Source organism: Puniceicoccales bacterium (genome assembly GCA_031283585.1).
Taxonomy (GTDB): Bacteria; Verrucomicrobiota; Verrucomicrobiia; order Opitutales; family LL51; genus JAIRTH01.
Genome location: JAITBP010000005.1, coordinates 1 through 57,671, shown reverse-complemented (window position 1 = coordinate 57,671; position 57,671 = coordinate 1). Strand labels below are relative to the sequence as shown.

Here is a 57,671-nt window from a genome sequence, read left to right as displayed (position 1 = left end):
TCCGTTCCACACACAGGTTGAATACCCGGTCTATGGTCCAGCCAGCCTGAACCATGGTGAGTATTATTGATAGTGGGATTGGAGACACAAGATGTTTAACAAATTTTTCGCCCTGAAGGGGAGCATAGGTTATGGTTGGGGTCCTGGTTTCTTCGGTTCCTAAAAGTGGAAAAGCCATGACTGCTGTAGGTCCAGAATTATGCGCATTGACGTTCCATTGGGTTTTCCCAAGTCCCATGGAAACCTTTGCTGACCTGGATTCGGTTATGCCGCTAACTTCTAGAAAATATGGCGTATCGCGGTACTTTAACCTAACAAGGTTAAGCAACATCTGTTCATTTGCAGTTTCAGCCAGCGCATAGTTATATTCCGGCTGGGCTTCTTTAATAGAGTCAGGGCCTGTCGATTGACATCCACTCAATAACGCAACTGCAACTCCAACAATTATCAGATAGTTTTTCATTTCATTTTCACTATAGTATGTAGTGTAAACAACCATTTTATATTATAAGTCAACAAAATTAGCATATAATAACATATCTGATGTTTTCGTGATTTTTGACATTATTTTTCATTGAGTTCTTTGTATTTTGTCAGCACATCTTCGGCCATATCTATCACCGAGTATCGGGCAAAAAGATCGGCTGATTCGGACTCTAGGTTTTCCATGGCTTTGGTTAGCTTTTCTGTATCGGTAACTTCTGGCACATCCATATTATATATATAGATTAGATTGCATAGTTCATCACTCTTTTTATCCTTGACCAGTCTGCCGATATTTCCCTTGGATATATGATCCAAGACCTGTTGTAAGTCACTTCGCTGGAGATCATTTAGCGTTTTGTCTTTATGATCCTGGATCTTTAGCTGTTTTTCGAGTGCGATGGCCTGGAATGTTACATCTTTTTTAAGTGAAGACTCTATCTCTTTAAGTATTTCAGAGCATTTTCTGTCAAATGCCGCCGAAGCTTCTTTTTTTACGTAATCGGCCTGTACCAATGACCTAGCTTCGTCGAATGACATTTTGACCGGATATATTTTTTCTTTTAAAAATAGCACCGCGGCGTTGCCATTGATTGTTTCGTAGGGATCCGAAAAGTACCTGATTTTGTCAAGATCAACTAGGTTTTTTATAGCTTTGGAAGGTAGATTCAGGTCCGTGGGAAGATTATCCAGGTCAAAACAGGGAATTGGTTTTTCGGTTATCCTATTGGCTTTTAAGATATTATGGAACATTTCGCTGTCGTAGGCTATGCCATTTGTATAGAGACCATACACAAAATCTCCGGCGGCTTTTATCGCTAGTTTTTTCAACTGGGATTTTTCGTATTCGTCGATTATTTCTTTTTTCAGAGCCTCCTTATCGTCCTTGAATTTATCAAATTGGGCTTTTTTGTCGCTGTAAAATTTTTTCAGGATGTCTTTTGTGGCCGGAGTCATGGATTCGCGAAACGCATCTTTTTCGAATTCAACATAGGTGGCTATGAATCTTTCTGGAAAATAGTAGCGGCCTGGGTTTTCATCAAAAAACGCCTTTAGCTCTTCTTCAGAAAAATTTGTCGATGGCTCATCCGCATTCAGCTCCACCAGATAAAAGGACCATTTGGTTTCGTTCTGTTTGACCAGTTCCTCTGCCTGTTGTTCCAGGGCAAAACCACAGCCACCGATGGCATTTTCGATGAATTGCAAACGAAAATCATTTTCCATCGTGCGTTTTAATGTTTCGGCATCGTGGTCACGCCTTACCAGAGAACCGATGATTGTGTTGTAGGCCGATGGGCTAAATTTACCGTCTTTATCGATAAACATTTTGTATTTTTCTACAAAATCGTCCAAAATCTTTTTGTCCGGGATTGGTATTTTCATTTTGTTTGCCATGTCTATTTTCACGGCACGCATAAGTGCTTCATCCTGAAGACCACCGAAGTATAACAAATCAAATCGGCCGTTGAGGGTTGCACTCATTCTTGTTTCTTCCAGCAGAGAGTTGATGTCTTTCTGCGAACTTAGGTTATAGCCAAAGAAATTTATGGCCTTAACCCTGCTTCTCCCTATGCCCGGTGAGGAACCCACGGTGAAAACAAAGCTGACGATAATAATAAATAGTAATATCGAAAATAGCCATTTGTGATGTTTTTGCAAAATACGTTCTAGGAAAGAAATCATGAGTTAAAAGTTTTGAAAAATGAAAATAAAATTCCTACGCAAATTACAATAAATTATTACTGATGTATTATAGTTTTTAATATGTCAAAATGTTACAGAACAAAAATGTTCTTGTAAATTTTGGCAAAATCAGAGCCTATAATAGTGAATGGGCGTTTTGAACAATATATTTATTGTGGCGATCATCACCTTAAGTTCGAGAATTTTCGGACTGTGGAGAGATATATTGACGTTTACTGCACTTGGTACCGGCATAGAGAACTCGGCGTTTATTTTTGCATTTACTCTGCCGAATCTTTTTAGACGGCTATTCGGTGAAGGTGCATTGACGTCGGCATTGGTTCCGGTGTTTTCGGATGAGTTTCACAAGAACAGCTTACAGTCAGCTTTCTCTCTTTTGAATAAGACTGTTACCAGGGTAGCGTTAATATTACTAGGGATAGTTGCGTCGGGTATGCTGATTATAGGTGTTTTTTTTGCCCTGGGCCTGGATCAGATTGGCAACAGGTGGCGTTATAGCCTTAACTTTTCGGCGCTATTGTTACCCTATATGATTTTTGTATGTTTGGCTGCGATATTTTCTGCGGTTCTGAATGTGCTTGGCCAGTATTTTCTTTCATCGATGAATGCTATCTGGCTAAATGTGAGCATGATTGTATTTTTCTATATATCCGGTTATTACTGCCAATATGGACTGGTGAGTAGGATTTACTGGCTGTGCGCCGGCGTACTTGCAGGTGGAGTGGTCCAGCTAATGCTGCCGGTGATCCAGCTTTATAAACTTGGCTGGCGTGTAAAATTTGACCTGGGCACGAGCCCTCAATTTCATAGGCTTAAGCAATTATTTATACCCGGCTTCGTCGGGGCATCGATAATGCAGGTAAACATAGCTGTGTCCAGATGGTTAGCCTTTGGGTTATCCAATAGCGCGATGTCCATACTATATTTGGCTAATCGGTTGATGGAATTACCCCTGGGCGTGTTTGTTGTGGCCATTACAACGGTGATGTTTCCTAACATGTCAAAATTTGCATCAAAAAATGATAGGGCCAGATTATCTGCAGCTTTTCAGCGTGGCGCGAACATGATCATTGCTATAGTACTACCGGCTGCCCTAGGGATAATCGTCCTACGAAGTGAGATTTTTATCGTTCTGTTTAAATATGGGAATTTTGGCCTGGACGATATGCTTGATACACTACCTGTGGTATATGTGTTCATGATTGCCATGGTGTTTTATGCACTGTCCACATTTTTTGTTCGAGGCTTCCATGTCATGAAAAATACGAAAATTCCGGTATATATATCCTTGGTTAGTTTTATAGTGAATTTTATTGCGACGTTGATACTTATGAAACCATATGGGGTGAAGGGAGTGGCCATGGCCAACCTGTTATCTGTGGTTGTGCAGACGGTTTTGTTATATCTGTTTCTTATTAGAATAGATCATTTGTTTAGGCTCAAAAATCTGTATGACACGTTATCCACGGTGATTTTTTCCTGCCTAATTATGTCAACCGTTGTGGTGTTTTGCTGTACTTGGTTAAAAAATGCGGTTTGCTCAGAAAAACTATACGGTGTTTTATCCATCCTGGTCGGTGTTCCGGTTGGAGTTGGTTCCTATTTGGTGTCACTCTACTTGCTTGGATTTAAAAAAATCCTAACCAAACCTTGATGCTTTTTGTTTTTTTTGTTTTTTTGTTTTTTCTGTTTCTTTTGTTTTTTCGTTTTTTGATTTTTTGGTTGAAAAGTCAGGTAATTGTAAATGGTTATTGACCAGCATTAGGTTTGGTTAGTATATGCTGAACGGGTTGTGGCGTAGTCTGGTAGCGCACTTGCATGGGGTGCAAGGGGTCGAGAGTTCGAATCTCTCCAGCCCGACCAAAATACTTATTTAATTTAATTGGTGGCTGTTGCCCTGATTAGACAGAAGTATACCTTGTATTCTAGGTTAATCGGAGATCGATGGTTAAGCAGCGCGAGCGCGTTATTAGAATTATTACTAGCTATGTTTGCTCCTATTTTTTTGAAATGCATTGCGGCGGCCTGGGCCGAAGGGAATGATAGTTTGAAGGTTTTTGTCTGGCTGGCTATTATTTCTCCAAAAGATTGGCAAATACCCTCTAACTCCTGCTGGGTCTTGTAGTTAAGTAACGGCGAAGTTTTCCCACTGGTTTCAAATATTTTTGAAAATTCTCTAAAACTACCATCGACCAGGGTTGAGAATGCGAAATATTTTGAGACCTTTAGTATTTTTTGGATGAATTTTTCGAGGTTGTTGAACCATTGGACACAGAGATTTGAAATGGCCAGATCGAAGTTCGTGCCAAACTCCTGGGATTCGGCGTCGCACTCGGTGTATATCACCTTATGGCCCTGGAGCTTACGCCTGGCAATGGCTAGCATTTTTTTGGAAATGTCCAGGACCTGGAGTTTGGCATTGGGAAAATATTTTAGCGTTTCGATGGCTGCGAACCCTGTGCCACAACCAACGTCCAGCACCGAGCGGGTTCCCTGTAAATCTCGAACCATACCAACGAGTTGTATCGCGGTTTCTTTCTGTACAATGGCCTGGGCGTCGTAGTGTTCAGCAGCCAGGTCGAATTTACTGCCGATTAGGTGATTCATGGTCCCGAATGAATTCAATTAGGGTTTTAATGACTTCACTGGCAAGATCATAGCCAAGGGTGTGCCCGGCCAGGTCCAGATATTTTATTGTGACCTGGCTGTGGGATCGAAAATTGTCCTCGATTAATGATTTTGGAACGATCTCATCCTTCGTTCCGCCGATGATGAGCGTTGGCAATTGCCTAGGTAGGAAGGAGTTATATAACATTTGCAGATCCATCGCCAGTCGGTCGGTATCCGGTTTGGATTTGGGAATTATGCCCTGGCCACAGGAATTGTAAAACTGTTCCAGGTGGGCCGTTGGGTTGTCATGAACCGAGCTAACCATACGGTCAAGGTGGGGCTTTCTAAGTCGGCGAAGCTTTTCACCGTTGCCAAGAAAGTTGCAAAAACACTGCAATCCCACTAGGATATCGAAATTTAGTGTTGAGTTGCTTAGCTTTGCAAAACCAAGGGAATGGCCCAGCCCTATATATTTTTCCCTGGGATCCAGGACCAAATTGTCCTTGAAAAACATCCATTTTTGACCATTCAGCCGGTTGATAAAATTTCCCCAATAGCTGTGATCGAAGCCAAAACCATGGGCTAAAATAAACGTGTAGCTGTTCATGAGAAGGCACTTAGTAGTTTTGTGATATCATTTTGGGTATGCCTAGCATTGACGGCGATGCGCAGGCGTGGTTTGGCTACGGTCGGCCTTCGCAGGGCCGATACCAGCAGGCCGTTTTTGCATAGATCTTCTTTCTTTTTCATCACTTCATTCGGGCCGTTGAATAGGACTGGGATTATGTTGGTTCCGTTTCCTAACACATTGTATCCAAGGTCCTTGAGATAATTTTTCAGTCGGGTAGATGTTTCAATCAGTGCCCTCCGTTCTTTTGTCATGGTTTTGGCTATTTTCCAGGCCCGGGCCGCTGCTCCAATGCAAAATGGGGCCAGGGCTGTCGAATAGATGAAGCTCTGACATTTGTTTATTAACATGTTTTTAATCAAAGAATTACAAGCCACATAGGCTCCGGTTGAGCCCAGGGCTTTGCTGAGAGTTCCCAGGATAATCGTTCTGTTTTTATCCAGATCGAAGTCCGTTGATAGGCCATAGCCGTTTTTGCCCTGCAGTCCAATGGCATGGGCTTCATCTAGGTATAAGATGGCGTTATAGTTGCTGGATAGATCAGCCAAAATTTTCAGGTTTGCCCTGTCACCGTCCATGCCAAACACAGTCTCCGATGCGATGATAATCGTTCCGTGGTTATTTATATTTTTTTTCAAAATTTCGCCAAGCATCGTGTAATCTAAGTGGTTGTAGCGTAATAACTTGGCTCCACTAAGCAGGGCACCCTGATATAGGCTCGCATGGTTTAATTTGTCGAAGATGATTAGGCTGGTTTTGTCCGAAATGGCTGGAATAATCCCGATGTTGGCATCAAAGCCGGAATTGAATAGCAGTGCCGTTTCTGTTCCATAGTCTTTGGCTATTTGGGCTTCAAAATCTTCGAATAGATCACTGTTGCCGGACAAAAGCCTCGATCCGGTACTTCCTGAGCCATAGAGTCTTGCTGCTTCATAACCGGCTTCTAAGAGGGCTGGGGAGTTGGCCAGTCCCAGATAGTCATTGCTGGAAAAATCCAGTCCACCCTGGTGCTGTGCTTTGAGCGATCTCAACAGGCCAGATTTTTCTAATTTGGCTAGATAATTTGTGTAATTAGAAACCATCTGGCTGGCTGCATTCATTTCGATCGCAACCCCCACCATGATACAAATTGGGCGAAATTCAAGTAATTTAATGCCTCTGCCTCTTCGCTCTGGCCTTCTATTATATCATGGGAGGTTTTTTGATAGGTTGATCCTGGATTACTGCACTTTTAATGCCAAGATCTTTCTGCGATGCCATGAGTGGTTTTTCCAATTCCTTGAATTTATTTTTTGTTACGCCGGATAGTGGCCTGGTGTCAGTCAGCACTTCATTTTCAAGGTTTCGACGCTTGCCTAGATTAGCCCTGATTTTATGTTGACGCATCTCCTGGTGTACGTTTCGCGAATTGTCCATGTCGGCGACCTTGGCTTCTTTGGTCGTTGTTATTCCAAGCGATGTTTGGGCCAATGCACCGATTTTGCGGGCTTCGTTATCGCTGGGATCAGCTCCTCCAAGGAGTAGACTGAAATCGAACTGCAAGAATGTCATTAGAGCGGACATTAACGATGATCTAACTCGTTCTGCAGAAGCGCTTTCATTCCTATGGGATTGTTTAACATCGGATGCACTTCCGGTTACATCGACGTCATCCGGGATGCCATCCTTGTCGCTATCTACGGCTGGTTGGTTATCAGTGTCTTTTGCGTCAATATAATTCGGGACACCATCATGGTCATCGTCGTTGACATCTATTTTGTGCTCATTTCCCTGGTGCTGGACCAGACCCACGGAGCTGATGCTTGGCGGATCGTCTGTTACCCTAAGACCGGCTAGGTTCACACCCATTGGTGCATCCGTAAGTGATTCTGTGCCAATGCTAAGCTCGCCGACTGTCGAAATCGTTGGATTTTCTATCTTGGTCTCCTGATTTACCGCATCGAGATAGTCGTTTATTATACTTATCCTATCGGTATTACTGGAAGAATGGACTGTGAGGTCGTCACTCATCTCACACTATCGTAAGCAGTTGGGTTATGTTATCTGAATGTTCAAATGATTGTTGTGGATCGGACTGGACGAAATTTTCTATTTTTTTCAATATTTTTGGTACCGTTGTGAAAAAATTGCAAATCACGTTTGATAGCAGATTTGCATTGAGAATTTCAGTGGATATGCTATAGGAAAGCACGATTTTGTTTGTATGCGCATCCAGGCCGATGGTGCACTGATTTGTCTCTAGTCCATGGAGGTTCAGCTTCAGGAGATATTCCAGCGCATCGGCCTTGTTGGTCTGTGGTAGATCACCAATCGGCGAATATATATGCAGCAGAGCGGCGGTGCGGGAAAGTTCAATAATGTATTCGGTCTCAAATTGATCTTGCTTTATGATGCAAAGGCCATCGTCCCTTAGTTTTAAATTAAGTCCTAGGGATCTACCGACTTCGCCAAGCATTCCATTGATAAAAGCTCTATTTTCCATAGCCATATCCTCTTGGAATATATTGTAAAAAATATGGTGAAAGATTCAATCTAAAAACATCGTCAGACTAGAATCATTGCTCCAAGTGACAGAAACACAAATATGCCGAAGGAGTCCGTAATGGTTGTGAGCATAATGTAGGAGCTACTGGCCGGATCAAATTGGAGTTTTCTCAGCACAATGGGTATAATTGTGCCACAGAGGCCGGCCATTATCATGTTCAATACTATTGATATGAATATGACACAGGCAAATAGGCAACTGTGCCTACATATCAATGATATAACTGCTGCAGCCGATCCAACCACCAGGCCGTTTATGAAGCCTTTAATGACTTCCCTCAGGCAAACTTTTTTAGCATCTCCGATGTGGAAATCTCCTAGGGCAAAGCCTCTTATGGCGATTGCCAATGTTTGGGCTCCGGAATTTCCACCGAGGACTGAGGTGAGGTTCATGAATGCTGCCAGGGCTGTCATCTCCCGTATCTGGGTTGAAAATGTGGATATTATTTTTGTAGAAATCATTGCCGTGAAAAGGTTTATGATTAACCATGGTATGCGTCTATTGGCGCTATAGCTGATGGAATCATTTATGGTCTCATCGGAACCAGCACCATGGAATTTCTGTATGTCTGACGTGGCGGCTTCCTGGAGTATATTTATGACGTCATCGTGGGTAATGATTCCCAACAATCTGCCCTGGCCGTCGATGACTGGTAATGTTTGCAGGCCGGATTCGGTCATTATTTGTGCGACTTTTTTGTCTTCGGTCTGATAATTACAGGCATGGCTAATGTCTGTGTCCATAATGTCGGCCACCTTTTGATCCGAATTGGCCCATATTAGATTCCTTACGGATGTGGTGCCAACCAATTTCCGTTGATGGTCGATAACATATAGAGTATCAGTATTTTCCGTTTCATTTTTTTCTTTTTTGATATGCTGTATGGCCTCGTCGACGATCATCGACACCCGTAGGGTTGTTACATAGGGAGTCATGACGCCACCGGCCGTATTGGGATCATATTTGAGCAGGTTCCGTATGGTGGCACCGATTTCTTTTGGCAGTTTTGTTATAAGCCTTTCCCTGTCTCTGACTTCGAGATTTAAAAATAGATCAACTGCATCATCTGGTGCCAGTTTTTCGATGATTTTGACGGCCCGGAAATCTCTCATGGTTCTTACTATTTCGGCCGAATCGTCCGGTGCCATGGATGCCAGGGCTGCCGATGCAATGGTTGATGACAGTTTTTGTATTATAAACTGCTGTTCCGTTGGTTGTAGGCGTTCAAGGAATTTACCCACATCAGCCGGTGGCGTATTTGAAAGTTTCCTAACGTCTATTGAATCGATGCCAATCTCGAGCAACTGCAGAAGTTCTTCGAAATCATATTGATCAGGGTTTTTCTGGTTATAGTCTTGAGTTGTTTCGGCCATTTTATAAGTAGACTTCTGAATTAAAAATAATACAAATATTATATTTATTGCACAACAAAAATTGTGGATTCTGCGATACCAAAATGAATACTATATAATTTTTTACTTTACGCCTAGGGTGGGATTAATATTGGCACATTTAGCTAACTTTAATGTAAATGGTGTCAAATAAAGATAATCTTGAATGGTGTGTGGTTCGGTTAGGAGATGATTTTAATTGGTGGGTCGATAAGATCAGTAGTGATATTCAATGGGATGTGGATTGTTTAAGCATTATAGATCCAAAACAATTCGATTACATTGTCGATCTTGTTGCTCCATTGAAAGCCTATGGATTCAGAGAGGATATACTGGATAATGCTTTCTATAAATTTCGTATAGAAGATGTTATCAATGATAATAAGGTCAAGCTTGCCCGGGTTGATGCCAAAGCACTGGAGTCTGTCGAAAAATTGTTTTTTCTGCCAAATGTGATATCTGAAAACGAGGGGCCCTATGCAGAGTTTGTGGATCACATAATCCTTATGCGAGTCAAATTACTAAATGATCTGCTGGAATTCAATCGCCCCATCGACCCCCAGGAGCTGGAGGAAAGTATCAGGGATGTGCAAAATGAGAGATATATGGCTGGTTCAGCGACCCATTTGTTCGATGAGATTGTTTTCATATTGGATTACATCCCTGCCGGTTATGATCTGGATGAGGATACCTCAACGGATGATGAGTTTGTTGAAGACTATGATATTCCTGAGGAGGAGCCCATAGATATGTCCGGTGAAAATTGGAATGATGATGAACTACAGGGCCTGGAGGTGTTAGACTAATGGTTGACCCAAAAGATGTTATACCCCATCGGCCGCCGTTTTTATTTGTGGATGAGATCCTGGAAGTCGGTGATGGCCACGCGATTGGTAAAAAAACATTCAAAAAGGATGAATTTTTTTACAAAGGGCACTATCCCGGTCAGCCAATAACACCCGGGGTAATACTGTGCGAAGCCATATTCCAGGTGGCTGCTTTCTTTGCAATCAATAAATTGGCGAAAGATTCTGGGCCAATCGGAGGTATTACTCCTGTGCTGGCGAAAATAAATGATGCGCGATTTAAGAGGATTGTCTTACCTGGCAGTACGGTGATGTTAAAGGCAGAATTTTTGGAGTCCATGGGAAAGTTTATGATGATGCGAGGGTCAGCTTTCCATGATAAAAAAGTAGACGTTTCAATTGGGTTTTCGATTGCTTTTACGGATTCTAGATAAAATATTGGTTGAAATCTTTTTTAAAATTTTATTGCATAATTGAGTGAAATCGAATTATTTCGATAAGTTTATGGTAAATGTTAATATGAAAAAACTATTGATACCTGTGGTTTGTATTGGTTCGTTGATATTGCTCGTCTGTGGAGCTGTGGTTAATGCTGGTAATAATTGTGATACCAAGGGGTCTGGATGTAATATTCGGGTTTTTGATGCGCAGAAGGTATTGGGAGGATATTATAAGATTCGTGAAATAGGCGATGAGCTAGCCGTCAAGGTAGAAGCTGCTAAGAAGGAATTGCAGACTATGATAGACCAGAGCTCTAAGCTTAGGAAAGAGTTGGATGAGCTTAAAGCTAAGTCTGAAAACCCGGCCGTAGCTGATGAGGCCAAGGATAAATTTAAAAAAGAAGCCGAGGCCAAGGAAACGGAGCTGCTTCAAAAGGAGATGGAAGTGAATAAGTTTAGAAACGAAGCTGATACTCAGCTGTTTCAAATGCAACAATCTAGGTTGATGGAGCAGGTAGACGTTATAAAAAAGGCTGTGGAAGAAATCGCAAAAGCGAAGAACGTTGTGATGGTTATAAATAAGGCCAACCAGGATATTTTTTATGCCGATGATTCGTTGGATCTTTCCGATGAGATACTTGAAAAATTAAACGCATCTGCTCCTAAGCCAGACGATAAGGTGGATGTGTCTAGTACTAAGGCCAATAATAATGGTGTTGAAACTGTGAAAGCAGCGAAATAACCGGTCATTTCATTTTTATATAGTGAATATTGCGAACTGTGTGACTTTGTCCAGAGTGCCATCACTGTTCGTTGTGGTGGCTCTTCTGTATGTTGACGTGAGGTTTGCGTCGACCATTGGGTTATTTGTATTTATTTTTGCTTCCTGGACCGATTGGCTAGATGGTTATTTAGCTCGACGCTGTGATATGGTATCAAATTTTGGTAAATTCATGGACGCGCTGATGGATAAGATATTCATGATTGGATTATTTGTATCGATCCTGGCGTTGGGGATGTTGCCAAAGTGGACGCTTTTTTTTGTCCTATTGGTCATCGGCCGAGAGTTTATTGTGACCGGATTACGATTGATTGCTTCCTCCGAAGGTATTGTTATTGCGGCGGAAAAATTAGGAAAAATAAAGACCGTGATTCAAATAGTATCCGTTGGGGTTTTAATAATTTGGAAAGCCCTGTCCAGAGACTGGGCTTCGGTTGTACCCAGGTCAGTGATAGTTTTTTTTTACTATGCCGGATTGATTTTGTTTCTGGTTGCGTCCATCCTTACCCTGGTGTCTGGGATATTGTACTTCAGGAAATACAAGGATATTTTTAATGCGGATTAGTATGCATGGTATACTGCGGCCGGTTTGGATTAAAACACTTAGTTCGAAGACTGTGGTGGGCCTAGCCACGCTTTTTGTTGGCGAGAGAGTCGTTGCACCGGGTACCGTCGGTTCGGGCCTGGGATTGTTATGGTATATTTTGTTTTTCTACGGAGACAATTTTTCATGGTTTTTGTTAAAAGTTATTGTCAGTGTTTACGTGGCAATTGTTATATGTGGCGAGGCTGAGCTTAGGTTAAAAAAAAAGGATCCAGCCGGTGTGATTTTAGATGAAATGGTCGCCATGCCAGTGTGTTTTGTGACAAGCGATGCATTGCAACCCAGGTTTAAAATGTGGATGATACTCCTGGGTGGATTTTTATTTTTTAGATTTTTCGACATTGTTAAGCCACTAGGTATAAAAAAATTACAAAATTTTAATGGCGGAATTGGAATTGTGATTGACGATCTTATAGCGGCAGTTTATACAGCAATTTCCTTATTTATTGCCAGTAGATTGTTGAGCTAAGTGTGCCATAATTTGTCAATATTAAACAGTTAGGTCTTGACAAAATAGCGTAAAAATTAAGAAGTGACATGGCGGTTGGTTGCGTCTTTTATCGATTAATGTTATCCAGGAGGAAATTTTGTGGAGTGTAGTAGTGGAATTCTGATTAAGGATTTTTCGAAACTTTCATATGCCTATCTCATTGAAAAGAAACGAGATGGCGAAGAATTTTTGGACGAAGAGATCCGGTATATAACTGATTCTATTTTGAATGGCAAGATTTTAGATCATCAGTTGGCGGCTTTGGCCATGGCCATATATTTTAAAGGCATGTCGCCCCAGGAAACTGCGGTTTTTGCTGAAGAAATGATGCTTACCGGTGATGTTTTTGAGTTGCCAAAAATAACTCGCCCTAAATTGGATAGGTACGCTACCGGTGGAGTGGGTGACAAGGCCGGCTTGATTTTGATTCCACTGGCGGCTTCCTGCGGCATAGCTGTGCCGTCCATGGTCGGCGAGGAAGAGGGTTTTGTGATAAGTGATGTGGACAAGTTGAAATCCGTCCCTGGCTTTACGACTGATATTACTCACGAACGATTTGCAGAACAGGTAAAGCGAATTGGCTGTGCGATTATGGAACAGTGTCCGCGGATTACGCCCATAAACAATATTTTGTTTAAGCTGCGGAAAGAGACTGGTACGATCCCAAGCATTCCATTGCTGACGGCGAGCCTGCTGAGCAAAAAATTTTCCGAGGGCTCCGAAGGCTTGATCGTTGATGTTAAGTGGGGTAATGGTGCCTATGTCCGGGATGTGGAGGATGCTAAACAACTCGGCCGGATGGTAACCAGAGTTGCCCGGTCAATGAATCGTAAGTGTGTTGCGCTAGTGACTGATATGAATCAGCCTCTGGGTGATTCGGTGGGAACCGGATTGGAGTTGCAAGAAGCACTGCGGATACTTCGAGGTGAGTCCGATCCTAGCCTCGATGAATTGATATTGAGACTGGGCATGGAGATGGTCCGATTGGCCGGAGTCGCCGGATCGACATTATCAGCTAAGCAAATGGTTCGTAGACACTTAACGGACGGTACTGCCCTGAACAAGCTGAAGGAATTGATCGAGGCCCAGGGTGGTGACGGTTCCTATATAGATGATCCTGATAAGTTTCCTAAGGCCAAATATATAAAGAAGTTACCGGCTGCCAAACGGGGCTATGTTCATACCATTGACTCGGGTATGATTGCACGAGGTGTACAGATTTTATCCAAAAAAATGGATGGTAGCACTGACCATTCGGTGGGTGTTTCTGGAATTAAGAAGGTTGGAACTCAAGTCAAACAAGGTGAGGCACTTATGATGATCCACTATAATGACGAAATAAGTTTGGAATCATCCATTGAGCTTCTTCGGGCTGCCTACAGGTTGGCTCCTAAGAGGCCCGCCCAGAATGACTTGATTGTCGAACGCGTGGCCTGAAGCATCTATCTAGCCGGTGGTCGATTGTTGACTATTTTGTGCCAACGGCTTTAGTTCAGCCGTGTTATATAACAGAGATAGACTTTTAGTGATTGCAGGGCCCTGTGTGATAGAGTCTGAGAGGCTGTTGATGGATGTGGCCGAAAAATTGGCTAAAATTGTGGATGCAAATGATCGTATCCAGTTAATCTTCAAGTCTTCATTTGACAAGGCGAATAGGACTTCTGTGACCAGCCAGCGTGGTGTTGGTCTGGTCGAGGGCATGAAAATTCTTGGAAAGATAAAGGCCAATTATGGATTTTCCCTGACCACCGATATACATCTACCTGATCAGGCAGCGGTTGCGGCACGCGTATGTGATGTTTTGCAGATTCCGGCGTTTTTATGCCGGCAGACAGACCTGTTGATTGCGGCGGCGGAAACCGGTGCCGTGGTTTCGGTAAAAAAGGGTCAATTTTTGTCGGCCAGAGAGATGAAATATGTGGTGAACAAACTGGAAGTCTCTGGAGCCGAGGAGGTTTGGCAAATAGAGCGGGGTACAACTTTTGGGTACAATGACCTGGTGGTTGATATGAGAAATATAGCCCTGATGAAATACCATGCCGAGCCGGTAATTTTTGATGCCACGCATAGTGTTCAAAAACCCGGTGCCGGAGAAGGTGTTACGCTCGGTAGCAGGGAATTTGCCGAGACCCTCGCCTATGCAGCCATTTCCGCCGGTGCCAATGGTGTTTTTTTTGAAACCCATCCGGATCCTGACAGGGCTGCATCGGATGCGGCAAACCAGATCCATGTGGATAAAATTGGCGACATTATCAATAATTGTGCGAAATTTTGGGAGCTGAGGCGTTCAATGGAGTGTTAATTTTAAATTTTTCTTGACATCTGGCGAAGCTGTAATTCGCTGTCCTTTGAGTATGAAAGTGGTCGCATCATTGAAATCGGCTAAGAGTCGTCATCCGGATTGTAAAGTTGTTCGTCGAAAAGGTAGGGTTTATGTGATTTGCAAAACAAATCCTAGGTTTAAGGCTCGACAAGGCTGAGTGGTTGGAGTCAATATGAAAAAGGGAATACATCCAGAGTCTAGGCCGGTTTGTTTTGTGGACATATCGACCGGAAGGAAGTTTCTTACCATGTCCACGGTCCATTCAAAGAAAAAGGAAGTGATCGAGGGTGTGGAGTATTATGTTGTGGTCAAGGATGTTACGTCCGATTCCCATCCTGCCTATACCGGCGAGAAGAGATTTGTTGATGCGGCTGGTCGAGTGGAGAAGTTTAATTCGAAATTCCGACGCTGCAGAAAATAGTCGTTTACTTTTTTGATTGTCTAGCAGAACGGTTGTTGTTTTATTCGAGCATGTTATACTGCTTTAGAGGCTCAGGTAATCCGCTTGAGGAGATTACAAAAAAGCTTGGTGAAATTTTTGAAAAAAGTGGTGTTGGGACGGTGTCTTTCTCAACAAAAATTAATCCCGAAGGAGATAAAAGTGCTGGTGGTGACGAACCTTCCGGCGGAGAAAGGGACCTGGATACCGTTAGTAAAATAAAGTCATTCAATCTAAAACCCATTGAAGTTAAGGAATATCTCGATAAATTTGTGATCTATCAAGATGAGGCCAAAAAGGTGTTGGCCGTGGCGGTGTGTGACCATTATAATCATGTGCGGAGATGTATTTCCGAGGGCGATAAGCACCTGCGTGACAATGACTACAATAAACAGAACCTGTTGTTATTTGGGCCTACCGGTGTGGGCAAGACCTATCTGGTCAAAACCATCGCCAGGCTAATCGGCGTTCCTTTTGTAAAGGCCGATGCCACAAAGTTTTCCGAAACAGGATATGCGGGCGCCGATGTGGACGATTTGGTTCGGGACCTGGTCAAGGCCGCCGATGGCAATGTGGATTTGGCCCAGTATGGTATTATTTTCATAGATGAAATCGATAAAATTGCCAACGTTTCGTCCGGCGATACCCGTGATATATCCGGCCGTGGCGTGCAGATAAATCTACTGAAATTGATGGAAGAGACAGATGTTAACATCTTGAGCCAGACCGACATAATGAACCAAATGCGGGCGTTTATGACAAGCTCGTTCAATAGGAAAAATAAGGCCGAGAAGATAAATACGCAGCATATCCTGTTCATAGTTAGCGGGGCTTTTGATCGTATACTGGAAATCACAGCTAAGCGTCTGGGCCATACCAAGATAGGCTTTGGCGGAACCGATAGCAAAACCATGGTCGATGATTTCGATGTTTTGCAACAAGTTAGTACTGAGGATCTTATAAAATATGGATTTGAGCCAGAATTTATCGGTAGGCTACCGGTGCGAGTGGCTTGCAGGGCTCTGGGCAAGGCCGAACTCAAAAAAATTCTGACTTCCTCAAAAGGGTCCATATTGAAGCAGTACATCGATGATTTTGCCGGCTATGGCATAAAATTGAGTGTCGCCGAGGAGGCTTTGGGAAAAATAGCCGACTTGGCCGAGAAGGAAAAGACCGGAGCCAGGGGATTGTTGACAATTTTGGAGCGAATATTTCGTAATCTTAAATTTGAATTGCCGTCCACGTCGGTAAAAGTATTGGACATTTCCGCCGATGATATCGATGATCCGGACAAATTGTTGGCCGAATTGATCGAAAAGTCCAAAGAGGAAAATTTTTAGTCGATTTTATGAAGAAATTTGATTGACTTGCCACTTTAAACGCAGATAAAAACTAAATCTTCGATGCAGGGTGGAGCAGTCTGGTAGCTCGTCAGGCTCATAACCTGAAGGTCCTTGGTTCAAATCCAAGCCCTGCACCCCGGTGGTTTTGTCATGTACGGAATTGCCAATGCAAGTGTTTGAATATAATGATGTTGAGATTAACTATCTGAAACAGCGTGATCCGAAGCTTGGCGTCGTAATTGACAAAATTGGGCACATAGACGTTTCCATAAACAGGGATGTGTTCGAAGCCATTGTCATTAGTATGGTTAGTCAGCAAATTTCAAAAGCTGCTGCTAATGCTATTCTTAAAAAATTGTCCAATAAATTCGGTGGGTTGTCCGCTGACCACATCTGTGAATGTGACGCTAACTCTTTGCGCGAGTGTGGGTTATCCGAAAGGAAAGCCTCCTACATATTTGGTTTGAGCAAGGCTGTTGCCGATGGCGCTGTCGACTTTTCGAAGCTTCACACTCTGGCTGACGAAGCCGTGGTAGCCGAGCTCGTGAAACTTAAGGGCATTGGTGTGTGGACCGCCGAAATGACGCTAATATTTTCGCTAGGGCGTAAAAACGTGTTCAGCTGGCGAGATCTGGGTATCCGAAAAGGTCTAATGAAGCTAAATGAATGTAACGAATTAAGCCAAAATGACTTAGATGTTTCCAGGGCCCTTTATTCACCCTATTGCTCCATAGCCTCTTTTTATTTGTGGAAACTTGCTTAGGCAGAACGACTTGCATACTAAACTGGCACCCCTACGGGGAATCGAACCCCGGTTTTCGGAATGAGAATCCGACGTCCTGACCGCTAGACGATAAGGGCAGATGAAATCGCAAAATCTAATGAAAAAGCAACAAGTCAACTTCTTTTGATTGAAATTGCCAAATTGATTGGGAGTTTGTTCTGTAATTCTGTGCGGATGAACGCTATAGAGAACTATCTTCGGGCAAATTTTCCTCGATGCCTGTTGGTATTATTGTTCCTTTTTGGAGGCAATTTGGCTTCATAGGCTTCGTTGCGGGCTTCGCAAAGTGCGGCCTTACGACTCAGTCTCACCTTGCCATTATCGTCAATTCCGACGCACTTCACAATTATTTCGTCGCCGATATTGCACACATCTTCCACACGTTCGATCCGGTTGTCATCAAGCTCGGAAATATGCACAAGTCCTTCTTTGCCAGGGATACACTCGACAAAGACGCCAAATTCTTTCATGGATTTGACTATGCTGCGATAGGTCTTGCCCACCTCTATTTCAGCGGAAACCAGCATGATCTGTGAAATGGCCTGATCGAGCATTTCCTTGTTGTTCGAAAAGACCAGTAAATTTCCGCTATTGTCTTCGTTTATATCTATTTGTGCGCCAGTGAGTTCCGTTATCCTCTTTATGTTTTTGCCACCCGGTCCAATCAGCGCTCCGATTTTATCCGGGTCTATTTTCAACGCCTTTACTCTCGGTGCGTTTTCTCTAAGATCTTCTCTTGGTTTAGGTTGCACAGCCAACATAGCTTCTAATATTTTCGCCCGGTCTATTTTGTTCCTGAATATGGCTTCCCTGGCGATGGAAAGCGGGAGGCCTTTGATTTTCAGGTCAAGCTGAAAGCCGGTGATGCCCCGGGCCGTCCCAGAGACCTTGAAATCCATGTCGCCGAAATGGTCCTCGTCGCCTATTATGTCTGTCAGAATCACATGCTTAACGATGTTTCCATCCCTGTCCAGTTCCGTGACCAGGCCCGTGGATATGCCGGATACAGGTGCCGTTATTTGTACGCCGGCATCCATAAGCGCTAGGCATCCACCACAAACGCTTGCCATGGAAGAAGATCCGTTTGATTCGAGAATGTCTGACACAACCCTTATGGAATAGGGGAACTCGGATTCCGGTGGGAGAACCGGTGCCAAAGACCTTTCCGCCAGAGCACCATGGCCTATTTCTCGGCGGCCAGCACCTCCGGTTCTACCCGTTTCGCCAACGGAAAACGGTGGAAAATTATAATGAAGAATAAAGCTCTTCGACTCGACTCCACCGGTTATGGCATCGAGTTCTTGTACATCGCGGCTGGATCCAAGTGCCGTAGTTACAAGCGCTTGGGTTTCACCACGTTGGAAAATAGCCGATCCATGGACGCAGGGAAGTACGCCGGTCTGACATGATAAGGGCCGGATCTCGTTGATCTTACGGCCATCGACCCGTCGGCCATGGTCAATGATATTTTTTCTATATAGATTTTTTTGTAGCTTTTCCATGACTAGATTCGCCTGGGTTTCGTCGAACTCATCTTTGCCAAATTCGGCAGTCAACATTTCTTTGACCTTCTCTTCAACGTTAGCTACAGCCTTTTCCCTTAAAATCTTAGAGCTCTGGAATACGGCAGCGGCGAGTTCATCGTTTAGTTTTTCACAAATTTTAAAAATTTTTTCATCGATAACCTTCAATTCAAACTGCCTTTTTTCCTTCGAACATTCCCTGGCAAGAGCTTTTTGTGCAGATATTATTGGCTGGATTTTTTCCTGGGCAAACTCCAGTGCTTCTATGAATTTTTCTTCCGAAAGTTGATCGGCGTTTCCTTCGATCATCATCATATCTCTTTCATTACCAACGTATATCAAGTCAAGCCTGGATTCCAACATTTGATCGTTTGTAGGGTTCACAACAAATTCGTCATCAACGTATCCCAATCTTATGCAACCTATCGGGCCAGCCCAGGGTATGTCAGAACACAGAAGTGCCGCCGAAGCTCCGTTGACCATAAGTACATCGGCTTCATTTTGTAAATCCGCCGACAATAATGTTCCGATTATTTGGACTTCGTTAATAAACCCCTTTGGAAACAATGGCCTGAGTGGTCTATCACAGAGCCGGGATGTTAGAATTTCCTTTTCCGATGGCCTGCCTTCGCGTTTGGCATAACCGCCGGGTATTTTCCCCGATGCATTGAATCTTTCCCTGTAATCTACGGTTAATGGGAAGAAATCCTGGTCTGATTCCACAGAATTTGCCGCCACTGCGCTTACAAATACACTCGTTTCCCCACAGGTTACTACTGCTGAACCATTGGCTTGCCTAGCAAGGCTTCCGGTCGAAAAATCCATATTCAGCCCATCTACTTTTACATTATATAACTGTTTCATCGAAAGCTATGCTAAAAATAACACCAATTGAATTCAAGGAAATAAAACTCGATACCTGGCAAATAGGATAGAATTTTACCCTGTTTGTAGATTATTTCGCTATTTTTTGCTACTTTGCCATGGTGGTACTCAACTTCATGACGCTCGTGACTATGCTCAATGCCAGTGCTGCAACCAATCCAAAGGCAAAGCCCATGGCCATGGTAGAAATGATATTGGTCATCCTTTTCAGATTGTCATTCAAGCTCTGATTATATATATGGAAAACCTCTTTGAAAGAAGATGCAATATCGCCGGTATTTTCACCGACGGATAATATGTCCAGGGCTAATTCTGGGAACACGTTGTTTTTTTCGAAGGCCAAACATAGCGATACGCCGTCTAGTATTTGTTTTTTTGCCTCCAGGAAATTTTTCTTAAAAAGTGTATTCGATGATGAATTTTCGGTTAACTTCATCGCTTCGGTTGTGTTTATTCCGCTGCCAAGTAATGTGCCCAGAAGATTGGAGGTTTGGCAGTAGTAATTTTCCTTTATAGCCGCGCCGATTAAAGGTATTTTCAACATCCAGCAATCGGTGGCAAACTTGCCATTTGGTGTTCTTCTGAAACTGATTAGCAACGAAATGGCTGCGATGACGCAAAGCAGCACCCAGTGGCCATAGCTCAGAGCGAAATTCGCGACGGCCATCAACACCTTTGTGATCAATGGCATATCTCCACCAAGTGACGATAGCATCTTCTCTATCTTAGGCATGAGGAAAAATAAAAAGACCAGTACTACCACCGTGGCGACACAGCAAACAACGATCGGATAGGACATGCCGGATATGAACTTTTTCTTGATCGCTTCTTTGGTTTCAAGGAAATCCAACAGGTTACGCATTATTGGCAGTAAATTTCCGGTTTTTTCACCGGCTTCAATCATACACACGATGTTTTCTCCAAACACATCACTGAAGCTTCTCATGGCGTCAGAAATGGTTTTACCTTCGCATATGTCCTTGTGAATTGATTCGGCGATTACCTGTTCAGCTGGGTTCTTAGTCCTTACGCGCATTATCTTTACCGCATCGCCGACGGCGAGACCTCCGGCGTATAACTGCAGGAATTTTTTTATAAAATTATAGGCTATTTTTGATTTGTTTACTCCAAACCCAATGCCACTTTTTTTACCAGAAGCCTTGTCGGTTTTTGCACCGCCAAAACCACCGGCGCCTTTTTCAGCTATGGAGGTGATTTGTATCCCTCTGGCATTCAATATTCTTACGGCATCTTTTCTATCATTAGCATTTATGGTGCCAGTTGTTTTTTTCTTTGAGGAGTCCAATCCCGTATAACTAAAAGTAGCCATATTATCTTCATAATATTATATTTTTTTGTTCAATCAACGCAAATGTGGATTATTGTCATTGGTTTTGGATAATTTGTATTTGTGAAAAATGGTATTGTCATTTGTATGTTTGTGTTTGAGAATATTGTATTATCTGTTTCTATTTGTTCCAGGTCAAGTGATAATTCTTTATATTTCAGTCATTTCAGTCATTTCGGCTATTTGCGTGACATTAGCCCCGGGGTTTTTCTGTGAAGCATCCATTATTCCCATGACGAGGTTTTTGTTGCCTGTTTTTGATGATGAGGGGAATAAAATTTTGGAGTTTTCCGGTGAGAAGGCGGATATAATTAACGATAATAAGGTAAGGATTTCTTCAGCTAAAATGCGCACCATAGCGTTGGCTGGCAGCAATATGCTCGACCTTCTGGCCATGGCGGATGAGGCAAATGTTTCAATAAAGGATGAGGAAGCTGTTGGTAAAGGAACTATCCTTGTGACCGGTAGTGGGTTTTCGGTTATTGGTAATGATTGGGAATTTGTTGGCCATGGTGATAAAAAGTTTACCATATTTTCTGATGTACAGGTATTTTTTGACAAGCGGCAGGATGAAATTTTATAAACGCACAACTATGTTTTTTATGTCTTTTATGTCTTTTATACCTTTTATGTCTTTTGCGTCCTTTGCGTTTTTGTCCATGGTTTTGTCGGCGGATAATTTGATGGCCGGTGATGTTTTTAGTGAAATATCCAGTGACAGACTTGAAATTTCACCGAAGGGCAATCATATGGAGTTTAAATTTTCCGGTAATGTTAAAATAAAAAATACCGAATTTCAGGCCAGTGCCGATAGGGTTATTGTGATTGCAAAACCGCCAAAGGATCAGAAAAGCTTGGAGAGTTCACCGAGTTTTGACGCAATAAAAACCATTGTGGCAGAAGGTAATGCGACGATTCAGCAGGGTGAAAGGCGTGGGGTTGCGGACAGGATTGAAGTGGATACCGATACCTGTGTGATTTTTTTGACTGGTAATGCCAAGGTTTCCGACAAGGTTGGTGTAGTTTGTGGCGATATGAATATAAATTATCGGGAGAAATCCGTTGATATTATCGGCACCGAGCCCAGGCAGGTGCTGGTTCAGATCAACAACAATGGGCCTGGCGATTCGGAAGTGGCCCCAAAAAGTGATGCAAAACAAAATGTTACAGACGGTATCGATAGCTAAAAATTATGGTGGCCGTTCGGTGGTTTGCGGCATAGATTTGCTTGTTCAGGAAGGCGAGATTGTTGGATTGTTAGGGCCTAATGGTGCTGGAAAGACGACGACGTTCTATATGATCGTTGGGCTGGTGAGCGTTACAAGTGGCAGTATATTGTTAGATGAGAAAGAGATAAGTAAACTGCCGGTGCACAGTAGGGCCAGGTTAGGAGTAGGCTATCTGCCCCAGGAACCTTCTGTTTTTGGCAAATTGACTGTGGCTGATAACATCAGGATTGTGATGGAGTTTACCAGTGTGAAGAGAAACGAGATTGATGACAGGCTGTTTTGTTTGCTGAAGGACTTTGGCATAGCGCAACTTGCAAAACAGAAAGCCTATACATTGAGCGGTGGCGAACGGAGGAGGCTGGAAATCGCCAGAGCTTTGGTCACAAAACCACGATTTCTACTTCTTGATGAGCCATTTAGTGGTGTTGATCCGATAAGTGTTACCGAGGTGCAAGACATAATTTTGGCTCTCAAAAAACGCGGCGTTGGCGTGCTGATAACGGATCATAATGTTCGCGAAACCCTTGCGATTGTGGATCGTGCCTATCTTGTTTACGACGGCAAGGTGTTATGTGAGGGGGAGCGCGACAAGCTTTTGACCGATGCCGATAGCCGGAGGCTCTATCTTGGCGAAAATTTTAAAATGTGAGAATTGGCGAGTTGTGAGGCAGGTTTTATGAACTCGGCGGATATTATATCTAAAAAGTTAGTGGTCGTCGGCGACGGCGTAGTCTACGATGCGGCCAATATTGTCAAACTTCCTTGGCACAGCAGGATTATCGGGGATTATATCTATGTCTCTGATATTGAAGATGTTAGTAACGATACCCTGCTGTGTTTCAACACCTATGATGGGTTTAGTATGAAAATGTTATTTGGGAACATTTTTGCCATGAATGTGGTTCTTAGTTCTAGTTCGGATGAGTTTGGCGATGTTTTGCGACGGCGGAGTGTGGCCATAGCCTCGGGTAATTGCTTTCTGGGTATGAAAGATAAGTCTCTGTTATTGAGGAGATTATGTGATAAGTTTTCTATAAAGCCGTCGGACATAATATGTGTGGATGATTATTTGGAAAATGAGTTTTGGTTGTTCAATAACATCGGAATTGTGATTTCCAGAGATGTGTCGAGATATGTGGATTATGCTGATTGCGAACTAGTTGAGATACGAAATCCCAGCCATGGAGTGGTTCGGGATTTTACCAACGAGTACCTGGATGGGACGAGCCAGGTCCAGAAGTTTTACGACAGGACCAGGAGGTGGAAGGATGAAACAGGCCCGGAGATAAAGTCTAAAAGGCGGACTATAAAGGCCTTGGCGTTGGACGTGGATGGCACTTGCACCGACGCTATGAGGATTTTGTCAGTGGCTGGTATAGAATATAAGCGGTTTTGCACCAAAGACATAGAGGCAATTATCCGCTGGGTAAACGATGGTAATTTGATATTCTTCATAACCGGCGACCCCGGCTGTATTGCCGAGAGGTTTGCGAGGTATATCGGTCTTAGGGATTCGATTGTGTATGCCGATGTGGATGATCGGAAGGTCCACATTATCAATGAGTTATGCAAAGAAAATGGTATTCAACTGGGTGAATTTGCCTATATGGGTGACGATATAAACGATCTTGGTGCGCTGGAGCATGTTATAGAGCAAAATGGGATCGCTGCCTGTCCACAAAATGCCGTACCATTGGTGAAAAATTGCGCTGGTATCATTGAGCTCAAGATGTTTGGCGGGACCGGAGCTGTTGCCGAGTTTATTGACATGCTATGATGTTGTTGATCATGTAGTTATGTGTGATTATTTGCGCATAACTTGTTTGGCAGAGTTCAGGGTATTGCGTTCTTCATTTGACAGCGATTCGAAACCCGATTCGTTGATTTTGTCCAAAATTCTATCGATTTCACTTTTCTGTGCACTTTGGCTAGTTATGTACACATTGTAGTTGTCGTTTTGCATTGCTACGGTCCCTTTTGGCTGCTTCTTCATGATTCTAACTATTTGTTTCTCAATGGCTTGTGTGAATTTAGATTCGCCATCGAACCAGAGGTAACACAGCATGCCTCCGATCATACCGCCGAGGTTGGCTGAGTTAGTGACTGGTCTGTGGTTTAGTATTTCCCCGATTAGCATGCAGAGGATTTCTATCCCCAGCAATCCGATCAATAAGTGCTTCGGCTTAAGTGAAATAGGCAACACAAAAAAGAGGAAAAATGTGGCCTGTTTATTTGCGTTCCTGGAGCAAAAATAGCTTAGCAGTCCAAGGCAAGCTACCAGAGAGCCGGAAAGGAACCAGCTGTCGCGCCAATGCAGGCAAAGCCAGGCCAATCCGCCGCAGATGGATGATGTAAAGAACACAGCAAGAAGGCGTTTTGGTCCAAATTGGCCTTCTATTGCCCTGCCAAGTAATAATAGGGCGATGGTGTTGAAAAATAAACTCAAAAGTCCTTCATGTAGAAATGGATAGGTTAATAGTGGGGACAAATTCCATTCCTTTATGCTGGCCACGGACAATGAAAGTTCTTTGAAAAAAATTGTTGATCCAAACAATAATTTTGAGATGGTTTGGATCAGATAGCAGCAGGCGATGGCAATAAATAGCCATGTTGTGGCACTTTTTCTGGTGTTAAGTATGAACCAATTGCTCATTGCTGTTTACTCTCTTGCTAATCCTAAAAATTTTGAAAGTAAAGTCAATTTGATTGGATTTATGTGGCCAAACGGCTAAATTTTTCTTCGTAACAACGCTTTACGGCAGAATGAGAAAGATTTCTGAATTATTTTTTGGGTTGAAATGTAAGTTCTTGGGGAATTCCGAGGTTTATATTGATAACCTCAGCGATGACAGCCGGTCTGTGACCAGAACAAGTGCGTTTTTTGCTGTGGCTGGAACCAACTTGGATGGAAATTCATTTATTCCTGATGTTATAGATCGTGGATGTGTTGTAATTGTAACGGAACATCTTTATTGTCAAGTAGATGGAATTACATTTGTGCTGGTTGATGATATTAGAACTAGCATGGCCGTGGTGGCGAAAAGGTTCTTTGGTGCGCCGGATGAATTTCTGTACATCTATTGCGTAACAGGCACTAATGGAAAGACTTCTATTACCTATCTCATCGAACATTTGGAAGATAGGAAAACGGCCATTCTTGGGACCGTTGGCTATAAGGTTGGTGCTGAGGAAATGGTGGCGTCGAACACTACGCCTGGCTCCATCGGTCTGTTTGGTTTGCTTGATTGTGCTGGGCGTAATGGTTGCGAAGTTGTTGCGATGGAAGCAAGTTCTCATGGGTTGCATCAGAAAAGGACCTATGGATTGGCTGTGGACAGAGCAATATTTAGTAATTTAACGGATGACCATTTGGAGTACCATGGTGGCATCGATAACTACTTCCAAGCTAAGGAGATACTGTTTTCTGGTGCGAATGGTTCCAGGCCTGACCTGGCCGTGGTAAATGTTGATGACAGTTTTGGCAAAATTTTGGCAAAAAAGCTTAGAAACATTAAAGAACTTAGAAGACTAGATAATCGCGGTGTTGTTAGCTATGGAATGACTTATCCAGCTGATTTTCAGGCGGTTGAAGTTTTTAGCACCCTGGACTCAACGTCATTTACTCTTAACGCTTTTGGTAAATCCTATCACTGTGAACTGCCGTTGATCGGTAAGCATAACGTCCTGAATGCGTTAGCGGCTATAGCTGCCATGGGTGATGAAAATAATATCGCTTATCTTGTTGAAAAAATTAGAAATTTTCCCGGTATCCCGGGCAGACTGCAAAGAGTCCATAGCAATATTGGGATTTCGGTTTTCATCGATTATGCGCACACCGAAGATGCGTTGGTCAATGTGTTGTCGACTTTGAAGCCATTGACTAGGAATAGGTTAATAGTTGTTTTTGGCTGTGGCGGTGGCCGTGATAGGTGCAAGCGGCCAAAGATGACCAGCGCTGCGTTGAAGCTTGGAGATGTGGTGATTGCAACCTCAGATAATCCGAGGAATGAAGCCATTTCTGATATTTTTTTTGACATGAAAAATGGCGTCCGGGATCTGGAACGGGTGCTCTTTATCGAGTCCAGGGCCGAGGCAATATACCAGGCTATTAGTGTTGCTGTGGAAGGTGATACGGTTCTGATAGCCGGCAAAGGGCATGAAAAATTTCAGCAGTTTTTTGATAAAAAAATCCATTTTGATGACCTGGAGGTTGCTGTTAACGCCTTGAATGAGATATAGTTACGTGTTAATATGGCCTGCGAAAGCTTATGGGTCGATTCATTCCGAACGAAATGGTTTCGTAAAGGTTTTCAGATATTTCGTCGATAAATCTGCTTTTTTGCAGAGGCAATGCGAACATTATATTTTTGTTAACTTGTTGTGATTGATATGGATAGCACATGTACAGCTCATCCTTAGCTCTGGTTACTGCCACATAGAATAGCCTACGTTCTTCGGTAACATTTCCTTCGTCGATGGCGCGCTTGAGTGGGAAGTTGTTTTCAGTCAAGCTGATAATGAAAACCACCGGAAACTCTAACCCTTTGGCTTGGTGGACGGTGGTCAATCGCAGCTGATCCTCGTTCGAGGCACTGTTTATTTCGGTTGTTTCCGATTGCATGAGCGCAATTTGATTGAGAAAAGTCGTTGTATCATTGAATTTGCGCGCGAAATTTGCAAACGATTCCAGGTCATCTTGCCGCGAGCCGCTGTTGTTAAAATTTTTCTGCAAATACGAAAGATATTCCTCGTCCAGGGCCAGGGTTATGAGATCACCGACGGAATTTGCCAGTATTTGTGTTGTATCTCTTTGAGCTGCATACTCGAACAGATCGGTTACTTCGGAATTATCCTTATCAGCATTCAGATATTTGATACCAGCATGGATTTTTTTTAGGCTGCGTGCCAGCGGCCACCAGTACTCCAGTGCGGCGGTTGGAATTTTTGCCACCAGTGGCTTATCTTCTAGGCAATTGACGGGGTGTCTATTATTTAAATTCGCGTAGGAATGCAACCAATTAAACAATTTTTCTGCAGTTTTTTCGCCAAATTTTGGAAGTCGGCACAAAATTTTCACAAATGCCCGAGAATCCGCAGGGTTGTTAGCGAATCTGAGCAGCGCGAGCATGTCTTTTATATGTATTTGCTCGAAAAATCTGATGCCGCTGGTAATATTATAGGGGATGCCGTATCTGGTCAGTTCCATCTGGAGTTCCATGGAGTGGTAGTGGGCTCTGTAGATCACGGCCAGGTCGCTCAGCTTATAACCCTCTTGTTTTAATCCACTTATGCGTTTTATTATGAAGTTTGCCTGTTGTCTTGCATCGGGTATTTTTACAAGAAATGGCAATTTGCCTTTGGGCCTTGCGGCTGTGAGTGTTTTCCCATAGCCGGTTCTTTCAGAAACATGTATTTCGTTGGCTAGCAATAGGATCTGTGGTGTGCTTCGGTAATTTTTTTCAATTTTCAAGATGTTTGTATCCGGGTGACGATCAGCAAATTCCAGGATATTTTTTATATTTGCTCCACGCCAGGTGTATATGCACTGGGCATCGTCACCGACTGCAAATATTTGATGATCAAGGGCTAATGTATCTATGATCTGCATTTGAATCTCGTTTGTGTCCTGGTATTCATCTACTAGAATATTGCTGAACCTATGACTATAGAATGACAAAATGTCATCATTTTTTCGTAGTAAATTCAGGAAATGCCGTAGCAGATCGTCGTAGTCCAACACGTTTTGTTCGGATTTTTTTTTCTGATATGCACTGGAAACCTCTGTTATAACGGCAGTTAGGTGATCAAAATAGGGGTACTTTTGTTCCACAACCTGGGCTATCGAACCTAAGGTGTTGATTGAGTAACTTAGAATTTCGAGCATTAGTCTTGGGCTTGGATTGCTTTTATTTTTAAGAAATTCGCGATCAGTTTCTTTGACGCATTCCGAGAACAGCGACAGCGAATCGCTCTCGTCCAAAATAGCGAAATTTGGTGATATTCCAAGTCTATCCGAATGTCTTCGTAGGATTTTTTGTCCCAGGTGATGGAACGTGCCACCGTAAAAATTGTCGCTGGCGAACCCGGTGATCGACTCAACCCTGGCCAGCATTTCTTTGGCGGCTTTATTTGTAAATGTCAATAGTAAAATGTTATCCGGTGGTATGCCGTGTTCCAGTAGCCAAGCCACTCTGTATGTGAGAGTTCTGGTTTTGCCAGTGCCAGCTCCGGCGAGAATCAACGTGGATTTTGACCGGGAGGTAACGGCAAAATACTGCTGTTCATTCAATTCTTTTTGGAAGTCTATTGCCATGAAAATCGATGGTTCTAGGTCAATTTTTCAGTTGCCTCGATGTCTTTTTTTATCTGTGCCACGCGCTCACTGTCCGTTGAAAACGTCATTCTTTCCCTGATCAGAGAGAGAAATTCTATGGTCACGTTGTCGCTCGGTTTTGGTTGATTTCCAAGGAGATGAAGACTGAGCTTCCCTGGCTGAGACCGGTGTAAATAGTCGGCGACACCATGACATATCTTGTTGGCGCTCAATACGTTTACCGAATATACGCCGCTGCCTATCTGTTGTTCATTTTGTACGCTAAATGTCAATATTTGAATATCATTTAGCTGGATTTTGCCTTCGAAGCTGCAGCTGCAATAATAATTATAGCCGAGCATGGAATTGGCCATGGTCAGGTTCCCGTTGACCAGTTCCTGTCGTATTCTTGTGCTGCTAATTATGGTGTCGTTGGCCATAAGTGATTGAATGACAGTTGTTTTTATTCCGAACCCAGGTGAGATCGATCTGAGATAGGAGGCGTCTCCGATTCTACCACTGCCGAATCTGAAATTTTGGCCGATACATATCGTGTTTATTGTCTTAAATTTGTGTTTCAGTGTATCCATGAAGTCCTCGGGGTTTAAACTAGCAAAGTCTTTGTCAAAATGTTGTTCGACCAGATAGTCGACGTTTAACCTATTCAGCCGCATGAACTTCTGTTCAGATGTTAGTATGAGGTTTTTGCGATTGCCAAGGATTGCCGTTGGATGAGGTGAAAATGTGTATACCACGGTTTTCCCACCAATGGATCTGGCAATCTCCGTTGCTTTTTGTATAACTCGTTCGTGGCCAAGGTGTACGCCATCAAATATGCCTATGGCCAACACCAGGGAGACGGTTTCTGGAATCGGAATTATATCTCTGGCAACTGTTTTTAAAAATAACACGATAACTGCCTCATACTACATTGGTTACGGCTAGGATTAACTTCGCTATTTCCTCGGATGGCATTGCCATGATATCATCGAGATTGGTGGCATTTTCTAGAGTCAAAGTGCCGACACGGGTTCTGGTAAGCTTGGTCATATGTGCCCCATAACCAAGGAGTTGGCCCACATCGTTGAGAATTGTTCTGACATAGGTACCCTTCGAGCATGACAACCTGAATCCTACCCGGGGCGGTGTGAAGGTTACCAGATCAAATTCTGATACGTTGACTAGTCTTGGGCTTCTTTCGACCTGTTGGCCTTTTCTGGCTAATTTGTACAGTGGCGTGCCGTTTATTTTTTTTGCAGAAAACATGGGTGGTATCTGATGTTGTTCGCCGAGAAAGGCATGCATTGCCATTTCCAGGTCTTTCAGGGGTAATTCCGGCACATCTTTTGTCCCAATTATGGTTCCCTGGGCATCCTGGGTATCGGTGGTTACGCCGAGGAGCATTTCTCCCAGATAGGTTTTGTCGCAATTTGTGATGAGTTGGGAAATTTTTGTCGCTGTGCCGAGCAGTATCACCAGAAGTCCGGTGGCGATGGGATCCAGGGTACCGGCGTGTCCAATCCTCTTCATAGCCAACTTCCTACGCAACCTATCCACCACGTCGTGCGAAGTCAATCCTAGAGGTTTATCTACAAGCAATACCCCATTAAATTCCTGTTGACCTGCCATTATTGGTTTGAGTGAACAACTTTAGCTGTTCTTGCAATTCATTTATTAGATTCGGCAGGATTTTATTTTCTGCGCCATTGGTTGAAAAAGTTGCTGCACAGGCATGACCACCGCCGCCAAATTTTGCAGCCAATAGGTCGAGCCTCATTTCCGGAATATCCGTACGCATGCTGATCTTTATGCGACCATTAAGTATTTGCACGATAACTGCTATCACCACGTCCTTGATCGATCGTGGAAGATTAACCATGCCTTCCGTATCGTCCATGGTGGTGCCGGTGGTTAGAAAATCTTCGTCGCGAATGATACCTATACATATCTTGCCGTCGGCCAAAAATCTGAAGGATTGGATGAATCTTTGTATCAGTGCAAATTTTTCCCTTGATTCGTTTTGGTAAATTGTCCGGAAAATTTCGTTGGGGTTGGCTCCGTCACAGATAAGCTGTGCGCCAAGCTGTAGCGTTCTGGCCACAGTAAACGTATAACTAAATTTCCCTGTATCGGTTACGATACCGACATAGAGTGCCCTGGCCATGGCTTTTGTGACTGGGAATCCAGATTGATAGGCATAGTCTGCGATGATTTCACTGGCCGCCACCGCATGGCTAAACACGAAATTATTATCTGCAAAAAGATCATTGCCCATATGGTGATCGATGGACATTATCGGCTTTTTTGGTAAATTATTAGTAAATATACCACCTCGAGATACGGTACCACAATCCACAAATATGTATTCGTCAACGATGCCGTCCTTGGGAGAGTTTATCTGGTAATTACCAAGAAACTGTCTCAAATTATCGGAAATTTTTGGTGTTTCATTTATAAGCACAGGATTGGCTCCAAATGATGTTAGTATTTCTGCCATAGCCACCTGTGAACCAATACAATCGCCATCTGGTCGTGTGTGGCCGACAATTCCGACGGCTTTGCCTGCAAGACTCTTGGCTGTTGCAAAAAATATTTCTGAATTTGGAAAATGGTCTAGTTTATTCCCGTCCATGAAAGATACACCATCGGATCAAACCGCTTGACAGCAAGAGGCCTTTTTTTTATTGTTATAAACTTTGTTGGAGTCGCCGGAAACTTCTCTTATCATCAGATAAAATGCGTTGGGCACTATTATGGCGGCACCTAGTATTGTTTTTGCAGTAACAACTTCTCCAAAAAGGACATAGCCAAATAGGCACGCAAAAATCAATTCAAAGTACCTGAACGGTGCCACGGCGGACACATCCACGAGGGAGAAGGATTTTAATATACAGAACAGCAAAAAATTTGAACTCATTCCCAGCAGGAAAAACAGACCAAATTGGTAGATGCTAAGTGGTTCCCAGAGAATGATTGCAGGTACAGCCGACAGCGCCATGGTTATGATGGCTGTGTAAAACATCGACGCCAGGATGCTTTCCTTCGAAACCAGCATTTTGTTTATGATGTCCAATAGGGCGAACATGGAAGCGCCTAGAAGCAGTATCAATGCGCCAACCACAGGAAAACTCGACGTGCCTGGGCCAATAACTATGCCAACGCCAATGAAGCCGCACAGTGTGGCTATCCACCGGGTCCACCCAATGTTCTCTTTCAACATGATAGCTGCAAAAATCAACGTGAACATCGGAGTTGTAAAGTTGATCAAAGAAACCACGTTAAGCGGAATGGATTTTAGTCCAGAGCACCACAGGGTGATGCTGGAAAACAGAACAAGTCCGCGGATGATATGAGCCAGCGGCCTGCTGGTTTTGATAGACTTCAACGAGTCTCTTAACACGAAGGGCAGCAATGTGATAACTCCAAAAAGAAATCGCATGAATACTATTTGTAACGGATGACATTTGAGTCCCATGTGTTTCATAATGGAATCATTGGTCACACAACATAACAGGCTCATAATGAACCATAATATTCCACGGAAATATCCAAATTTTTGTCTATCCATTAGATTGATCTACTTACCTAAACTCTTAGGTATATGAAAAATCGTCAAGAAAATAATGAATGATAGTTATATTTCCATGTGATGCAACAACTTATGTTGTGATCAATGGGCCAAGGTGTAAATTGACTTTTGCAAATTGGATGGTAATAATACATGCAGCATGAAAAAGGATACTTCTGGTTTGTGCCTGAGCACACCGATGATGAAACAGTACCAAGAAATTAGAAGTAAGTTGCCACAGGACGTGTTATTGCTGTTCAGGTTGGGTGATTTTTATGAGCTTTTTGGAGATCAGGCAATCATCGCATCCAGGGTGCTTGGGTTAACCCTGACTAAAAGACAGTTAACACCCATGGCCGGCCTGCCACATCATGCCGCCGATCAATACATAAGTAAGTTACTGGCAGCAGATTATAAGGTGGCTGTCTGCGACCAAAAGGAGGAAGCAAAGCCTGGGAAAATTGTCCAGCGGGAGGTAACCAAAATTTTCACCCCGGGAACAACCATAGAAGAGGGTCACCTTGAGGCCAAAACAAATAGTTATATAGTTGCTTTGGAATTGGATAGTCATCGAGTTCATCTGGCCTGGCTGGAGGTGTCCACCGGCGAATTCCAAATGGCCACGGCATCAAACATTGACCAGATGGCTCCGGTCATAAGCGCATTGAATCCTAAGGAGATAGTTGCCAGTGATCAGATTAAAATGAAGATCGATGCATTGCCCACCGGAGACAGGGAAACCTTCGATTGGCTGTTGAATGCCAGGTTATTGTCCTGCGTCCCGATCTACTATTTTGATCGGCAAAACTGCCAAATACTTATCAACGAAACCCTCGGGGTTATGAATCTACGCGGCTATGGGATAGAGGACAATCACCCGGCGATTGGCGTGGCCGGAGCACTGCTCAAATATGTGTCAGATAACCTGAGGCAGCGGCCGACAAATATTACCTGGATAAAGGAATATGTGCCGCAGAGAAATCTGGTAATTGACAGTTCGACAATAAAAAATCTCGAAATCTTCAGGTCCTCCGGTGGAATCAGGAAAGGATCTTTTATCAATGCCATCGACGGTACTGTGACTTCGATGGGTACCCGAATGCTGGAAAATTATCTAATCACGCCATCTCTGGACATCGATGAAATAAAATTCCGGAACGGCTGTGTGGAAAAATTTTTTGGCAATGTAACCGAATGCATTAGATTGCAAGAGATCATGTCCTGCGTTTGTGATATTCAAAGAATTTTAACCAGGTTACAAAACCATACGCGCAATCCAAGGGAACTCGGGGCCCTGAGAAACACACTGCTCCAGCTGCCAAAAACCAAGAGCGTATTGGATTCAATCAGCTGCGATGGTATTGATAGATTGAATGCTGGAATCTATGATTGCGGCGATCTTAGTGACTTTTTGTCCAAAGCGTTGGCCGATGATCTGCCCAATGATATTAGTAACGGTGGATTTATAAGGCAAGGTTTTGATTCTGAAGTAGATAGGTTAAGATCTTTGGGAAATGACAGCAGGTCTTGGCTCACGGCTATGGAAGTCGAGGAGCAAAAGAAAACCGGCATAAAGTCACTGAAAATAAAATATAATAGCAATTTTGGTTATTTTATAGAGGTCACTAAATCCAACATTCAGCTGGTGCCTGATAGGTATATTCGTCGACAGACAACCGTTGGCGCCGAGCGATATATAACCCATGAGCTGCGAGACAAAGAGCGGGAAATTCTCTCGGCAGAGGAGAAATTGATAGAACGTGAAAATTTTTTGTTTATGGAAATTGTGAAAAAAATTCTTGCCCGGAGCTCGGAATTTTTTTCCATCGCCAAAAGTATCGCAGAAATCGATGTATTCTGCGGTTGGGCTACCATTGCCCGGGAGTATGGCTATTGCAAACCTAATTTGGTCATCGGTGATGAAATCGATATAAAAAATGGAAGGCATCCGGTTATAGAGCAAATGCTTAAGAGATCTAATCTGGCAATTGCCGATGGTAGGAGTTTTGTGCCAAATGACTGCTATCTGAGTTCGTCGACCAACCAGATTGCGCTGATAACCGGGCCGAACATGTCAGGAAAATCCACCTACATAAGGCAGGTTGCCCTTATTGTTTTGATGGCCCAGATCGGGCATTGGGTCCCGGCAGATTCGTGTAAAATCGGTATGATTGATAGAATATTTTCGAGGATTGGAGCCAGCGACGACCTTTCAAGAGGCAGTTCCACATTCATGGTCGAAATGAATGAAACAGCTAATATAATAAACAATGCGACGACCCAAAGCCTCATCGTTCTTGATGAGATTGGCCGCGGTACCAGCACCTATGATGGATTAAGCATTGCCTGGGCAGTGGTTGAACATCTTCATAGGGGTAGTCAGGCCGGGCCAAAAACACTGTTTGCTACTCACTACCATGAACTTACAAAACTTAGTGAGAGTCTTCCTCGGCTGTCCAATTATTTCGTTGCCGTCAAAGAATGGAACGACGAAATTATTTTTTTAAAACGGGTGATGAAAGGCTGTTCGGATCGCTCCTATGGAATCCAGGTGGCCAGATTGGCCGGCATACCAGGTTCTGTGGTAGCCAGGGCGAAGGAAATTTTGACCATGCTTGAAACCGAGGGTTCGATCAGTGGTCGTTCATTGAAAAGCAGGAAATCTTCCGGGCAGAATGATTATAACGATGAACAGCTAAGACTCTTATGATCTGATTTATTGTCTGGCTATTCTGTAAATTAAGTATACATCTGTTAGTTCCAATGAGACGTTGCTCGGGCAAAAATTTGTGGACTGAACAGGCTGTGGTGGCGAAGAATGTTGACTTTATATCCGCAACCTCACATGGCATCAAGAAGTTTTCTGGTCGAGTTATTGGGATAGATCCGAGTCTTCGCGGTACCGGTATTGCCATCATTGACGTATATAAATCCATGGAAGCGCATTTAGTGTTTTCTAAGACCATTAGGATGGCTCCCAAATACAACCAGAGCGAATGCGTGTTAAAAATATTTGATGATATTTACCTGATCTGTTGTGAATATGAACCTTGTGTAGCGGCGATGGAGCAGACCATATATGTGCAAAATTTTCAGACGGCTCAGATTCTTGGCGTAGCCCGGGGAGCTGCCATGGTGTCGCTGGCGAAAAAACAGGTCGCTCTCCATGAATACGCCCCGCTAAGAATTAAACAGGCCGTTGTTGGGTTCGGTCGGGCAAAAAAGGGCCAGGTCGCAACTATGGTTAGATCTATCCTAAGGCTGGAGAACGAGTTAGCATTTGACGAGGCCGATGCCTGTGCCGTGGCGTTGTGCCATGCATTTACCCTTAAAATTTCATGAATACCTCCGTCAAAGGCTTGGGTTACGACATTGTCGAAATCGCAAGAATCAAGAGATCCGTGGAGCGTTTCGGTGATAAATTTTTGAGCAAAATTTTTACGAAACAGGAATTGGTCTATTGTTTTGCCAGAGCTAATCCCTATCCTTCTCTGGCTGCGAGATTTGCGGCGAAGGAAGCCCTGGCGAAGGCTCTTCAAACCGGTGTGGGGGCCGAATTTTCTTGGAAAACTTCGATGATAGAAACGGGACCCCGGGGAGAGCCAGTGGTCAAGCTGGATCAGACCGGACTGAGGCTTTTAAAGTCCTTGGCAGCGACAGACATAAAGATTTCGCTGTCCCATACTAGGGCTCTGGCCAGTGCCGTGGTGATGGTCCTCTGATGCAATGAAAAGAGTTTTTGTTGCTAGTTGACTTGACGAGCTATGATTTTTGCATAACAGAATATTTATGGCTGCAATAGATATAGTTTCCCAGGGGGCCCAGACCGTGGTTAGCGCGGAGGAATTGGCTAGCAAGTTAAAGAGCGCTAGGCGATTGAACATCAAGCTTGGTGTTGATCCAACCAGGCCGGATTTGACCTTTGGCCATATGGTGGTATTCAATAAGCTGCGCCAATTTCAGGATCTTGGCCACACAGCGATATTGCTAATCGGTGATTACACGGCCACGGTGGGAGATCCATCCGGTCGTTCAGCCGAGAGGCCTCAGTTGACCAAAGACGAGGTCAATGATAATGCAAAAACCTATCTTGCACAAGCATTTAGGGTACTTGACAAGGATAAAACGGTGGTTCGAAGAAACAGCGAATGGTTTAGTAAAATGACCTTCGATGACATGTTATTGCTGGCCAGGAAGATGACCGTGGCGCGGATGCTTGAACGCGATGATTTTGAAAAAAGATATAAATCCAATGTGCCGATTTCGATAGTTGAGTTTCTGTATCCATTGATGCAGGGCTATGATTCTGTTGTGCTGGAAGCAGATGTGGAGCTTGGTGGCAATGATCAGCTATTCAATATGTTGGTTGGCCGGGCATTGCAAAAAGACGTTGGCCAGCCCGAGCAATGTGTCCTAAGTATGCCGTTACTCGTAGGACTGGACGGTGTTAGAAAAATGTCAAAAAGCTATGATAACTACATATCATTCAACGATTCTCCGGCCAATATGTTTGGAAAAATAATGTCCATTCCGGATGAAGTCATGTGGGTTTACTATAAGCTGTTGCTTATGGAAACGGTCGAGGAAATCAATGAAAAAAGAGCTTTGCATCCAATGGCTGCTAAAAAAATCCTTGCCAACAGACTTGTGGCGAAGCTATATGATCAGGAAAGCGCTGATAGGGAACTGGAGAACTTCGAAAATGTGTTTTCCAAGGGAGAAATTCCGACTGAAATGCCAATTTTTTCGTTGAAATCACTGGCCGATTCAGCCGGTGATACAAATATCGTTAATGTGTTGGCAAATACAGGGTTACTGTCGGCAAGCAGAAATGAAATACGCAGGATGATTGAACAAAAGGCGCTGAAAATAAACGGTGACCTGATGGATGATATAAATTATTCGCTGTCGGCTGATGGGCTAGATCCTATTGTTATCCAATACGGTAAAAGAGTGTTTATGAAAATAACCCGGTAATATGGAAAAGTTATGATTGATTGTTTTAAAAAAATTTCCATAGTCTGAGGTAGATTTGAATATTTTTATTAGTTTATGAATTACGAACGTACATCTAATCCGGTTTTTCAAGATAAATATTTCAATGCAGCCGCTGCAAGCGAATATCAGATGACGGTGTCTGGCACCATCACAAAAACTTCTTTGTTGTTGATGCTGACTGTGTTATCTGCGGCTTTTGCCTGGACAAGAAAATATGCATCCCTGGATGATATTATTTCAAAGGCTATACTGTTTTCAGTTCTGGCTCTGGTGTGTAGTTTGGTTACATGTTTTAAGCCGCTAATAGCAAAGTACACGGCTCCGTTATATGCTGTATTGGAAGGTCTTGTGCTTGGCAGTTGGTCTCTACTGTTTGAGATGAAATATCACGGCATTGTCATTCAGGCCACGATGTTTACATTTGGGGTTTTTGGCGTGATGTTATTCATTTACAGGACTGGCATAATCAAGGTTAATGAGAAATTTGCGATAGGTTTATTTGCCGCCACGGCTGGCATCGCAGTGGTTTATCTTATGAGCTTGTTACTCAGGATGTTTGGTGTTTCTGGATTCCAGTTTCTCTATAGCTCCAGTAATTTCAGCATAGGGTTTAGTGTGTTTGTCGTGATCATTGCTGCCCTAAACCTGGTGATGGATTTCGATTATATCGTCAAGCTGAGTCGATCCAACGTCCACCGAGACATGGAGTGGTTTGCAGCCTTTGGCCTGCTGGTGACTTTGGTATGGCTATACATTGAAATCCTGCGCCTGCTGGCAAAGCTTAGCGACCGCCGCCATTGATGAGCAGTATCGATGAGATTGCTGGTCATCAAGCCCTCATCTCTAGGTGATATAGTCCATGGATTGTTAGTAGTTTCGAAGCTTAGAAGGAATCGTCCTGATGTTTCCATTGATTGGGTTGTAAGGGCCGAGTTTGTGGAAGTGGTCAGAGCCTCAAGGTTGATCGATGAGGTCATTGTTTATGACCGGAAAGGTGGCATTAGGTCATTCATTTCGACGATATTGCAGATCCGGCGAGGGATTTATGACATGGTCTGGGATATGCAAGGGTTGGCCAGAAGTGGGCTGATGACACTGGCTGCCAGGTCTAGATGTAAGATTGGACGTAGTGATTCCCGAGAGTTGGCTGGTCTTGCCTATGGGCAAAAAGTTAAGTATTATCCAGGGAAATCTGCCCATGCGGTGGATATATTGCGGCCGTTTTTGCTGTCCGCCTGCGATGAAGATGAGATTTCCGGCCGGGTGGATTTTACTCCGGATGAATCAGAAAATTTTTTAAAATTACTGAACAGCTTGCCGTCGAATGAGTATCTATGCCTGTTCCCGGGCAGTAGAAGGAAAGAAAAGCGATGGCCCTATTTTGTCCAATTAACGCGGCTTTTGCTGACTAGAACCTCGTTCATGGTCCTATGGCTTGGAGATTCCTGTTGCACAGATCTAATTACCAGCGATAGGCTTATGAATCTCTGTGGCGATACAACCATTGGCGATGTGATAAATTTTATAAAAAAAGCCAGGCTTGTGGTGGCAAACGACAGTGGTCCGATGCATCTGGCCGCAGCCCTGGGAATCCCCGTGTTGGGCCTATTTATTACAACGGATCCGAAAAAATATGGCCCCTATCCTAGCTCCTCTAGGTCAAATTTCGTGTTGTCAAAAGGTGATAAAGATGAAATGTTTAATGAAAATGTTGTATTTGACAAAATTATGTCGATTATAGAAAACGGTTATGAATAAACTGGCTTTTGTTTACATCATATTTTTATGTCTATTGGGCTGTGCAACTTGCAAGAATATTGCGAATAAAGGCGATGTCGTCAGATCGACAAATGAGAGCTCTGGAATTATCAAAGCCAGGATTGGGTCTAGGCAATTGCCAAGATACTCGCTTGCAATAATGGCCCGGGGTAAGGCTAGTAAGGATATGATGAGCAAGTATTTACGACGTAATGGTGGAAAAATTTCCAAACAGAAAGCCGACTATTTTGCCAGTGCTTATATTTCCGAGTGTGCGGCCGAAGGAGTGAACCATGATATTGCCTTTGCGCAGATGTGTCATGAGACAAATTTTTTGCAATTCGGCGGCCAGGTCGATCCGAAACAGAACAATTTTGCTGGGCTCGGTGCTACGGACAACGGAGCTAGTGGTGCGTCATTCCCAAGCGTCGAGATCGGCATAAGAGCTCAGGTACAACATCTTAAAGCCTATGCATCCACCAGTGAATTGAATCATAGCTGTGTCGATCCACGGTTTGAAAACATTGTGAAAGCCGGCTATCGCGGTACAGCTAAAACCCTGTCTGATTTGGCTGGCAAGTGGGCTACGGACCCATTATATGGTGACAAAATAAAGAAAAAATTGCGAGATATGTTTTCTAAGTCTAAGTGAGCCGTAAATGGGATGTTAGCATCGATTAGTTACTTATGGTACAGTGAATTTTTACGTGTTTTTGTATCACCAATATAGCGTTCCTCAGCAGCAAGTTCATAGAGAGCCGATATTATATTGAGTGTGTTGCTTAGCGTATTGTCCGATATATCAAGTAGATCTAATATACTGCCGTCCAACGTCTTAAGGCATTTTTTGGCGGTCTTACTGTCATCGAGTATTCTTGATGTGCTTACACTTGCTGGTGCTGGACTGTCGTTATGGGCATTTTGCTTATGTGTTTTACGCAGCGCTCTGACTTCGGTTAACATCGAGGAGACCTGGTTTTTAAATTCCTGGGCTGCACCCTGAAATTCTTTAAATTCTATCAAAGAAGTTATGAAAAACGATGAGGTTTTATCAAGCTTTGTATCCTTGAGTTTCGATGTATTGTTTTGACTTGCATCTATGTCCGCTTCCATGCTGCAGGCCGCATAGGCCTTTTCCATATCCCCTAGATTGGTCTTGAGCTTCGGAATGCTCTCTATGCATTTGCATCCGACCCGGATAAGGGCTTCTTCGGTTTCCTCAAGAGCTTTGCCTAATTCCTTAAGGCGTTCACTCATAGCCGACGTCTCATCTTTTATGTAGTTAATGCAGTATTTGTAGGCTTCGCCGTTTGAGTAATGGGTCATCAATTTTTTCCAATATTCCACAGGATAACATGGCAATTTGATACCGGATGGCAGCTTTTTTATTTTGGATGGAGATGATACCGGCAATTTTGCCAAATCGCTGGTGGATTGATCAGCATATGCAGTATAGTCAAGATAATTAATCAATGGAGAACACAATATACCTAAATTTAACACTATTTTAATCACAAAACGACAACTCTTCATAATCTATCAAACCCCAGTGGGAATTCTGTTATTTAAATGTCATTTGTCAATTAAGTTTGATTAGGCACAATTTTTTGCCCATAGACCACAGCTTACTTTCGGTAGGGTTAATAAGTTGTTGCTGGACAAATGGAATACGTCACGAAACCCGTATGGGTTGACGCACTCCGTATCGGCGAGTTGTACGAATTTTTGAAAATTTATTTCTGTCAGATCAAATGTCACTGACAAAAAATGCGGGTTGATGGCAAACAGCAGTTGTTCTTTACCAAGCTCATGGCTGGCATTAAATAATACGGCGGTTGCTGAATTGTTTTCCATTGGCGCGAAAGATCTTAGGTAATTTTTTGATGGTCTTTTTTCCGGATGCAGAAGTCTTCCCAGATGCGATTTACGAAATCCTATGTAATCACTCATGTATTTATGGGTGCTGAAATATTCGGCGCCTCTTTCATAATCTATGGCATTTAGATCGCCTCTTCGATAGGTATTTTGTTCACCGGACTTTGAATGGAGGGTATCGTGGCCTGCCGAAAACATCGGTATGCCAATGGAACTTAGAACAAGAGCTATGGACAAATTTGTTCGCCGACGATCTATGATCGTCGGCGTTTTCCCATCATTGTTTTGGTTTTCAGTAATCATATCCATCCAGCTCCTGTCATCATGAGAAGATATGTAGTTCACAGTCTGTGCTGGAAAACTGGATCTATATCCCAGTGAACCGCCGATGAAATATTCCAGGCCTTCCCTGTTTCCGTTGCCAAGAATATAATCTAGGGCGAAATTGCGATATTCGTCGTTCCAGGCAGAAAAACCAGTACTTCTGATTTCATGCCCTATGTACCCTCTGAAACTCCATGGTTCAGCGATTAAAATTACAGATTTTTTAATTTTTTTTAGCGTTTTTTCTGCTTTTTTCAAGAATTCTAGGCCGAGTAGTTCAGCCAGATCAAACCTAAACCCGTCGACATTATAGACTTCAATGAAGTGGCACAGGCTGTCTAGAATCATCCTTGTGCACATCGGGCTTTCGACCCTGAGGTCATTGCCACAGCCACTGAAGTTCTCCAGACTATCATTGCTAATCCTGAAATAATATTCCAGATCGATCCTGGATAAATAGTTTGGTTCGCCGACATGGTTATATACCACATCAAGTATAACAGCTATGCCATTTCTATGGAAATAGTTGACTAAATTTTTGAATTCTGAAATTTGGGAGCCAATGTCCGGACGTAGTGCATAGGCGCTGGACGGTGAGAAGTAATTGACAGGCATGTAGCCCCAATGGTACTCGTCCTTTGTGTTATTGTCAAATTCTTGGATTGGTTGTAATTCGATGGCATTAATGCCCAGGCTCTTAAAGTAATTATCCTCACTGGCTAAAACCTTGCACAGGCCAGAAAATCCTAGTCTGTCCTGGTCACTGATTTCGCATTTGTATTTGGCTAGGATGTCCCTTAGGTGGGCCTCACAGATGATCAACTCGCTCCATTGCAGCGGCTTAAAACTATCTTCTGATTCACCCATATTGTTCGTGTCAACGATGATAGCCGGGCCATGTTTACTGACCATGCATGCACTGTATGGGTCGACTACTACGACTTCCTTTCCGGATTTGTCCGTCAGTAGGTAGTTGTAATATTTGCCGGAAAGATTTTTTTTGACCAGACATTCCCATACGCCGTCGCAATCCTTGGTCATTTGTATTCTATTTGGTTCGCTTTGAATGGTATCTGATAAAACGAGCCTAATGTTGATTGCCCTGGGCGCGAATAAAGCGAAGTGCGTATTATTGCCGCTTATATAGGCTCCGAGTCTTTTATTAGATTGTTTGGTAACCAACAGGTCTTTGGAATCTATATCTGTGGGCGTGTGATCGTTACCAAACCTGATCTGGAAGCTTTTGTTGAAATCAAAGTCGTCGCATTTTCTAAAAAATGAAAAACAATGGTAACCGGTTTGGGCTGAGTTATACTGAAAATTTGCTATGCCTTTTTCACAGTAGGCAATATTTTGGCAATCCTTGGGTACAGAAGTCCAGAATCCATTTTCTGATACGAATTTAAATTGCGAAAGATGGGCTATTCTGTTTGGATCTACTCTAATAACCCAGCAAAGCTCGCCGCAGACTAGTTCTGGGGTTAACAACCATTCTTTGCTTTTTGTATTCGGAGACCAGCCGTTGAACGTGCCTGTTAGAAAAAATTTAGATGTTCCCGATTCTTCCATGGGAACCCAGCTGGGTAACATTATGAATGTCAACTTGTTCCTTTCCGAGAAATAGCCAGAGGTTTTGGCGAACAAAAACGGGTCGATGCGGCTAATTTGCATCTTACATAGAGACCCATTTTCTGTGAATCGTACTGGTGGAAGCCCTCGTTCGCTCTGATTCCAGTCGTTCTTTAGGAGAAGTACACCCTCCTGTGCACTTACCCAAAATGCTCGCATTATATTGTTGCTCATTGCTTATCAGCCACATAAATTCAATAACTCTTTTACAAATAGGCAACAATAAAATGTAAAAATGTTATATATCTCTATGAATTAGAACGACAACTGGAAAATCGATAGCCTGTGGCGGGTTGGTTTCACCAGATTTAGTGGTATTTTGCTGCGTTTCTGAGCTTTGTTATCAATTGATCAATGGAATATAATTTAGCATTTCTCAGGGCTTTAAACAAAGCTGTTTCGAAATTTATTTTGGTTACAACTCCATTTCGGACCGAATCCTTGGCTGATGAAATGGACTCCAGTAGGTTAACAAAAGCCGTGGTTTGTTCATGCGATTCCTGTTCGTGCGATTCAAACGAAACGCCTTCAAGGTGTTTGTGCATCAATTTCTCAAGGTCGCATAGAGTGTGATAGAAATCGCAGCCATTGGCTGATAGCTCGTTGGAAAGTTTTATGATTGATTTGTGATCACTGTCTAAAAGTGCCCTAAATATTTCCGAAAGCTGTTCGGCCGAAGCAAGGCCGTAGGCTGTTATGACGTCGATTTCTTTGATATGTCCGTGGCTGAACGACGTCATTTGGTCGACGATGGTTTGGGCATCACGCATGCTGCCATCGGCCATCCGGATTACTGCCTCCAACGCAAGAGGTTCTATTTCGATTTGTTCGGCCTTAGCTATTTCTAGGAGTTTGGTTTTTAGCATATTTTCGCTGATTGGCTTGAATTCAAATCTTTGGCAACGGGATGTTATGGTCGATGGAATTTTCTGAGCTTCGGTGGTGGCGAATATGAATTTTACGTGGCTTGGTGGTTCTTCAAGTGTCTTTAGTAGAGCATTGAACGCAGATGTGGAAAGCATATGCACCTCATCGATTATGTATATTTTGTAGCGGCATCCGCTGGGTAGATAGTGGCATTCCTCCCGAAGTTCCCTTATTTGTTCAACGGAATTGTTTGAGGCGCCATCTATCTCTATAACATCCAGACAGTTGCCATCCATGATCGAACTCGTTAGGTCGGAATCCGCCGGGAAGTCAATGGATGGTGCATTGCCAGCATTTAGTGCTGCGGCCAATAGTCTGGCCGTGGAAGTTTTTCCCGTGCCCCGGGGGCCGACAAATAGAAACGAGTGGGCCACCCGTCCGGTCAATATGGCATTTTCGATGGTTTTGACAACATGTTCCTGGCCAACAAGTTCCTTAAATGATTTTGGCCTCCACCGCCTGGCGATTACCTTATATTCTGCATTCAATCTTGTTAGTTATGGCACTTAAATCATTAGGAATTTCAACCAAATTCTGTATCTGGTTGCAATTTTAATGAATTTTATCACTGTGGCCCGCCGTGAGGCAGCTATTGACATTGATACTATACGAATTCCGTACCCTGTTTTTGTCACCGGTGGCCTATGTGGTGGGCTTTTCGTTTTCGGCACTCATGGCATTGATCTTCCTGTTCCTATTGGATGATTACTCGAGATTGTCGCAGCCCTGCCATTTGATGGTGTTGTTTTTCAAATCAATGTGGTTACCGACGGTGTTTTTTTTGCCTGTGATCACAATGAGGTCGATTGCATCGGAACGAGATAATGGAATGTTGGACACATTTCTCCTGTTGCCGATTCGGCGCATCTGGATCGTTCTTAGCAAATTTTTTGTGATATATTTTTATTACATTGTTTTGTGGCTGGCCGTAGGTACTTTTCCTTTCATTGCAAAATGCATTTCGAAAGAATTGGTGTTGTCGTTACAGATCACCGATGGAGTCATAGTTAGTGGCGGAATGTTTTTCATTTTTTGTAGCAGTGCATTTTTCATTTCGCTTGGTATTTTTATAAGCTCAATTGTCCCAAGCCAACTGGCATCCACCGTGGTTAGTTTTGTGGTGTTGTTTTTTGTTTTGGTTGCAGGTCAACTGTTTCAATACGTATCTGTCCAAAACTACGCTAACAACATATATATGCAAAACATTGCCGACATCTCGAATACATTTATGCAGGTGGAAGATTTTTGTAACGGAATTATTGACACGAGGGTTATTATGTTTTACATAAGCACAGCCTGCCTCTGCTTGGTTGCGGCGGCCAGGTGGATTGGGAGACGTTAAAATGGATATTAAGATTTGTTTGTTTGTACTTAATTTGTTGTGCTTGAGCCAGATAGCCGATGCATGTAATTTAACTTTGTTAAAAAAACATGATGATGTTATTCTTGAAAATAAGAAAAAATTTAATTACGTCGGTCTAATGGACGCCATATTAAATAGAAGGAGTATTAGAAGTTATACATCGGAACCGATTACCAGTGAACAGATAACCATGATTTTGAAAGCCGGGTTTGCTGCCCCATCGGCAATGGGGTCCAGCCCATGGCATTTCATTGCCATTAAAGACAGGGTTGTCCTTGACAAGCTTGAGAAAGTGCATCCCTATGCTGGAATGTTGAAATCGGCACCATTTGCGGTACTGGTTTGTGGTGATAAGTCATTGGAATCCATACCAGATAAGTTCGAGCAAAATTGTTCTGCTGCAGCGGAAAATATTCTGATAGCGGCTACGGCCCTGGGCCTGGGTTCGGTCTGGGTTGGTGTCTATCCGGACGAACCCCTGATGAAGAAATTCCGAGAGGTACTAAATATTCCGGAAAAAGTGTTTCCATTTGCCCTGATTCCGATCGGGCACCCAACAAAAACTCCTTCTCCTTCAGAACGTTATAACTCGGAAAGGGTACACATAGACAGGTGGTAACCCCGGTACTAGATGATTAAATCGGTAATTTTGTTCTTGCCTAATGGTTTTGTTCTTAGTTTAAAGTAAGTCTGTTATGAATAAAATAGGCCTAGTGATTTTTATAGATAGGAGAGTCGGAAAGAGATGACAGTTTTGTTTTGGGTAATACCGATTGTGGCTGTGTTTACGTTGATTGTTGCTAGATATTTTTATAGCTCCATGATGCTTGAGCCGGCCGGAACGGATAGAATGAAAGAGATTGCTTCCTATGTGAGAACCGGTTCGCTCGCCTATCTAAAGCAACAATATAAGGTTGTGACTGTTGTATTTCTAGTACTTGCAGTGATCCTTGGGATACTGTCATTTGGCCTGGATTTGCAAAACGATTGGGTCCCGTTTGCTTTTATTTCAGCGGGTATTTTTTCAGGATTGGCAGGATTTTTAGGGATGAAAACTGCCACGAACGCCTCATCGCGGGCGGCTTTTGCGGCTTCAAAATCGTTAAACGATGGCCTTCGTATAGCTTTTAGAAGCGGAGCCGTGATGGGTTTAGTTGTGGTTGGCCTTGCTCTGCTGGACTATTCGATCTGGTTTGTGATACTGGACATTTTTGAAGATGCTGTGGATCAATCTCAGAGGCTTGTGATTATAACTGGCACCATGCTGACTTTCGGCATAGGTACGTCTCTTCAGGCACTTTTCGCACGGGTTGGCGGAGGAATATTTACGAAAGCCGCCGATGTTGGAGCGGATTTGGTTGGTAAGGTTGAGTCAGGAATTCCCGAGGATGATCCGAGGAATCCGGCCGTGATTGCTGACAACGTGGGCGATAACGTGGGCGATGTGGCTGGTATGGGAGCCGATTTGTATGAATCCTACTATGGATCCATTCTGGCGGCTGCAGCCTTGGGTGCGGTGGCATTTTTAGACAACCCGGAGGTGCAGGTAAAAGCCGTTCTTGCTCCGGCACTTATAGGTGCCATCGGTGTGATTTTATCGATCATTGGCGTGTTTTGTGTCAAAACCAAGGAAAACGCCACTGCGCTGGAATTGCTGAAGTCCCTTGGCCGTGGAGTGAAATTGAGTGCAGCATTGATATTTGTGGCATCGTTTTTGGTTCTATATCTTCTTGGTATTCCGAATTATGCTGGCCTGTGGGGCTCGGTGGTAATTGGGTTGATCACCGGCGAAATAATAGGTAAGTCGTCGGAGTATTACACCTCCCAGGCCTATACCCCAACGAAACGGATTGCTGGCCAGGCCCAGACCGGTCCGGCCACGGTGATAATAAGTGGCATCGGGACAGGCATGATATCAACGGCTGTGCCGGTGGTGGCTGTGGTTTTTGGAACCATATTGGCGTTCTGCTCTGCAACTGGTTTCTCGGGTTTTGATCAGATAAATATGTCCGTAGGGCTGTACGGCATATCGATAGCCGCCGTTGGAATGTTATCGACCCTTGGAATAACATTGGCGACAGATGCCTATGGGCCGATTGCGGACAATGCAGGCGGTAATGTCCAAATGAGCGGGTTGGATTCCGTTGTGAGAGAGCGCACCGATGCATTGGATTCCCTTGGCAATACCACGGCTGCCACCGGAAAGGGCTTTGCAATTGGTTCGGCCGCATTGACAGCCCTGGCTTTGATCGCCTCCTATGTTACCAGCCTAAGGGTTGGGTTGGTTAAAATCGGCAAGGAGTTTATGATAGTTTCTGGTGAAACCATAGCTGTTTCGGAGGCTACGATGAACGATTTCATAAATTATTATGGTGTGCATTTGCTTAATCCAAAAGTACTTATGGGTTTATTTGTCGGTGCAATGATGTCATTTTTATTCTGTGGGTTTGCTATAAATGCAGTTGGTCGTGCCGCAGCGAGTATGGTTGAGGAAGTTCGCAGGCAATTTAAAGAAATACCTGGGATACTGGATGGGTCTGCGGTCCCTGATTATGCTAGATGTGTCACAATCGCTACATATGCTGCTCAGCGCGAGATGGTTGCTCCAGCGCTATGTGCCATAATTGTCCCGGTTGTCGTGGGATTTGTTTTTGGTGTTCCGGGTGTGATCGGATTGCTTGGCGGCTCACTATCCAGTGGCTTTGTGCTAGCTGTTTTCATGGCAAACTCAGGTGGTGCCTGGGATAATGCCAAAAAATACATCGAGGAAGGTGCCATGGGAGGCAAGGGCTCCGAGGCACACAAAGCTTCGGTCATCGGCGATACGGTGGGTGATCCGTTTAAGGATACCGCTGGCCCAAGCCTGAATATATTGATAAAACTGATGGCCATGGTATCGCTGGTTATGGTCGGATTCACCGTGGCCTATAGTGTTTTTTAAATAGAACTTTGTTACCCGGGTGCGTATATTTTATTTATGAACAACCTACAAATTAATATTATTGGCAAGTGTGATTGTTTTGTGTTTTATTATTGCAGGAAGTAACTTACAATGAGCGGCATCTCCAGAACTCCGCCCTATAGCGTGGATTTCGAGCAGGCGTTGCTTGCGTCTTGCATAATAGAGGGTGGCCAGGAAAGCATTGCTACCTGCATCCAGGAAAAAATCTATCCCACATCGTTTTATATGCCGGCCCATCAGGTCATTTTTAAGGCCCTATTGGACCTCTATGCCGAGAATTCTCCGGTTTCAGAACTGGTTCTGGCGGAAAAGCTATCAAGTCGCAGAGAGCTGGAGAAGGTTGGTGGTTATGATTATATAAATTCCATAACAAGCAGGATAGATACTCCGGTTCACATAGTTTATTATATAAACCGTGTGAGAGATTTGGATTTGCTCAGGAAAATTATAAAAATTTCCAGCGAAAGCATCGAGTCGGCCTATGCCGGGGTCAGCGACGTTAGCCAATTCGTAGAAACGGTTGAAAAAGCAATATTTGATCTAAGTGAATCCAGACTTTCAGATTCTGCACAGCATATAAGAAGCGCCATTGATAATGCTATAGTATTAGTCCAGAAGCTGTTACAGAACCGTGGCGAACTCAGTGGCGTGGGCTCAGGTTTTGGTGATCTCGACCGTTTGACCTTTGGGTTTCATCCAGGTGAAATGATCGTTGTAGCCGCCAGGCCCTCGGTGGGAAAGACTAGCTTAGCTCTAAATATAGCAGAGAATGCTGTGATAAAACCAGAGGGAAAAACCGTTGTACCGACGCTATTTTTCAGCCTTGAGATGAGTTCAGAACAGCTATCTATGCGGCTATTATGCGGCCGAGCTGGTATAAATATGACAAAATTTCGTGATGGATTTATCACAAAGGAGTCTGCCATAAATCTAAATAAAGTTGCTAATGAATTCAAAAATGCACCACTGTGGATCGATGAATCAACGAATATGTCCATAACCGAGATGCGCGCAAAGGCTAGGCGTAGGTACAATAAGAACAAATTCGGATTGGTCATTATCGATTACCTGCAGCTGATTGCCGGTACCGATGCCAGGGTAAACCGAGAACAACAGATATCAGAGATATCACGGGGTGTCAAAGCCATGGCCAAAGAACTCAATGTGCCGGTCATCGTACTAAGCCAGCTGAATAGAGAGTCAGAAAAAGAGAAGCGTCAGCCAAGGTTATCAGATCTGCGTGAATCCGGTGCAATAGAACAGGATGCGGATGTTGTTATGTTACTCTCTAAGAAAAGGGAAGAGGACACCGATAAGGAAATTTCGTCGGATCTAGTGATTCGTGAATTGATTGTTGCAAAACAAAGGAATGGTCCTACAGGTTTAGTTCAATTAGCATTTAGAAAAAGTTTAACCAGGTTTGAAAATTATGCAGATAAGGATATCTGATTTTTGGAATTTATTTTGTTGTATATGTTTATTGAGCTGCGTTCAGCAGCATAGCAAAGCCGAGGATCAGCCTTGGAAAGAGCCAGTGGTCGGCCGCATAGATATTAACTATGATGGGGATGTCCGTGGTGCTATTCATGATAGTGTTGTCCTTGCCCACGTACAACTTAAAGAAGGAGAACCGTTTAGCCACTACCTGGCAGATAGATCGATAAAATCCCTATATGAAACCAAGCTATTCGAGTTTGTGTCGATCAAAATGACTAGGATTGAATTCAGTGATGAGGTCGTGGTAACATTCAACCTAACCCTCAGGCCAAAGATTTCAGCTATCAGATTCGAAGGTAACGAAAAAATAAGGTCAAAAATTCTTAGAAAAAAAATAAAAAGCACCACGGGCCTTATGTTTTCAGACAGCATGGCCCTGGACGATGCCTATGAAATTTTCAATTATTATCAGGAAAATGGATATCCGGAACCGAAGGTTGACTATGAAAAAAGAGTAGATCCGGTAACCGGTAATGTTGAGCTGGTATTTGTAATCAATGAAGGCATTAAGGCTAAGATAAGGGAGGTAAGATTCGTTGGCAATGGTGATGTGAGCGCAGACAAGTTACGTGATAAGATGCTCACCCAGAAATGGATATTTCTAATATCCTGGATTAAAGGGACTGGTAAGCTCCGCAGTGGAATGTTTGATATGGACCTGATTACACTCAGGAAGGAACTGAAAAATCACGGTTATCTCGACTCTTCCATAGATGAAACCAAAATAACCTTTTCCTATGATAGTAGAAATGGATTGATTATAACCATTCCGATGGAACTTGGCGAAAATAAATATATGGTTGGCCGGGTGGATATAAGCGGCAATAAGGTTTTCGAAACCAATGTGTTAGAGAAAATTCTTGGAATCAAAGACGGCGATGTGTTTTCTCCGGACGCTTTGAGCCAAGCCTGTGTAAATATACAGGATTTCTATGGCCTGAGTGGCTACCTTGATACCCAGGTTGCCGTGACCAGGAACCCAAGCTTTATCGACAACTCGATAGATATCACTTTTAATATATCCGAGGGAGAAGTGTCCCAGGTTGGCGCGGTGAAACTTTCTGGTAACATCAAGACAAAAAACAAGGTAATCCTGAGAGAATTGACACTTTCGCCGGGCCAAAAATTCAATGTTACCAGGATGAAAAATAGCCAGGCAAAGCTCAAAAATACTGGATTTTTTAGCGATGTTGATATAGGCTATGAAGATTCTAAAGAGCCAAATAAAAAGAATCTGAAGGTTGAGGTTAAAGAAGCCAACACGGGAAAAATTTCTTTGGGAGGCGCCATAAGTGCCATGAATAACATTATGGTGTTTGCAGAAATTGCCCAGGCGAATTTTGATCTACTCAACAGAAAGTCGAAGTTCCAAGGTGGTGGCCAGAAGGCTAGGGCTCGCATAGAACTTGGTACCAGAGCCAGCCAGTTCCTATTGTCCTTCGAAGAGCCATATCTCTGCGATAAACCCTTGGCCGCCGGGTTTGACGCCTTTCTGTCAAAGCACGAGTATAAGCGTTCGGATAGCAACTACAGCGGCCCCAGCTATGACGAGCAGCACATTGGCATGGAACCCTATCTGAGGAAAAGACTTTTTGGCCTTTGGACTGGTCGATTAGCCTATCACATAGAACGAGTTAAGTTATACCACATCGGCAAACGTGCACCCCAGGATTTAAAGGATGAAGGCGGTTGGCGTAGCATATCCAAGGCTAAATTTACCCTGGAAAGAGATACCAGGAATAGTTTTGTTATGCCATCGAAAGGATCGTTGATAAGCATAAACAATGAGATTGCCGGTGGACCATTTCTTGGGAAAACAAATTTTGCCAAGCTAGAAGGTAGCTTTGCCCGCTGGATTCCTATCACAAAGAGTGGCGATCATGTGCTGGAAGTTATAGGAAAGCTTGGAGCTATAACCCCGTATAATCATAAAAATATCCCGTATACAGAACGCTATTTCCTTGGTGGCCAAAGTTATATGAGAGGCTTTGAATACAAAAGCATAGGGCCAAAAGACAATGTCGGCTATGTGGTTGGCGGAAACTCTTTTGGCTATCTTTGTTCGGAGTATACGATGAAACTATTTGGGCCGGTGTCCTTGGCCTACTTTGGTGAGGCCGGTTTTGTTAATAGGCATACAATGCGTTTTAGCCCAAGGAATTACTGTGCTGATCTTGGCATTGGCTTGAGGATAATGATCCAGGGAGCGCCTCTCAGGCTAGATTGGGGATTTCCGGTGCATACCCCAGCGGGCTTCGGCAAAAAAGACAAAGTTCAGTTTAATTTCTCTTTTGGTATTGTATTTTGATCCGTATCAGGAAAGGGAGATCGTTATAGCTTGCCAAGGAAGAATCTTTGGCGACGGCATAGGTCGTTTCGTATCTCTTTAAATGGCAGCCAGTTAGCTTTTTTGATAAGAGATTCGCCATGGTTAATCCCGATTTCTAGAGCTATTAATCCTGGCTTTTTCAGAAATTTTTCTGCCTGGGCCAGGATTTTTGCAGCATCCTCGATGCCATCATTTCCGGATACCAGGGCCCAGGTTGGTTCGTGGTCTTTCACCTCGGGCTGAGTCAACACCAGTTCTTCCTGGGACAGATAAGGTGGGTTGGAAACAATGATGTCGAAGCTTCCTTCCACATCCGAGAACCAGTCCGATTGAATAAAAGTTATGTTGGCCAGCCGGTTAATTTTTGAATTTTCGATTGCTAAGGCTATTGCTTCCAAGCTTTTATCCACCGCAATCACCTCGGCGTTGGTAAATTTTTTGGCCAAAGCCAGGCCGATGGCTCCGGTGCCAGTGCCGAGGTCTAATATTTTGCTAACTGGCTTAGTTTCAACTTCTTGAATTACAAGTTCGACAAGTTCTTCGGTTTCTGGTCGTGGGATCAATGCCCGCCTATCGGTTTTTATTTTTATGTCAAGAAACCTGGTTTCACCGGTTATGTATTGCAATGGTTCCCGGTTGCCGCGCCTTATAATGGCTTTTTTTATTAATTCCGCGGTTGCCTCGTCTATCGTACTGTCAAACCGCAAATATAGATCTAACTTCTTGCAGCCTAGGATATTGGCGAAAATTAATTCGGCATCCAGTCTGTGACTTTCGACACCTTTTCTTGTGAGAAAAGCGTCAGATTTTTTCAATAGGTCTAGGAGTCTTTGCATGTAACTTTTTATGTACGAATGACTTATGACCATAATCGCTGACGTCACCGATACAGGTTACATTATCCCTATGGATACAAATAAAAAACTTCCTGCGGCCATAGCCAACAACGGCAAGCATAGACTTTACACCAAGTGCTTTCTTATCAATGACATCTATATAATCTTTTCGTTGATCGGAATGGTTTCCACAGCAACAACCACGGTCAGATCTGTATAATCGGACCACTATCATTCCACCGATGACCAGCACCAGCAGAAAAACAACCACCTTTATTACGGAGACAACGAACTCATAATCAACGTTTTGAAGATAATTTCCCAGCGATGTAATGCAGCCATCCATCATAGCATATTATTTTTCCCAAACTCACGATTTTCCTTCACTTTGACAGCATTTTTGCCAATTCTTCCCCGAAGGTAATATAGCTTTGCTCGCATGGGTACGCTTTTTCTTTCGACCTCTATTTTAACTATGTTTCGCGAATGAACGGGAAATATTCTTTCAACACCTTCGCCAAATGAAATTTTTCTAACGGTAAAGGTTTCGCTTATACCATTACCTTTTCGACAAAGAACAATGCCAGCGAAAATCTGTACGCGTTCTTTATCTCCTTCACGCACTTTGACATGTACCCGAACACCATCGCCGACTTTGAAACCATCGCGACCTTCCATAAGTTGACCCTCGGTCAATTCCTTTATAATAGAGTTCATTTTAATAAATCCACATCCTTCTCTAAGTGTTTTTTATTCAAATTCAACCATTTTTGAAAAATATCCGGTCTTCGGTTCATTGTTCTTGCAATCATTTGATTAAATCTCCATCTGTCTATTTCCGCATGATTGCCTGACATCAATACCTCGGGAACCCGCTTGCCTTCAAACTCGACAGGTCTTGTGTATTGGGGAAATGATAATAAACCGTTCGAGAAACTATCCTGGTCCAATGAGTTAGGATTGCCAAGGACTCCGGGCACGTATCTACATACCGCATCGGCCAAAACCGCCGCGGCCAGTGTTCCATTGGTTATTATATAGTCGCCGATGGAAACCTCCAGATCTAGATGAGATTCCCTTATTCTTTCATCTATGCCTTCATAATGCCCAGACAGTAAAATTAGATGTTTTTTTTTGGATAATTCCTTGGCCAATTCTGTTGTTAACAGCTTCCCATCAGGACACATATAGATCACCATTGAGGTTTCGGTTTTAACAGCATCTATTGCCGAACATACCGGCTCTGGCTTCATAACCATACCTGGCCCACCGCCAAAAGGCCTATCGTCGGTAGTGCCATGTTTGTCCCTTGTAAAGCTACGCAAATTGTATGTATTAAACTCGATCAGACCAAGATTCATAGCCCTACGCAACATACTCGCTGACAAAAATCCCTCGAGCATGTCCGGGAATAGAGACAAAAAATCTATGCGTAAACTAGACAGATGATGCTTTTCTAGAACGACGGATCAATGTACTGACGGTTTCGGTGGGTTTTGCCCCAACACCGAGCCAATGATCAACACGATCAATGTCCAGAGTAAGTTCCACTGCTTTACCTCTGGCCTGAGGATCATAGGTACCAAGCTTTTCGACAAAACGACCATCTCTCCGCCAGGAAGATTCGGCTACCACAACTTTATATATTGGTTTATGTGTAGCACCATGACGCTGCAATCTAATTTTTAATGCCATAGGACTTTGAAACAAACAGAAACATAGGCACAAAATTGTCAAGATGTTTTATTATTGGCCGTCAAACTAATGATTTTTTCTGACATATTGATGGGCGATTATATACTAGAATTATATTGAAATGTGTAGATGTAATGATAAAATAAAAAAAGGAGTCAATAGGGATATTTATGTTTATGCTTAAAGGAGGGATGTATTTTGTTCGGGTGTTTATGGTAATAACGTTATTGCATACACAAAATTACGCTTTTGGATCTAATTTTAGCGCCGATTATGATAACAAAAAACCGATAAAAGTGGTTCACAATGTCCAGAAAAAGACATTGAAAGATATTTGGATTGAAGGGCATTTATCTATACAAAAGAAAAGTGATTTGGCTGTTATATTTAAAGCAATTTATGCGAATGATAGCTTTAATGTGGAATCGATAGATATTGTCACAAACCAGGGCGATGTATTTGCCTCCTGCGGTGTCAGTGAAATGACAAAGCAGTTGGATCAATTACTGAATAAATTCATAGGAAAAAGAAAATATTCAATGTTTATCGCAGAAATTTCTGGAAATACCGTTAGTGGGTTCAAAGAAATAGACAAAAATGACAAGCTGAACAAAGATATGGTGAATGCGTTGGAAGGAATTCTAAATGAAACGGTATATTATAAATTTGTATTGAATATATTGAAAGAGAAGCCCAAAAGTGTGCAGGAAAAGGACGATAAAAAAAATAATAAATCAGTGGTGGTTGTGAGTAAAAGTAGCAAACCAGGTCTAATTGGTTCTTTTCTAGGTAGCATAGGCTCTTCTGTTAAAGGCGCAGCCATGGCTATAGCCGGTAGTGCCAGTTTTATGGTTGGGACCGTAGCAAACCTTATGGGGCCGCTTATAAGCCCATATTCTATAGTTAGCACTATCGGAAGCATTTGCCTTAAAGGATATTTAACGCAAACGTTAAATCCGAATGGCGTGGCTTTTTCACAGTCCGGTGTGATTGGTGATCAATTACTTACTGCAATGGAAAACCAAGGAGGTATTATCGGTAAAGTTGGTGAGTGTATCCGTGAAAGTAAAATTGGCATGACAATATTTTCTTCGCTCATGACCGGCATAGGAGGAAAAGTCTTGGATGAATATTTTGGCAATGTATCAACGGACGAAACGATAGATAAGCTTAAAAATCCATACGCCTTGGCAAGAATAGTAAAACAATCGCTTAGTACATTCAAATTTACAGGCCAGGCTCTATCGATTGACAAAGGTGAACTACAAGGCCTTATCAAAGAAATTATTGATATAGCCAGTAGTAATAGCGTGGGTCGTTTTTATGATAAAAATAATCCAGAATATAAGAAAAGTAGGTTTATGGTTACTAAACAGAATATTGTAAATTCTATTAATTGTAGTTGGCTTAAAGACGTAGTTGGAAATCCTGAGATGAACTACAAAGAGGCTCTAGTGGAGAGAGCTGGTAGGCTTGTGGAACTTGAAAAGGCCAAAAAATTAATCAATAAATACAGGAAACAAGAGAAAGAAAACATTAGATCTGCGAAGCAAAATGGAAAAGATACCGTATCTGGTATAAGTGTTCTGCTAGCCTACGAAACAGCTTTCCTTAGTTTTATCATCGCCGAAGAAAGGGTTAAGTACTTTGAGAGTAAAATTGATGCGAAATCTATATCTATTGATTCGGCTATTACCAAACCCCAACAAGAAGAAATTAAAAAGAATCTGAATAAATTTAAAACAGCCATTGGAGATAGGATAAAAATTTTAACCGAAATTATTGAAACCAAAAAGATGGATAACCTTGAGAAATCGGTCAATTCAATTACGAAAGCAACTGATCTGGTCAAAGATGCTGGAATCGATAGCCCATATATGATGTTTCTGAAAGATGAATCATACTGTGATCCAGATGATGAAGGAATTTTGGAAAGGATCAAGAGAAATATAGAAGGCCTACTCCAACAGAGTAAGGGAAAGGCTGAAAAAGGATATCAATTGAGTAAAGAAAAGGCCGAACAAGTCCTCAGATTTGGTAAAGAAAAAGCAAATAAATTATTTCAATCATTAAAGGAAAAATTTTCAAAAAAACAAAAACCATGACTACAATATAATGTATGTATAAATCTAACAAAAAGGAAATGGGAATTATGAAAAAGAGATTGAACCCCGAAAGATTGATGTTGATTGTGCTTGCCTTATTATTTTGGACGATAGGCGACGCTTTTGGTGAGTCACATAAAAAGTCATTGGTTACAGTTTGGAAAGATGTACACTCGTTTATTTCAAATAAAAACAGTGAGGCTGGGATATTATTCGTAAAATCTGATGAGAATAATCGATGGATAAACATTGTTCTAATAGATGGAAAGGTATATAAGGCAGTAGCCGGAAATGAAACCAAGAGTCCTCGGCTAGTAGAATTGCATGAATTAGTAAAAGGAAAAAGCGAATATTCGGTATTTTTTATAGAAAAACGGCATAGGTCATTTAAAAAACTTATTCTAGTGAATCCAGATGATCCAGATGATTGTCATGGAAGATATGGAAAGCTATTAGGCTGGGTAAAAGATATACTGGCCAGTGATGATTTGGTATATTTTAGGCAGGTTGGTAATATAAAATTGGATAAAAATGCAAATACTGGAGCAGTGCATGGTAGTTCGGAAATTTTCATTACCAAGTTAAGTGCCGAAATCGTGAAGAAAAACAAGCCAGGTATTTTTAATAGAGCTTGGAATTGGGTGAAGGACCATAGGGATACGATTGTAACTGTGGTTGGAACGATAGCAACTGCAGCGATTGGAGTGCATTACAGTGGCCAGATCGGTGACTGTGTGAAATGGATAGCAAGTAATACTAGTAATTTATTTAGCAATGTCATAAATAGCACTAATTATCAGCCTCCCTTGGATGATGCGCCTGGCCCGATCGTCTCGAATAGCGATGACATTGATAACCATACAAAGACCATTGATGAAGCAGCTGAGACCATTAATAAAGCAGAGTCCAGTGAGACTATGGATAAACTAGAGTTTGGTGAGAAATTCTGCAAGGATATGAATGATAATAAGAGAGCTGCGATAGCCCAGATCCGGGATCTCTATGAGCATCCGGAAAAGATCAAAGAAATGTCCAAGTATGATGGTTGGTCGCTGGCAATTGTATGCTATTGGATTATCCATAGCTTGAAAGACCATTATCCAGATCTAGATCGGAATGCTATAGGCCAGGAGCTG

General features: G+C 43.0%; 55 protein-coding genes and 3 tRNA genes (1 of these 58 running past the window's edge). 33 read left to right on the top strand and 25 right to left on the bottom strand.

Translation table 11 applies throughout. The annotated features are described in order from the left end of the window. Positions 1 to 499 carry the 5' end (the start) of a hypothetical protein gene (locus LBB20_01285; GenBank protein MDR2735461.1) on the bottom strand. Its footprint begins 626 nt before the window's first position, so only the first 499 of its 1,125 coding nucleotides appear in the window; its start codon is at positions 497 to 499; its stop codon lies beyond the left edge, outside the window. Positions 500 to 564: 65 nt separating this feature from the next. After that, positions 565 to 2,166, bottom strand: coding sequence for a SurA N-terminal domain-containing protein (locus LBB20_01280; GenBank protein MDR2735460.1), 1,602 nt, complete (start codon positions 2,164 to 2,166; stop codon positions 565 to 567). Between the two features lie 148 nt (positions 2,167 to 2,314). Between LBB20_01280 and murJ the strand changes: the two genes are divergently transcribed. Both murJ and LBB20_01270 read left to right on the top strand, forming a co-directional pair. Then, complete coding sequence (murJ, locus tag LBB20_01275) at positions 2,315 to 3,841, top strand: murein biosynthesis integral membrane protein MurJ (protein ID MDR2735459.1); 1,527 nt, start codon at positions 2,315 to 2,317, stop codon at positions 3,839 to 3,841. Positions 3,842 to 3,973: 132 nt separating this feature from the next. Then, positions 3,974 to 4,050: transfer RNA gene (locus tag LBB20_01270), tRNA-Pro, on the top strand. Positions 4,051 to 4,065: 15 nt separating this feature from the next. Here the strand turns inward: LBB20_01270 and LBB20_01265 are convergent. The 6 genes from LBB20_01265 to mgtE all read right to left on the bottom strand — a co-directional run bounded on the left by LBB20_01265 (position 4,066) and on the right by mgtE (position 9,343). Further along, positions 4,066 to 4,794 (bottom strand): methyltransferase domain-containing protein, encoded by a 729-nt coding sequence (locus tag LBB20_01265; protein ID MDR2735458.1) that lies wholly within the window; start codon positions 4,792 to 4,794, stop codon positions 4,066 to 4,068. Further along, positions 4,772 to 5,404 carry an alpha/beta hydrolase gene (locus LBB20_01260; protein ID MDR2735457.1) on the bottom strand — a complete coding sequence of 211 codons (633 nt, stop codon included), beginning with the start codon at positions 5,402 to 5,404 and terminating at the stop codon, positions 4,772 to 4,774. The genes LBB20_01265 and LBB20_01260 overlap by 23 nt, the downstream gene beginning before the upstream one ends. Beyond that, positions 5,401 to 6,546 carry an 8-amino-7-oxononanoate synthase gene (locus LBB20_01255; protein ID MDR2735456.1) on the bottom strand — a complete coding sequence of 382 codons (1,146 nt, stop codon included), beginning with the start codon at positions 6,544 to 6,546 and terminating at the stop codon, positions 5,401 to 5,403. Before LBB20_01255 ends, LBB20_01260 begins: the two co-directional genes overlap by 4 nt. A gap of 61 nt (positions 6,547 to 6,607) precedes the next feature. Further along, a complete protein-coding gene (locus tag LBB20_01250; protein MDR2735455.1) occupies positions 6,608 to 7,435 on the bottom strand; it encodes a hypothetical protein in 828 nt (275 codons plus the stop codon). Between the two features lies 1 nt (position 7,436). Next, positions 7,437 to 7,907 carry a type III secretion system chaperone gene (locus LBB20_01245; GenBank protein ID MDR2735454.1) on the bottom strand — a complete coding sequence of 157 codons (471 nt, stop codon included), beginning with the start codon at positions 7,905 to 7,907 and terminating at the stop codon, positions 7,437 to 7,439. Between the two features lie 62 nt (positions 7,908 to 7,969). After that, positions 7,970 to 9,343, bottom strand: a complete 1,374-nt coding sequence (gene mgtE, locus LBB20_01240) for a magnesium transporter (protein ID MDR2735453.1) — start codon at positions 9,341 to 9,343, stop codon at positions 7,970 to 7,972. 158 nt (positions 9,344 to 9,501) lie between these two features. Between mgtE and LBB20_01235 the strand changes: the two genes are divergently transcribed. From LBB20_01235 to LBB20_01180, 12 genes are all read left to right on the top strand, one after another. Next, positions 9,502 to 10,167: a hypothetical protein gene (locus LBB20_01235; protein ID MDR2735452.1), complete on the top strand. Its 666-nt coding sequence runs from the start codon at positions 9,502 to 9,504 to the stop codon at positions 10,165 to 10,167. Then, on the top strand, positions 10,167 to 10,601 hold the full coding sequence (locus tag LBB20_01230) for a beta-hydroxyacyl-ACP dehydratase (GenBank protein ID MDR2735451.1): 435 nt from the start codon (positions 10,167 to 10,169) through the stop codon (positions 10,599 to 10,601). Before LBB20_01235 ends, LBB20_01230 begins: the two co-directional genes overlap by 1 nt. An 85-nt stretch (positions 10,602 to 10,686) precedes the next feature. Further along, positions 10,687 to 11,349, top strand: coding sequence for an OmpH family outer membrane protein (locus LBB20_01225; GenBank protein MDR2735450.1), 663 nt, complete (start codon positions 10,687 to 10,689; stop codon positions 11,347 to 11,349). A 22-nt stretch (positions 11,350 to 11,371) separates the two neighbouring features. Continuing rightward, on the top strand, positions 11,372 to 11,953 hold the full coding sequence (gene pgsA / locus LBB20_01220; protein ID MDR2735449.1) for a CDP-diacylglycerol--glycerol-3-phosphate 3-phosphatidyltransferase: 582 nt from the start codon (positions 11,372 to 11,374) through the stop codon (positions 11,951 to 11,953). Further along, a complete protein-coding gene (locus tag LBB20_01215) occupies positions 11,943 to 12,461 on the top strand; it encodes a phosphatidylglycerophosphatase A (GenBank protein MDR2735448.1) in 519 nt (172 codons plus the stop codon). The genes pgsA and LBB20_01215 overlap by 11 nt, the downstream gene beginning before the upstream one ends. A 120-nt stretch (positions 12,462 to 12,581) precedes the next feature. Beyond that, the gene (locus tag LBB20_01210) at positions 12,582 to 13,919 is read left to right on the top strand and encodes a thymidine phosphorylase (GenBank protein MDR2735447.1); all 1,338 of its coding nucleotides are present in this window, start codon (positions 12,582 to 12,584) and stop codon (positions 13,917 to 13,919) included. A 61-nt stretch (positions 13,920 to 13,980) separates the two neighbouring features. Further along, the gene (gene kdsA, locus LBB20_01205; GenBank protein ID MDR2735446.1) at positions 13,981 to 14,784 is read left to right on the top strand and encodes a 3-deoxy-8-phosphooctulonate synthase; all 804 of its coding nucleotides are present in this window, start codon (positions 13,981 to 13,983) and stop codon (positions 14,782 to 14,784) included. Positions 14,785 to 14,836: 52 nt separating this feature from the next. Then, positions 14,837 to 14,962: a type B 50S ribosomal protein L36 gene (gene ykgO, locus LBB20_01200; GenBank protein ID MDR2735445.1), complete on the top strand. Its 126-nt coding sequence runs from the start codon at positions 14,837 to 14,839 to the stop codon at positions 14,960 to 14,962. A 15-nt stretch (positions 14,963 to 14,977) separates the two neighbouring features. After that, positions 14,978 to 15,226 (top strand): type B 50S ribosomal protein L31, encoded by a 249-nt coding sequence (locus LBB20_01195; protein ID MDR2735444.1) that lies wholly within the window; start codon positions 14,978 to 14,980, stop codon positions 15,224 to 15,226. Positions 15,227 to 15,276: 50 nt separating this feature from the next. Beyond that, positions 15,277 to 16,584 (top strand): AAA family ATPase, encoded by a 1,308-nt coding sequence (locus LBB20_01190; protein MDR2735443.1) that lies wholly within the window; start codon positions 15,277 to 15,279, stop codon positions 16,582 to 16,584. Positions 16,585 to 16,648: 64 nt separating this feature from the next. Then, positions 16,649 to 16,722: transfer RNA gene (locus LBB20_01185), tRNA-Met, on the top strand. Between the two features lie 31 nt (positions 16,723 to 16,753). Next, positions 16,754 to 17,350, top strand: coding sequence for a hypothetical protein (locus LBB20_01180; GenBank protein ID MDR2735442.1), 597 nt, complete (start codon positions 16,754 to 16,756; stop codon positions 17,348 to 17,350). Between the two features lie 23 nt (positions 17,351 to 17,373). Here the strand turns inward: LBB20_01180 and LBB20_01175 are convergent. From LBB20_01175 to LBB20_01165, 3 genes are all read right to left on the bottom strand, one after another. After that, positions 17,374 to 17,448: transfer RNA gene (locus LBB20_01175), tRNA-Glu, on the bottom strand. Positions 17,449 to 17,562: 114 nt separating this feature from the next. Further along, positions 17,563 to 19,758 (bottom strand): polyribonucleotide nucleotidyltransferase, encoded by a 2,196-nt coding sequence (gene pnp, locus LBB20_01170; protein ID MDR2735441.1) that lies wholly within the window; start codon positions 19,756 to 19,758, stop codon positions 17,563 to 17,565. A 109-nt stretch (positions 19,759 to 19,867) separates the two neighbouring features. Next, positions 19,868 to 21,109, bottom strand: a complete 1,242-nt coding sequence (locus LBB20_01165; protein MDR2735440.1) for a type II secretion system F family protein — start codon at positions 21,107 to 21,109, stop codon at positions 19,868 to 19,870. 250 nt (positions 21,110 to 21,359) lie between these two features. Between LBB20_01165 and LBB20_01160 the strand changes: the two genes are divergently transcribed. Genes LBB20_01160 through LBB20_01145 form a run of 4 tightly spaced genes read left to right on the top strand, consistent with a single transcriptional unit; the run spans position 21,360 to position 24,133 of the window. Further along, positions 21,360 to 21,710: a hypothetical protein gene (locus LBB20_01160; protein ID MDR2735439.1), complete on the top strand. Its 351-nt coding sequence runs from the start codon at positions 21,360 to 21,362 to the stop codon at positions 21,708 to 21,710. Positions 21,711 to 21,756: 46 nt separating this feature from the next. Next, positions 21,757 to 22,314: an LptA/OstA family protein gene (locus LBB20_01155; protein ID MDR2735438.1), complete on the top strand. Its 558-nt coding sequence runs from the start codon at positions 21,757 to 21,759 to the stop codon at positions 22,312 to 22,314. Next, positions 22,289 to 23,005 (top strand): LPS export ABC transporter ATP-binding protein, encoded by a 717-nt coding sequence (gene lptB, locus LBB20_01150; GenBank protein ID MDR2735437.1) that lies wholly within the window; start codon positions 22,289 to 22,291, stop codon positions 23,003 to 23,005. Before LBB20_01155 ends, lptB begins: the two co-directional genes overlap by 26 nt. 27 nt (positions 23,006 to 23,032) lie before the next feature. Then, complete coding sequence (locus tag LBB20_01145; protein MDR2735436.1) at positions 23,033 to 24,133, top strand: hypothetical protein; 1,101 nt, start codon at positions 23,033 to 23,035, stop codon at positions 24,131 to 24,133. Between the two features lie 27 nt (positions 24,134 to 24,160). On the opposite strand, the gene LBB20_01140 is transcribed toward LBB20_01145, so the two are convergent. After that, positions 24,161 to 25,009 (bottom strand): rhomboid family intramembrane serine protease, encoded by an 849-nt coding sequence (locus LBB20_01140; GenBank protein ID MDR2735435.1) that lies wholly within the window; start codon positions 25,007 to 25,009, stop codon positions 24,161 to 24,163. Positions 25,010 to 25,119: 110 nt separating this feature from the next. Between LBB20_01140 and LBB20_01135 the strand changes: the two genes are divergently transcribed. Further along, on the top strand, positions 25,120 to 26,595 hold the full coding sequence (locus tag LBB20_01135) for a UDP-N-acetylmuramoyl-L-alanyl-D-glutamate--2,6-diaminopimelate ligase (GenBank protein MDR2735434.1): 1,476 nt from the start codon (positions 25,120 to 25,122) through the stop codon (positions 26,593 to 26,595). Positions 26,596 to 26,602: 7 nt separating this feature from the next. On the opposite strand, the gene LBB20_01130 is transcribed toward LBB20_01135, so the two are convergent. From LBB20_01130 to LBB20_01110, 5 genes are read right to left on the bottom strand one after another with little or no spacing between them, the layout of a single operon-like run. Continuing rightward, the gene (locus LBB20_01130) at positions 26,603 to 28,669 is read right to left on the bottom strand and encodes an ATP-dependent helicase (GenBank protein MDR2735433.1); all 2,067 of its coding nucleotides are present in this window, start codon (positions 28,667 to 28,669) and stop codon (positions 26,603 to 26,605) included. A gap of 14 nt (positions 28,670 to 28,683) precedes the next feature. Continuing rightward, entirely contained in the window at positions 28,684 to 29,580 is an 897-nt protein-coding gene (locus tag LBB20_01125; GenBank protein MDR2735432.1) for a hypothetical protein, read from the bottom strand. Between the two features lie 10 nt (positions 29,581 to 29,590). Beyond that, positions 29,591 to 30,298: a tRNA pseudouridine(55) synthase TruB gene (truB, locus tag LBB20_01120; protein ID MDR2735431.1), complete on the bottom strand. Its 708-nt coding sequence runs from the start codon at positions 30,296 to 30,298 to the stop codon at positions 29,591 to 29,593. Then, the gene (locus tag LBB20_01115; GenBank protein MDR2735430.1) at positions 30,276 to 31,301 is read right to left on the bottom strand and encodes a bifunctional oligoribonuclease/PAP phosphatase NrnA; all 1,026 of its coding nucleotides are present in this window, start codon (positions 31,299 to 31,301) and stop codon (positions 30,276 to 30,278) included. Before LBB20_01115 ends, truB begins: the two co-directional genes overlap by 23 nt. 18 nt (positions 31,302 to 31,319) lie before the next feature. After that, complete coding sequence (locus LBB20_01110) at positions 31,320 to 32,237, bottom strand: DMT family transporter (protein ID MDR2735429.1); 918 nt, start codon at positions 32,235 to 32,237, stop codon at positions 31,320 to 31,322. Between the two features lie 160 nt (positions 32,238 to 32,397). Here LBB20_01110 and mutS point away from each other — a divergent pair, with 160 nt between their 5' ends. The 7 genes from mutS to LBB20_01075 all read left to right on the top strand — a co-directional run bounded on the left by mutS (position 32,398) and on the right by LBB20_01075 (position 39,645). Continuing rightward, positions 32,398 to 34,947: a DNA mismatch repair protein MutS gene (mutS, locus tag LBB20_01105; protein MDR2735428.1), complete on the top strand. Its 2,550-nt coding sequence runs from the start codon at positions 32,398 to 32,400 to the stop codon at positions 34,945 to 34,947. Positions 34,948 to 35,000: 53 nt separating this feature from the next. Beyond that, on the top strand, positions 35,001 to 35,579 hold the full coding sequence (ruvC, locus tag LBB20_01100; protein MDR2735427.1) for a crossover junction endodeoxyribonuclease RuvC: 579 nt from the start codon (positions 35,001 to 35,003) through the stop codon (positions 35,577 to 35,579). After that, positions 35,576 to 35,959: a holo-ACP synthase gene (gene acpS / locus LBB20_01095; protein ID MDR2735426.1), complete on the top strand. Its 384-nt coding sequence runs from the start codon at positions 35,576 to 35,578 to the stop codon at positions 35,957 to 35,959. Before ruvC ends, acpS begins: the two co-directional genes overlap by 4 nt. Before the next feature lie 67 nt (positions 35,960 to 36,026). Beyond that, positions 36,027 to 37,214 (top strand): tyrosine--tRNA ligase, encoded by a 1,188-nt coding sequence (gene tyrS, locus LBB20_01090; protein MDR2735425.1) that lies wholly within the window; start codon positions 36,027 to 36,029, stop codon positions 37,212 to 37,214. Positions 37,215 to 37,289: 75 nt separating this feature from the next. Then, positions 37,290 to 38,036: a Bax inhibitor-1/YccA family protein gene (locus tag LBB20_01085; GenBank protein ID MDR2735424.1), complete on the top strand. Its 747-nt coding sequence runs from the start codon at positions 37,290 to 37,292 to the stop codon at positions 38,034 to 38,036. A 12-nt stretch (positions 38,037 to 38,048) separates the two neighbouring features. Then, positions 38,049 to 38,993: a glycosyltransferase family 9 protein gene (locus tag LBB20_01080; protein MDR2735423.1), complete on the top strand. Its 945-nt coding sequence runs from the start codon at positions 38,049 to 38,051 to the stop codon at positions 38,991 to 38,993. Then, on the top strand, positions 38,986 to 39,645 hold the full coding sequence (locus LBB20_01075) for a glucosaminidase domain-containing protein (protein MDR2735422.1): 660 nt from the start codon (positions 38,986 to 38,988) through the stop codon (positions 39,643 to 39,645). The genes LBB20_01080 and LBB20_01075 overlap by 8 nt, the downstream gene beginning before the upstream one ends. Positions 39,646 to 39,674: 29 nt before the next feature. Here the strand turns inward: LBB20_01075 and LBB20_01070 are convergent, their stop codons facing one another. The 3 genes from LBB20_01070 to dnaX all read right to left on the bottom strand — a co-directional run bounded on the left by LBB20_01070 (position 39,675) and on the right by dnaX (position 44,236). After that, complete coding sequence (locus LBB20_01070) at positions 39,675 to 40,526, bottom strand: hypothetical protein (GenBank protein MDR2735421.1); 852 nt, start codon at positions 40,524 to 40,526, stop codon at positions 39,675 to 39,677. A gap of 60 nt (positions 40,527 to 40,586) precedes the next feature. Then, positions 40,587 to 42,995, bottom strand: coding sequence for a hypothetical protein (locus LBB20_01065; protein ID MDR2735420.1), 2,409 nt, complete (start codon positions 42,993 to 42,995; stop codon positions 40,587 to 40,589). A gap of 134 nt (positions 42,996 to 43,129) precedes the next feature. Beyond that, on the bottom strand, positions 43,130 to 44,236 hold the full coding sequence (gene dnaX, locus LBB20_01060; protein MDR2735419.1) for a DNA polymerase III subunit gamma/tau: 1,107 nt from the start codon (positions 44,234 to 44,236) through the stop codon (positions 43,130 to 43,132). A 92-nt stretch (positions 44,237 to 44,328) separates the two neighbouring features. Here dnaX and LBB20_01055 point away from each other — a divergent pair, with 92 nt between their 5' ends. The 5 genes from LBB20_01055 (at position 44,329) to bamA (ending at position 51,878) form a co-directional block, all read left to right on the top strand. After that, positions 44,329 to 45,090 carry an ABC transporter permease subunit gene (locus tag LBB20_01055; GenBank protein MDR2735418.1) on the top strand — a complete coding sequence of 254 codons (762 nt, stop codon included), beginning with the start codon at positions 44,329 to 44,331 and terminating at the stop codon, positions 45,088 to 45,090. A 1-nt stretch (position 45,091) separates the two neighbouring features. Next, positions 45,092 to 45,730 (top strand): nitroreductase family protein, encoded by a 639-nt coding sequence (locus LBB20_01050; protein ID MDR2735417.1) that lies wholly within the window; start codon positions 45,092 to 45,094, stop codon positions 45,728 to 45,730. A gap of 126 nt (positions 45,731 to 45,856) precedes the next feature. Continuing rightward, positions 45,857 to 48,052: a sodium-translocating pyrophosphatase gene (locus tag LBB20_01045; GenBank protein MDR2735416.1), complete on the top strand. Its 2,196-nt coding sequence runs from the start codon at positions 45,857 to 45,859 to the stop codon at positions 48,050 to 48,052. Positions 48,053 to 48,163: 111 nt separating this feature from the next. Then, complete coding sequence (gene dnaB, locus LBB20_01040) at positions 48,164 to 49,522, top strand: replicative DNA helicase (protein MDR2735415.1); 1,359 nt, start codon at positions 48,164 to 48,166, stop codon at positions 49,520 to 49,522. After that, complete coding sequence (bamA, locus tag LBB20_01035; protein ID MDR2735414.1) at positions 49,503 to 51,878, top strand: outer membrane protein assembly factor BamA; 2,376 nt, start codon at positions 49,503 to 49,505, stop codon at positions 51,876 to 51,878. Before dnaB ends, bamA begins: the two co-directional genes overlap by 20 nt. A gap of 23 nt (positions 51,879 to 51,901) precedes the next feature. Here bamA and prmC read toward each other — a convergent pair whose 3' ends face one another. From prmC to rpsP, 5 genes are read right to left on the bottom strand one after another with little or no spacing between them, the layout of a single operon-like run. Next, entirely contained in the window at positions 51,902 to 52,735 is an 834-nt protein-coding gene (gene prmC / locus LBB20_01030; GenBank protein ID MDR2735413.1) for a peptide chain release factor N(5)-glutamine methyltransferase, read from the bottom strand. After that, positions 52,701 to 53,084, bottom strand: coding sequence for a hypothetical protein (locus LBB20_01025; GenBank protein MDR2735412.1), 384 nt, complete (start codon positions 53,082 to 53,084; stop codon positions 52,701 to 52,703). The genes prmC and LBB20_01025 overlap by 35 nt, the downstream gene beginning before the upstream one ends. Beyond that, positions 53,081 to 53,452 (bottom strand): 50S ribosomal protein L19, encoded by a 372-nt coding sequence (rplS, locus tag LBB20_01020; GenBank protein ID MDR2735411.1) that lies wholly within the window; start codon positions 53,450 to 53,452, stop codon positions 53,081 to 53,083. The genes LBB20_01025 and rplS overlap by 4 nt, the downstream gene beginning before the upstream one ends. Continuing rightward, positions 53,449 to 54,156, bottom strand: a complete 708-nt coding sequence (gene trmD / locus LBB20_01015) for a tRNA (guanosine(37)-N1)-methyltransferase TrmD (protein ID MDR2735410.1) — start codon at positions 54,154 to 54,156, stop codon at positions 53,449 to 53,451. The genes rplS and trmD overlap by 4 nt, the downstream gene beginning before the upstream one ends. 16 nt (positions 54,157 to 54,172) lie before the next feature. Continuing rightward, a complete protein-coding gene (rpsP, locus tag LBB20_01010) occupies positions 54,173 to 54,430 on the bottom strand; it encodes a 30S ribosomal protein S16 (GenBank protein ID MDR2735409.1) in 258 nt (85 codons plus the stop codon). A gap of 170 nt (positions 54,431 to 54,600) precedes the next feature. Between rpsP and LBB20_01005 the strand changes: the two genes are divergently transcribed. Together LBB20_01005 and LBB20_01000 are read left to right on the top strand one after the other, a co-directional pair. Next, entirely contained in the window at positions 54,601 to 56,535 is a 1,935-nt protein-coding gene (locus LBB20_01005; GenBank protein MDR2735408.1) for a hypothetical protein, read from the top strand. Between the two features lie 47 nt (positions 56,536 to 56,582). Beyond that, a partial coding sequence (locus LBB20_01000; GenBank protein MDR2735407.1) for a hypothetical protein occupies positions 56,583 to 57,671 on the top strand: 1,089 nt, incomplete at its 3' end.

Coding starts and splice junctions, on each gene's coding strand:
- prmC (MDR2735413.1), bottom strand. CDS start 52,735: ATGCAAAGACTCCTAGACCTATTGAAAAAATCTGACGCTTTTCTCACA.
- rpsP (MDR2735409.1), bottom strand. CDS start 54,430: ATGGCATTAAAAATTAGATTGCAGCGTCATGGTGCTACACATAAACCA.
- LBB20_01260 (MDR2735457.1), bottom strand. CDS start 5,404: ATGAACAGCTACACGTTTATTTTAGCCCATGGTTTTGGCTTCGATCAC.
- LBB20_01235 (MDR2735452.1), top strand. CDS start 9,502: ATGGTGTCAAATAAAGATAATCTTGAATGGTGTGTGGTTCGGTTAGGA.
- LBB20_01115 (MDR2735430.1), bottom strand. CDS start 31,301: ATGGACGGGAATAAACTAGACCATTTTCCAAATTCAGAAATATTTTTT.
- truB (MDR2735431.1), bottom strand. CDS start 30,298: ATGGCAGGTCAACAGGAATTTAATGGGGTATTGCTTGTAGATAAACCT.
- LBB20_01250 (MDR2735455.1), bottom strand. CDS start 7,435: ATGAGTGACGACCTCACAGTCCATTCTTCCAGTAATACCGATAGGATA.
- LBB20_01160 (MDR2735439.1), top strand. CDS start 21,360: ATGACGAGGTTTTTGTTGCCTGTTTTTGATGATGAGGGGAATAAAATT.
- LBB20_01230 (MDR2735451.1), top strand. CDS start 10,167: ATGGTTGACCCAAAAGATGTTATACCCCATCGGCCGCCGTTTTTATTT.
- LBB20_01080 (MDR2735423.1), top strand. CDS start 38,049: ATGAGATTGCTGGTCATCAAGCCCTCATCTCTAGGTGATATAGTCCAT.
- LBB20_01155 (MDR2735438.1), top strand. CDS start 21,757: ATGTCTTTTGCGTCCTTTGCGTTTTTGTCCATGGTTTTGTCGGCGGAT.
- LBB20_01255 (MDR2735456.1), bottom strand. CDS start 6,546: ATGGTGGGGGTTGCGATCGAAATGAATGCAGCCAGCCAGATGGTTTCT.
- mgtE (MDR2735453.1), bottom strand. CDS start 9,343: ATGGCCGAAACAACTCAAGACTATAACCAGAAAAACCCTGATCAATAT.
- acpS (MDR2735426.1), top strand. CDS start 35,576: ATGAATACCTCCGTCAAAGGCTTGGGTTACGACATTGTCGAAATCGCA.
- LBB20_01110 (MDR2735429.1), bottom strand. CDS start 32,237: ATGGATAGACAAAAATTTGGATATTTCCGTGGAATATTATGGTTCATT.
- LBB20_01075 (MDR2735422.1), top strand. CDS start 38,986: ATGAATAAACTGGCTTTTGTTTACATCATATTTTTATGTCTATTGGGC.
- LBB20_01070 (MDR2735421.1), bottom strand. CDS start 40,526: ATGAAGAGTTGTCGTTTTGTGATTAAAATAGTGTTAAATTTAGGTATA.
- LBB20_01130 (MDR2735433.1), bottom strand. CDS start 28,669: ATGGCAATAGACTTCCAAAAAGAATTGAATGAACAGCAGTATTTTGCC.
- LBB20_01145 (MDR2735436.1), top strand. CDS start 23,033: ATGAACTCGGCGGATATTATATCTAAAAAGTTAGTGGTCGTCGGCGAC.
- LBB20_01005 (MDR2735408.1), top strand. CDS start 54,601: ATGTTTATGCTTAAAGGAGGGATGTATTTTGTTCGGGTGTTTATGGTA.
- lptB (MDR2735437.1), top strand. CDS start 22,289: ATGTTACAGACGGTATCGATAGCTAAAAATTATGGTGGCCGTTCGGTG.
- LBB20_01025 (MDR2735412.1), bottom strand. CDS start 53,084: ATGATGGATGGCTGCATTACATCGCTGGGAAATTATCTTCAAAACGTT.
- bamA (MDR2735414.1), top strand. CDS start 49,503: ATGCAGATAAGGATATCTGATTTTTGGAATTTATTTTGTTGTATATGT.
- tyrS (MDR2735425.1), top strand. CDS start 36,027: ATGGCTGCAATAGATATAGTTTCCCAGGGGGCCCAGACCGTGGTTAGC.
- ykgO (MDR2735445.1), top strand. CDS start 14,837: ATGAAAGTGGTCGCATCATTGAAATCGGCTAAGAGTCGTCATCCGGAT.
- LBB20_01280 (MDR2735460.1), bottom strand. CDS start 2,166: ATGATTTCTTTCCTAGAACGTATTTTGCAAAAACATCACAAATGGCTA.
- LBB20_01265 (MDR2735458.1), bottom strand. CDS start 4,794: ATGAATCACCTAATCGGCAGTAAATTCGACCTGGCTGCTGAACACTAC.
- LBB20_01085 (MDR2735424.1), top strand. CDS start 37,290: ATGAATTACGAACGTACATCTAATCCGGTTTTTCAAGATAAATATTTC.
- LBB20_01195 (MDR2735444.1), top strand. CDS start 14,978: ATGAAAAAGGGAATACATCCAGAGTCTAGGCCGGTTTGTTTTGTGGAC.
- LBB20_01180 (MDR2735442.1), top strand. CDS start 16,754: ATGCAAGTGTTTGAATATAATGATGTTGAGATTAACTATCTGAAACAG.
- LBB20_01065 (MDR2735420.1), bottom strand. CDS start 42,995: ATGAGCAACAATATAATGCGAGCATTTTGGGTAAGTGCACAGGAGGGT.
- LBB20_01135 (MDR2735434.1), top strand. CDS start 25,120: ATGAGAAAGATTTCTGAATTATTTTTTGGGTTGAAATGTAAGTTCTTG.
- mutS (MDR2735428.1), top strand. CDS start 32,398: ATGAAAAAGGATACTTCTGGTTTGTGCCTGAGCACACCGATGATGAAA.
- LBB20_01140 (MDR2735435.1), bottom strand. CDS start 25,009: ATGAGCAATTGGTTCATACTTAACACCAGAAAAAGTGCCACAACATGG.
- LBB20_01245 (MDR2735454.1), bottom strand. CDS start 7,907: ATGGAAAATAGAGCTTTTATCAATGGAATGCTTGGCGAAGTCGGTAGA.
- LBB20_01215 (MDR2735448.1), top strand. CDS start 11,943: ATGCGGATTAGTATGCATGGTATACTGCGGCCGGTTTGGATTAAAACA.
- murJ (MDR2735459.1), top strand. CDS start 2,315: ATGGGCGTTTTGAACAATATATTTATTGTGGCGATCATCACCTTAAGT.
- dnaB (MDR2735415.1), top strand. CDS start 48,164: ATGAGCGGCATCTCCAGAACTCCGCCCTATAGCGTGGATTTCGAGCAG.
- LBB20_01165 (MDR2735440.1), bottom strand. CDS start 21,109: ATGGCTACTTTTAGTTATACGGGATTGGACTCCTCAAAGAAAAAAACA.
- LBB20_01045 (MDR2735416.1), top strand. CDS start 45,857: ATGACAGTTTTGTTTTGGGTAATACCGATTGTGGCTGTGTTTACGTTG.
- rplS (MDR2735411.1), bottom strand. CDS start 53,452: ATGAACTCTATTATAAAGGAATTGACCGAGGGTCAACTTATGGAAGGT.
- pnp (MDR2735441.1), bottom strand. CDS start 19,758: ATGAAACAGTTATATAATGTAAAAGTAGATGGGCTGAATATGGATTTT.
- LBB20_01225 (MDR2735450.1), top strand. CDS start 10,687: ATGAAAAAACTATTGATACCTGTGGTTTGTATTGGTTCGTTGATATTG.
- ruvC (MDR2735427.1), top strand. CDS start 35,001: ATGAGACGTTGCTCGGGCAAAAATTTGTGGACTGAACAGGCTGTGGTG.
- LBB20_01050 (MDR2735417.1), top strand. CDS start 45,092: ATGGATATTAAGATTTGTTTGTTTGTACTTAATTTGTTGTGCTTGAGC.
- LBB20_01190 (MDR2735443.1), top strand. CDS start 15,277: ATGTTATACTGCTTTAGAGGCTCAGGTAATCCGCTTGAGGAGATTACA.